We start from the raw sequence: 54795 nt of genomic DNA, 5'->3' as shown, positions 1-54795 counted from the left end.
GAGCGCCGACGATCCCCCCAGCCAACCCACAGGTGGGGGCCCCCCCCCGTGGCTGGGGGGCCCCGACACAGGGTTTCGACTTGCCCGAGGGACCAGGGTTTCATCGATACGGTCTACCAAACCGGCTGTACCGAAATATGTTGTCTAGCGGATGGTTTGGTCGATCAACCTGCGCGCCGCCCGGTTGGTGCGCTGCACATCACCGGTTATCAGCCGATCCTGAATGATGCCGCGCAGCCCCGAAACCAACAGCGTGGCAACGGCTTCCGGATCGTCGATGGATTCGATTCGACGCAGCGCATCGGCGAGCGTCCCGATGAAGGTCGCGATCGCGGCATTCGCGTATTCGCCATAGGGACTACCCGGCGCACACGCCGCCCCCAGCACCTGCAGCAACACCCGCACGCTCGTCGTGGCCTCCCCCGCGATATTGAGCGCACAGAATTCACCGAGCCGCTCGCGCAGCGAAGCCGCGTCGGAGACCCCCGCGAAGACGGCGGCGATATCCGGGCGCTGCGTAGTCAGCGCCTGTACCAGCAGTTCTTCCTTGCTGTTGAAGTAGTGGATCAGCATGCGCGAGCTGGTGCCGAGTTCGGCGGCGAGCGGGCGCAGCGACAGGTCACCGAGGCCGTGGGCGGCGATGTATTCGACGACGCCGGCCAGCAGGTCGGCGCGTTTCGCATGGTCGAGTGGGCGAGCCATGAGTTGACTGTAGCGATTGGTACAGGTATTCATGACATCGTGACTGTAACAATCGCTTCAGAAACTCGCCCGGCCGTCGTGGTCACCGCGGTCGCCGCGACCACTTCGATCGCCGATGACATCGACGCAACCTGGTCCGGACTGCTCGCCGGGCACAGCGGTATCGGCATGCTCGCCGACGATTTCGTGGCCGAATACGATCTGCCGGTCCGCATCGGCGGCAAGTTGAAGTCACGACCGGGCGATCAGCTCACCCGCGTCGAGCAGCGGCGCCACTCCTACGTCGAACAGATGGCCCTGGTGCTGGGCCGCAAGGTCTGGCGCAATGCGGGCGCACCCGAGGTCGAGGGTGAGCGGCTCGCGGTTGTCATCGGCACCGGGCTCGGCGGCGGTGATGCGCTGATCAATGCCGTCGATTCGATGCGCGATGGCGGCTACCGGAAGGTGTCGCCGATGTCGGTGCCGATGGTTATGCCGAATGGTCCGGCCGCGACGGTCGGACTCGAAATCGGTGCCAAGGCAGGGGTTTTCGCGCCGGTATCGGCCTGCTCCTCCGGCTCGGAGGCGATCGCTCATGCCTGGCGACTGATCACCACCGGCGAGGCGGATGTGGTGGTGGCCGGTGGCGTCGAAGGGCATATCGATGCGGTGCCGATCGCGAGTTTCGCGATGATGCGGGCGATGAGCACGCGCAATGACGAACCGGAGCGGGCATCGCGGCCATTCGACCGGGATCGCGACGGGTTCGTCTTCGGCGAGGCGGGGGCACTGCTGGTGCTGGAGTCCGAGCGGCATGCGCGGGCGCGCGGTGCGCAGATTCACGGCCGGGTGTTGGGCGCGGGGATCACCTCGGACGCCTATCACATCGTCGCATCGGAGCCGGAGGGCATCGGTGCCGCACGCGCTATGCGCAAGGCGATATGCACTGCCGGACTGCAGGTTTCGGATATTCAGCACGTCAATGCGCACGCCACCTCGACATCGATCGGCGATGCGTCGGAAGCCAATGCCATCACCGCGGTGACGCCGGAGGCATCGGTCTACGCACCCAAATCCGCACTCGGCCATTCGATCGGCGCGGTCGGTGCGCTCGAATCCATCCTCACCATGCTGACGCTGCGCGACCAAATAGTCCCGCCCACATTGAATCTCGACAATCGGGACCTGGAGATCGATCTCGATATCGTGGCGGGCACGCCCCGCGAGCAGCGCATCGACTTCGCACTCAACAACTCCTTCGGCTTCGGCGGCCACAATGTCGCCCTCGCCTTCGGCCGGGCGTAGCGATGGCGGCTCGTTGCCGCGAGTAGCGTCGTAGCAGAATCGTTAACCGTACGAACAACCCAGCGGAACGGGACAACGACGTGGCCGACGCCTTCTACACCCCAGATCCGGCGAACCCGAATCGGTTCGTCTCGACCGAACTGACCCGCGGGCCGTGGTCACCCGACGCTCAGCACGCCGGACCGCCCTCTGCGCTGCTCGGGCACGCGATCGAACGCTGTGAGCCGCGGGCCGGATTCCAGGTCGGGCGGGTCGCGGTGGAAATCCTCGGCCCGGTTCCCCTGGAGCCGCTGACGGTGGAGACGCGGGTTGCCCGCCCCGGACGCAGTGTGGAACTGATCGAAGCGACCCTGTCCACCGATCGCGGACCGGTCATGCGGGCGAATGCCTGGCGATTCAAACTCGCCGAGCCGGAGCTCGAACTGCCCGAACAGTTCCTGCCGACCGGTGCCCGGCCCGGACCGGATCAGGCGGTGTCATCCCACTTTCCGTCGACCCAGCCCGTCGGTTTCCACACCGGCATCGACTACCGCTTCGTGTCCGGATCGTTCGCCGATCCCGGCCCGGCGATCTGCTGGATCCGGCTGAAATATCCGATCGTCGCCGGTACCACGCCGAGTCCGCTGGAACGCACACTCGCCGCGGCGGATTCGGGCAACGGTGTCAGCCGGGTGCTGGATTGGAACCGATACCTGTTCATCAATACCGATCTCACGGTCACCCTGCACCGACAGCCGGCCGGCGAATGGGTCTGCCTGGACGCCGCGACCTATCCGCAACCGCACGGCATCGGCCTGGCCGAGTCCGCGCTCTTCGACGAGAAGGGCCCGCTCGGCCGCAGCACCCAAACCCTGTTCCTCGGCCCGCGCTAGCTTCCCGCGCTAGCTCGGCTTCACCTGCGCGGTCGAAGATCGCGGCCCCACTCCGGGCACCTGGTGCGCGCCGTCTGATCGGGTTGCGCGGCAGACCGGATCGAAGCTGAAAGCGCGGACAATACGGTCCGAACTTCGCGGGGTCGAGACCACGGGCGGCCTGTTGCTGAGCAATCGCCGCATGTGAAACCATGATGTGATTCGGTCGACCGAAGAACTCTGATGACTGGACACCCGGCAGCAAGCCGTGCACCGCGGACACCGGGCCCAGCGACCGATACCACTCGCGCAATGGTTTCCGGTCCGGGTCTTGCGGGGTTTTGTGCCCAATTCCGGCTGCTTCCAGCCGCGCCACTGCTGGCCTGGATCGCCCCGGGCGACCGAGCATTGCGGCCACGGACGGATGTGCGCGACTGCCCACACCTGGGGAAGAGTCGACGATGTCGAATCCGACGCGGTTCCGGCTGACCCCGGACCAACTCGCCGCGGCCTTGTCCATCGCTGATCTGAAGCCGGGGCCGCGGTCCACGCTGCCAGCGAAGACCCCGCCGCACGACCCGGCGGCGGCGCTGCGGGACACCGGACTGCTCGAAGCGGACGACCGGCTCGCCGGACCGGCGACAAGAGCACTGCGGATCGCCGCCGATCCCGCCGACACCACCGCCGTCACCGCCAACCGCGTCGGGCAGGACAACTGGATTGCGGCGCTGCTGCTGCGCGGCGACGAAGACGACACCTTCGTCATGCAGGCCGGAACCGGCGAGGACGGCTTCGATTTCGCCGTCGTGCCCACACTCACCCAGGCCACCGTGCTGGTGGACGAACTGCTCGATCTCACTTCCTATGGCCCCGGATCCGCATCGCCCCCGATCGACATCGATCTCATCGCGTTCGCCGCGCTGCTCGCCGCCGCCGACGCGGCACAAGAGGCCCGCCTGGCCGCGGTCCTGCGTCGAAACGGCGCGCCCGGACCGCTCGAGCTGAGGGCGCTCGAGCTGGAGGAGCAACTCGCCAGGGGGCTGGCCGTCGGCGATACCCGTTGGGCCCTGTCCGCCGCCCAGGGGGCCGCACCGGTATCGCTCGCGGCGGCGGCCGGTCGGATGACGGAGGGACTGGCGCGGCTGGCGTTGCTGGGCCTGGTCCGACTGGAGGCGCTCGGTAGCTATCGATTCACCGATGCCGGGACCGCAGTGGCGCGGTCCTTCGGCCAGCTGGTGACGACCGGGAGCATTGCCGTAATGACCGGTGCGGCAACGAAACAGGACGCACTCGCCCATTTCACGGTGTTCCGTTCGACGTTCTCGACCCGGTTCGCATGCTGGCGCGAGCTTGCGGCGCGCAATCCGCGTGCCGAATTGTTCGAGACCACAACCGAAGTCGCGCTCAGGCTGGTGCGCGATGTGCTGGATCCCGCCGTGGTCAAGCCGTTCGCCGGTGGCATACCGGCATTCGACGCGTCTGCCGTGCCCACGGAGGTGGTGCCGGCGGTCGAGCGCGGCAGCACTCCGGCATTTCATCCCACCCACCAGGTGCCCGCCAACGGCATGCCCGCATGGGCCACTCCCGACTCGACCCGGCCGCCCGTCGCCCGCATCGACCCGCGCGTCGAACTCCAGATCCTCGAGCACTCCGGCGACTGGGTGCATATCGTCTGCAATAACGGCTGGACCGCATGGGTCGACGGCCGCGCCATCGAACCCCTTGCTGCCCTCTGGTACCCGACCCACCTGGTGCCCCAGGGCGGATTGGATGCATGGGCCGCGCCCGATCCGAGCCTCGGCCCCATCACCAGCATCGATCCCGGCGTCGAACTCCAGATCCTCGGCCGCGCCGGGGACTGGGCACATATCGCCTGCAATAACGGCTGGACCGCATGGGTCGACGGCCGCGCGATCCAACCCCTCGCACGGCCCGGTGCACCCTGGACATCCACCGGCGACAGGCACCTCTGATGCCGCGGTCACGAGATCACGGGACCACCAGAACGAGCTAGGGGCGTGTCGAAATCTGCTGGACCGCCCAGCCATTGCCGTCCGGATCGGAGAAGAAGCAGAAGCCGACATTGTCGAGCGGGTCGGGCACCTGCCGGGGATTGGTGCCGATCACCTGGACTTCGCTGACCTCGACGCCGCGCTCGACCAGTTCGGCGTGGGCCTTGTGGATATCGGGGACGACGAGTTGCAGACCCTGTATGGAACCCGGCTCCATCTTGGGGACGCCACCCCTGCCGATCACGATGGAACAGCCGGAGCCGGGCGGGGTCAGTTGGACGAGGCGGATCTGATCGCCGATCTCGGTGTCGAAGTCGAGGTCGAATCCCACCTTGTTCGAATAGAAGTCCTTGGCCCGGTCGATATCCGACACCGGCACGATCACGACCTCGAGTGTCCAGTTCATGGCGAGTCCCTTCGCTGCTGTGGACATGGGCATGCCTGAAAGTGCAGACGTCGCGTCGCAGCCGAAATCATCGCTGACTGCGCGGTTCCCACCGCCACGCGAATTCACCCGCCTCCGGCGGCGGACCGGGCAGTTCACCTTTTCCCGAGAGCCCCGCGATCAGCATGGCGAGCACGCGTCTGCGCAGTTCAGCGGTTCGGGCCTGGTCCGGCATGGCGATGGCCGCACACGATTCCAGGACGAGACCGAGGTCGTTGGCATTGGCATCCGCGCGCAGCCGACCGGAGGCGTGCGCCCGCCGGACCAATTCCTCGGTGACCTCACCCGAATGCATGACGTCCGGGAGCATCGACTCGTCCGGGGCGAAGGTGCCCGCCAAGTGCACGGTCAACGAGTGCACATCCGCGTCGACCACCCGTTCCAGGAATCCCACCAGACCGTGCCAGCCGTCCGAATCCTCCAGTGCGGCATCGGCTTCGGCGTTGTAGCGGCGCAGGCCATCGTGGCAGAGGGTGCGCAACAGCACCTCCTTGCTCGGGTAGCGGCGGTAGAGGGCGCTGATGCCCACCCCGGCACGCTCGGCGACGGCGGCGATGGGGGCATTGGCGTCGGCGAGGAAGACCGCGCGGGCGGCCTCGAGGATGAGCCCGTCGTTGCGGGCGGCCTGCGCCTTGCGGCCGGGCAGACCCTTCTGAGCTGGGGCATCGGATGTCTTCGGCATGAGTTCAGATTACCACTTGAAACGGAACAATCCGTTCTGATACGGTTCAAACAGAACGAAGCATTCCGTTTCACAAGGAGTAGAGATGACCGCCATCACCCCCTTCCGCATCGACGTCCCGCAGGCAAAGCTCGACGACCTCGCCGACCGGCTGTCCCGAGCCCTCTACCCGAACGAATTGCCCGGCGTCGGCGACGCCTACGGCGTACCGAACGAGCGGGTGCGCGATCTCGCCGAGTACTGGCTGGAACGCTTCGACTGGCGTGCGCTGGAGGCGAAGCTGAACTCCTACCCGCAGTTCACCACCGAGATCGACGGCGAAGATATTCACTTCATGCACATCAGGTCCTCCCGGCCGGATGCGCTGCCGGTGGTCCTGACCCACGGCTGGCCGGGTTCGGTGCTCGAATACCTCGATGTCATCGCGCCGCTGACCGAGCCGGAATCGGCCGATGAGCCCGCCTTCCACCTGGTCATCCCGTCGCTGCCGGGATTCGGATTCTCCGGGCCGACCCGCAGCACCGGATGGGGCACCGTCCGCACTGCCGCCGCCTGGGCGGAGCTGATGGGCCGACTGGGCTACGCGCGCTACGGCGCCATCGGCAACGACGGTGGCTCGATGGTCTCACCGGAGATCGGACGGCTGGATTCCGATCACGTCGTCGGAGTGCATGTGACGCAGCTGTTTTCGTTCCCGTCCGGTGATCCATCGGAGTTCGAGGGGCTGTCCGAGGAGGATATGGCGGCGCTGCAGCACCTGCAGTGGTTCCACGAGAACAAGATGGCCTTCAACGCCTTGCACAGCCAGCAGCCGCAGACGCTGGCGTTCGCGCTGGCCGATTCGCCCATCGGATTGCTCGGCTGGAATGCCCAACTGTTCGGCGAGAGCCTCGACGAGGAGTTCGTGATCGGAAATGTGGCCATCTACTGGCTGACCGGAACGGCCGGGTCGTCGCTGCGGTTTTACTACGAGAATGCGCACACCGCGCAGCAGCCGAGCGGACCGACCACAGTGCCGACCGGATTGGCGATGTTCAAGGGTGATTTCCAGTCGATTCGCCGGTTCGCCGAGCGCGATCACAGCAACATCGTCAGCTGGAATTCCTATGACGTCGGCTCCGTCCAAGGCGGCCCGAACGATGCGGCCGGACACTACGCCGCGCATGAGGCACCGCAGGTGATCGTCGCCGATATCCGGCAGTTCTTCGCCGATCTCGGCTGAGCGCACACAGCGCAACGGCCCGCCTCCGTTTTCCGGGTGCGGGCCGTTGCGCGTTTCCCAGCAGAGACCCTCTCGTATGTCTTCGAGACGCACGGCCATGGTTCGTCTCGTTCTCCGTTGATGTACTGGATTCACCAACAGCTCAACAGCTTTCAACACCCGCGGTGCGAGCGTCAGGCCCGGAGGCGACAGCCTGCGTAACCACGTAGGGCCCGGGAGCACCGCGAATTCGACACAGGAGAACATCATGCGTATCGCAGTATTCGGAGCCACCAGCACCGTCGGTCGGCTGGTCGTCGAGCAGGCGCTCGAGCAGGGGCACGAGGTCACCGCCTTCACCCGCAACGCGGCGAGTGTCGGGCAGCGGCACGAGCGGCTGCACGTCGTCGAGGGCGATGTGCTCGACACGAATTCGGTCGAGCGGGCCGTTGCCGGACAGGACGCGGTGCTGATCTCGCTGGGTGCGGGCCGCAAGGGCGTCATCCGGGCCGAGGGCACCCGCGCGGTGCTCGAGGCGATGAACCGGACCGGCGTCGAACGCCTGATCTGCCAGACCACCCTGGGCGTCGGCGACAGCCGCGGCAACCTGAACTTCCTCTGGAAGTACGTGATGTTCGGGATGCTGCTGCGCGAGGCCTACGCCGACCACGTCAAGCAGGAAGAATACGTCCGCGCCAGCAACCTCGACTGGACCATCGTCCGCCCGAGCGCCTTCACCGACGGCCCCCGCACCGACGCCTTCCGCCAGGGCTTCCCCGCCGACGCCAAGGGCCTCTCCCTCAAAATCGCCCGCGCCGACATCGCCGCCTTCATGCTCACCCAACTCACCGACCCCACCTACACCCACCGGGCCCCCGGCATCTCCAACTAGTGGCCGAGAATTCGGTGGTGGAGGGGCGCTCTCGACGGTTGCCTGCGTGGATGCATGGTGATCGGTTGTCCAGGTCAGTGCTGGTGGAGAGTGCCCCAGGTGGGGAAGGGGTCGGGGTAGGTGATCCAGGCGGTGGGGCCTGCGCTGAGTTCGTCGTCGGTGAGGAGGGCGGCGTCGAGGAGGGCGCGAATGTGGGCGGTGTCGAGTTCGATGCCGATGAAAACGATTTCTTGGCCGGCTGGGACCTCCAGGGCGGACCACCAGGCGGCAGGTTCGAAGGTGAGGTTGGGACCGGCTTGGGACCAGATTGCGGCGAGGTCGGGGCGGCTGGCCAGCCAGCAGAAACCCTTGCTGCGCAACATGCCTCGGAGTCGGGTGAGGGCATCGGCGAGGCGGTCGGGGTGGAAGGGGCGGTCGGCGGTGTAGGTGAGGCTGCGGATGCCGTATTCCTCGGTTTCCGGGGTGTGGCCGCCCGCCAGTTCCTCGGCCCAGCCATCGGATTCGGCGGCCACCACCGGGTTGTAGCGGCCGGTCGCGAGCACCTCCGCGAGATCTACCGCTCCCTTCTCGGTGCGCAGCACATGGGCGCGTGGATTGAGCCGTCGCACAGTGGCTTCCACGGTTCCGGCGGCATCGGCGCTGACCAGGTCGGTCTTGTTGATCAGCAGGACATCGGCGAATTCGACCTGATCGACGAGCAAGTCGGCGATGGTGCGCGTATCGCCTTCGCCCGCTTCGAGATTGCGCTCGGCGAGGGCCTGCCCGCGGGCGATTTCGGCAAGGAAGGTGGCGGCGTCCACCACGGTGACCATGGTGTCCAGGCGGGCGATATCGCCGAGTTTGAAGCCGTCCTCGAATTCCCAGTCGAAGGTCGCGGCGACCGGCATCGGCTCGGCGATGCCGGTGCATTCGATGACCAGCTGATCGAAGCGGCCCGCGCGGGCGAGCCTGCCGACCGCCTCGATCAGATCCTCGCGCAGCGTGCAGCAGATGCAGCCATTGGTCAGTTCGACCAGCTTCTCCTCGGTGCGGTCCAGGTGCCCGTCGCTCGCTGCGCTCGCCGGCCACGGCCGCTGTGTTGAATTCGGGGCGCGCTTCACTTGCCCCTGCCCGGCGACGAGTGCGGCATCGATATTGACCTCGCTCATGTCGTTGACGATGACCGCGACGCGGCGACCGTCGCGATTGGCCAGAATGTGGTTGAGCAGGGTCGTCTTGCCCGCGCCGAGGAAGCCGGAGAGCACGGTGACGGGCAGCAGGTCAGGAGTCGATGAAGTGGTCACGCTTTAATGATAATGGTTTTCATTTAACGCGTGAGTGGGTGTCACGCTCCGAGCCATCCGGTCGAGTACTGTCCGGCCGCTGAGTAGGGTCTGGGATGTGAAATTCCTGCCGCTCGTGCCCGACGGGCAGACCCCGGTTCGCGTCCTCACTATCGCCGGGACCGACTCCGGCGGCGGCGCGGGTATTCAGGCCGATTCGCGGACCATGGCCCTGTGCGGGGTGCACGCGTGCGTGGCGGTGGCCGCCGTGACGGTGCAGAACTCGGTCGGGGTGAGCGGGTTTCACGAGATTCCGCCGCAGGTCGTGGCCGATCAGGTGCGCGCGGTCGTCGGGGATATCGGGGTCGGGGCGGCCAAGACCGGAATGCTGGCCTCGACCGCGATCATCGAGTCGGTCGCGGCGGTTTGTCAGGAAGTCGGGATCGGACGGGGTCGGACGCCGCTGGTGGTCGATCCGGTCGCGGCATCCATGCACGGCGATCCGCTGCTGCACGAGGAGGCCCTGGACGCCGTGCGGCACACGCTGATTCCGCTGGCCACGGTGGTGACGCCGAATCTCGACGAGGTGCGGCTGATCACCGGGATCGAGGTCATCGATGACGCCTCGGCGCGGCGCGCGGCGGAGGCGCTGCACAAGCTCGGAGCGCAATGGGCCATCGTCAAGGGCGGTCATCTGCGATCCTCGGCGGTGAGCACCGACCTGCTCTTCGATGGCGATCGCTTTCTCGAGTTCACCGCGCCGCGAATCACCACCGGCAACGACCACGGCGGCGGCGACACCTTGGCCGCGGCCATCGCATGCGCACTCGCCAATGGTTACTCGGTCCCGGATGCCGTCGAATTCGCCAAGGACTGGACCTACCGCTGCCTGGCCGCCTCCTACGACCTCGGCGCAGGTCACGGCCCCGTTTCTCCGCTGTGGCGGCTCGCGCACTCCTGATACCTGATCCAGCTACCGCCGCCGAAGCTCTCCGTCGGTACCACCGCGGGTATGGCGACACCGGCTATAGCAATGGCGGATACGGCTACGGCCGTCCGGGATATGACCAGTGCCGCAACGGTGCCGAAACCTGTCGGTGGGTGGGGTCATACTGTGGGCATCGCAGACACCGTTGGCCTCGATGATGCGGTCGACGAGAACGATGGGGTTCGAAGTGGATGCGGGAGCCGACCGCTAATGGCGCGCTCGCGGTCGGTGCCACCGGTGGGTACAAGTCAGTCGCTGGAGAACGCGAGGTGCAGCGGTTGGTCCGCGTCCATGCGGATGCCGTTCAGTCGCGCATTGGCCTCGGCCAGTGCGGAGATGATCTCGGCCAGGTAGGCGACGAACTTCTCGATCGGCATGGTGTGTGCCTGTAGCCGGTTCGCGCCCAACCACCAGTCGGTGGCCGAGGCCACCGCACCGAATACCGAATAGTTGACGAGTTCGACGCTGGACACCTCGACGGATTTGTCGGCGAGCAGTCCGGTGAACAGATCCGCGGCCCGCTTGGCCGATTGCCGAGCCGACTGCAGCGCCCGCTCGGATTCATCGGCCCGCCGCGTGAAGTGGCTGTGCAGCATGAACCGGAAAACATTGGGATGCTCGGATACCACGAGCACATATTCGGCTGCGCCCCGCCGAATCAACTCCCGCGCAGAATCATTCGTCAGATCAGCGCTGGAAACGATTCGCTCCCATAGCATGTCGCGAATCCGGTCGACAATCGCGTTGTACAGGTCGGTCTTATCCTCGAAGTGCCGATAAAGTTTGGGCTTGGCCGCCCCGGCCTCCTTCGCGATATCGCCCATACTCACCTCGGGCCCGAACTTGTCCAGCGCGCGAAACGCCGCATCGACAAACTCCGCCCGAACCTTCACCCGATGCTCCCGCCACCGCTCGGTCCGAGCATCGACCCGCCTGGGCGTCCCCGCATCCACTCCCCGCCCACTGCGCATCACAAATCCGACCGTACCAATACCTGCACCCGACGTCGGTAGACCCAGTTGCCGAAACGGCAAGAAAGTTGGCGCCGGCGCGGCCCCTGCCTACATCATGCGAGCAGGGTCGATGGACCGAGATAAGCGACTTCGATGGGAGAGCGACGCATGACCGAGAGCACCGCTTCTGGCAATACCCAGGAGTTCTGGGAGGGGTTCTATCAGGATCGGGATCAGGTGTGGACCGGGAATCCCAATCCATTGTTGGTGCGGGAGGCCGTGGAGCTCGAGCCGGGGACCGCATTGGACCTCGGATGTGGTGAGGGTGCGGACGCTGTTTGGCTCGCGGGGCGTGGGTGGCACGTTACCGCGGTCGATGTGTCCCCGACAGCGCTGCGGCGTGCGGCTGTGCATGCCGACGAGGCCGGCGTCGGGGAGCGCATCACGTTCGCGGAACATGATCTGGCGCAATCATTTCCGGACGGAGAGTTCGATCTGGTTTCGGCGCAGTTCTTTCATTCGCCGGTGGCGCAGGAGCAGGAGCGGACGAAGGTTCTGCGGCGGGCCGCCGAGGCGGTGGGCATCGGCGGGGTTTTGTTGATTGCGGGACATGCGGGGTGGCCGTCGTTTGTCGAGGATCGCCATGACGTGCACTTTCCGACCATGGACGAGGTACTCGACGGGCTGGCTCTCGGACCGGACTGGAACGTGGAGACCAAGGATGCGGTCGAACGGGAAGTCACGTGGCCGGAGGGGCAGGTGGGGCTGCGTACCGATACCGTGTTGCGGATTCGGCGGGTGCGGTAGGCACGGTCCCCAGGAACTTCACAGGTAGGGCCCAGCTGGGGTCCAGCGCGGTTCGCGAGGGTAGTCACCATGACCGAATCGACGACCGCCGCGCACCGGGCGGAAATGACCGAAACGGTGATCACGCCCGTGCTGGACGTCGTGATCCCCGTCTACAACGAAGAGGCCGACCTGGGTGTCTGCGTCCGGCGGCTGCACGCCTACTTGCGCGACGGGTTCCCGTTCCCGGCGCGGATCACCGTAGCCGACAATGCGAGCACCGATGACACCATGCAGGTCGCGCAGCTGCTCGCCGATGAACTCGATGGCGTGCGGGTCGTGCACCTCGACGCCAAGGGCCGCGGCCGCGCACTGCGCGCGGTGTGGGAGCACTCCGACGCCCAAGTCGTCGCCTACATGGACGTGGATCTGTCCACCGACCTCAATGCGCTGCTGCCCCTGGTCGCGCCGCTGATCTCGGGCCACTCCGATCTGGCCATCGGCACCCGGCTCGACGCGGCATCGCGAGTCGTGCGCGGACCCAAGCGCGAAATCATCTCGCGCTGCTACAACTTGATCCTGAAGGCCTCACTGCAGGCGCGCTTTTCGGATGCACAGTGCGGTTTCAAGGCGATGCGCACCGATGTGGCGCGGCGACTGCTGCCGCTGGTGGAGGATGGTGAATGGTTCTTCGACACCGAGCTTCTGGTGCTCGCCGAGCGGGCCGGGTTGCGCATCCACGAGGTGCCGGTCGACTGGATCGACGATCCGGACAGCCGGGTCGACATCATCGACACCGCGCGCAAGGATCTGCTCGGCGTGTGGCGGCTGCTGCGCGGACTGACCACCGGCGCGCTGCCATTGGACGAGCTGCGCCGCTCGGTCGGCCGTGAACCACTGGTACCCGGTGTGCCGCTGGGGATGGTCGGACAGGTGGTGCGGTTCGCGATAGTCGGCGTCATCTCCACGCTCGCCTATATGCTGCTGTACCTGGTGTTGCAGCCCATGACCGGCGCGCAGGTCGCGAACTTCGTCGCGCTGCTGATCACCGCGGTCGGCAATACCGCCGCCAACCGCGCCTTCACCTTCGGGGTGCGCGGATCGAATGGCGTTGTGTCGCATCAATTCCAAGGTCTACTGATCTTCGGCTTCGGCCTATTGGTCACCAGCGGATCGTTGTTCGCCTTGCACCGGTGGGCACCCGACGCCGCCGTTCATCTGGAATTGTTCGTACTCGTGGTCGCCAATCTCATTGCCACGCTGATCCGATTCGTCGGCCTGCGCTGGGTCTTCCGTAACCCGACGGCCACCCGCACGCCACTGGTCACCGAGGGCGGACAGCTGTGACGGCTACGCTGACACAACCGTCGACAGCGGTACCGCCGCAATCGCGCCCCAAGCGCGAGATCGGCTGGGAATACCCGGCATTGGCGGTACTGCTGCTCGGCACCGGAATCGGCTACCTGTGCAACCTCAGTGCCAGCGGGTGGGCGAATTCCTTCTATTCCGCCGCGGTACAGGCGGGTTCGGAGTCCTGGAAAGCCTTCTTCTTCGGCTCCTCGGATGCGGCGAACTCGATCACCGTCGACAAACCACCGGCCTCGCTGTGGTTGATGGAACTGTCGGTGCGGGCATTCGGACTGAATTCCTGGAGCATCCTGGTTCCGGAAGTCCTGCTCGGCGTCGCCTCGGTGGCACTGGTGTGGGCGACGGTGCGCAGACCATTCGGCCCGGCGGCCGGACTCATCGCCGGACTGGCGCTCGCGGTGACACCCGTCGCCGCGCTGATGTTCCGGTTCAACAACCCGGATGCGCTGCTGGTATTCCTGATGATCGCGGCGGCCTGGGCAATGACCAGGGCGGTCGAGGACGGACGCACCCGCTGGCTGGTACTCACCGGTGTCTTCATCGGATTCGGATTCCTCACCAAGCAATTGCAGGTGCTGCTGGTGGTGCCGACACTGGCGCTGACCTATCTGTTCGCCGGTCCGCCCAAACTCGGCAAGCGGATCCTGCAGCTGCTCGCGGCGGGCTTGTCGATGATCGTCGCGGCCGGCTGGTGGCTGCTCGCGGTCGAACTGTGGCCGGCCTCTTCGCGACCGTGGATCGGTGGGTCGCAAAACAATTCGATCGTCGAGCTCACTCTCGGCTACAACGGTCTCGGTCGCTTGAACGGCAATGAACACGGCAGCGTCACCCCCGGCGGCGGCGATATGCCGCGCGGTGGCGGCGGTGGCGGTGGCATGTGGGGCAGCACCGGCATCACCCGGATGTTCGAACCGGCGCAGGGCGGTCAGATCGCCTGGCTCATCCCCGCCGCACTGGTCGCGCTCATAGCGGGAATTCTGTTGTGTGGCAAGGCTGCTCGCACCGATGGACGACGCGCGGCGCTGATCCTGTGGGGCGGCTGGCTGCTGGTGACCGGGCTGACGTTCAGCTTCATGGCGGGCATCTTCCACCAGTACTACACGGTGGCGCTGGCACCGGCGGTCGCCGCATTGGTCGGTATCGGCGCGGTTCAGCTGTGGCGGGATCGGCACCGGCTGTGGGTTCGGTTGTTCGCGGGACTCGCGGTCGGCCTGACCACCGCGACGTCGTGGATGTTGTTGTCGCGCAGCTCGACCTTCGTGCCGTGGTTGCGCTGGGCGGTGCTGGTGGTCGGTGTGCTCGCGACCATCGCGGTGCTGCTGCCCGCACCGCGGAAGGTGGCGCTGGTCGCGGCGTTGGCCGCCGCATTCACCGGATTCGCCGGTCCCGTCGCGTATTCCGCCCAGACCATTTCGACCGGACACGAGGGCGGGATCCCGTCGGCGGGACCGAATGTCGGGATGTTCGGGATGTTCGGGCATCGCCCCGGCGGCGAGGGCGGCTTCGGTGGCCCAGGCGGCTTCGGTGGTCCCGGTGGTCCCGGCGGCGGGATGCCCGGTGGACGAAACACTGACGGCCGCAATACGAATGGCGCTCAGGGTAGCGAAACCAACCTGCAAGGCAGCAACGAGGCCGCGGGCAATCCGATGATGGGCGGCCCCGCCGGCGGTCTGCTCGGCGCGAGCAGACCGAGCGAGAAGGTCATCGCACTGCTGGAAAGCAACGGCTCCGACTACACCTGGGTCGCCGCCGCCACCGGCTCCAACAGTGCCGCCGGATTCCAGCTGGCCACCGAACTGCCGGTCATGCCGGTCGGCGGCTTCAACGGCAGCGATCCGTCGCCGACCTTGGATCAGTTCGAACAGTATGTCGCCGACGGAAAGATCCACTACTTCATCGGCAGTGGCAATCGCGGCGGCGAGGGTGGCGGTTTCGGTTTCGGCCGCTCCGGCACCAGCAGCGAGATCAGCAAGTGGGTGGAAGAGAATTTCACCGCGACCGAAGTCGACGGCATCACCCTGTACGACCTGACCGCCGCCCACTGATCCGATGTTGCGGGATCCGCACCCCTTTGGGAACCCATATCGGATACGGATCCCGACAACCAGTGCGGCGCAGGCGCGCAACGCAATTCGCCCGGTGCGTGTGCTCCGGGCGAATTGCGTTGTGGGTCAGGCGTACGTGGCTTCGAGCCACTCGGCGAACGTCGGCCCCGCCAACTTCGCGTGCGCACCCGGCAGCAGCCCGCCGTTCTCGAACTGCTCACGATCGGGGTTCGCCGGATCACTCGACTCGATCACCTGGGCAGGCGCACCGAGCTTTGCCGCGATCAGACCTGCCGCACCCGCCATGGTCTCCGGCTGCGGCCCCGCGATCTCGGGGAACGGGCCGTCGAGCGACTCCGGCAACGGATGCACCGCCAATTCCACCAGCGCCTCGGCCACCGCACGCGCCGCGACCAACTGGGTGCGCATCTTCGGCAGGTAGGCGACCTCGCCCTGGGTCCCCCACTGCACCATCACCTCGACCAGCTCGTGGAACTGCGCGGCCCGCAGAATCTGCACCGGCAGCGGTCCTTCCAGCAGCGCGGCCTCATGCGCCAGCTTCGCGGCGTTGTATCCGGCGAGCGATCCATCGATGCCGATGATGGACACCACGACCAGCCGCTCGACACCGGCCTTCTGCCCCGCCTCGTGCAGGTTGCGCGCTGCGGCCCGGAAGAATTCGGTCGCGATGGTCTGGTCCGCGGACGGCGTGCTCGACGCGTCGATGACGACATCCACCCCGTCGAGCGCTTCCACGAGCCCGACACCGGTCTCGATATCCACCCCGTTGGCCCGGGAGAATGCGACGACCTCGTGCCCCTGCTCGGTCAGCACGTCCACGACATGGCGGCCCAGCCGTCCGGTCGCTCCGGCCACTCCGTAGCGACTGCTTGCAGGTCGCTCGAAGGGATCAGCGATCTTCTTGATACTCGACATGTTTCCCGCTCCTGTTTTCCGCTGCGCTGTTCCGCTTTCACAGTGAGGACGACGCAGTGCGCACGAGTGTGACATGCCGGTTGCGACCGTTCCTCGAGATCCCTTTACCTGCTTCCTCGAAATCCTCTTAATGCGGCATTCATCCGAAACCCTTTCGCATGCCGCGAACTCCGGGAATGATGAGCCAGTTGCGCCAACTCCGACCATCAGGAAAACCGTGAGAAGCATTTCGAGATTCGTCCTAACCGTCATCGGCGCACTCGTCGCCATCGCGCTCACCGTCGGCTTCGCGTCGACCGCATCGGCCGCACCGGGCGAAGCGCCGGAGCCGACCGCACCGATCGCGACCGCACCGATCGCCGCGGCAGCCGAGCCGACCCCGCAGGCCGACCTCATCGGGCAGTGCCTGGCACCCGGCGACACCATCGAAGTCAGGACACTGGTCGGCGGTCTGCTCGGCGCCACCATCGGCGGCATCGCGGGCCTGCCCCTTTTCTTCGTCGGCGCGATTCCGGGACTGGTCATCGGCGGGCTCCTCGGCGTCCTCATCGGTTCCACCTCCTACGCGGTCGACGAGGGCCACATGCAGCAGGCAGGGCTGTGCTGACGCCGAATTCCCCTTAGTGGCAAGCTGTTAGCGTGCGGGTATGAGTTCGACCACCGATCGGTTCATCGACGCCGTACTCGATTTCGAGAGCGCGGTGCACGCGCAGGACTCGCAGGCTCAGCAACAGGCTCATACGGAGCTGCATCGCCTCTACGAATCGGCGACTCCGGAAGAGCTCGCGCAGGGCGGGAAGCGACTCGCCGAACTGCTGCCCGATGTGCCGACGGGACCGCGAGCGAATATCGCGGTCCTCATCGGCGCGTGCGTCGAGGGTGGTGCGGATCCCGTGGCTTGCGCTCCCCGCGTGCTGGCGAATCTCGCGATAACACTCGACGGCGCAAAGGAATTCGCCGAGAAGTGGACGGCGGCGGCCGATGGCGTCGACGTACCCGACCCCGAACAGTTCGAGCTGGATCCGGATCTGTTCGAGGTCTTCGGATTCAACCAGACGCTGGCGTGGTGGACGCTGGACCTCTGGAACCGCGCGGGTCTGGCCATGTTGCAGCACAAGGCTGTTCGACAGAAGTTCGGACAATCGGGTCGCGAGATCATCCGGGAGCGGCACGACGCACTCGGCGAAATCTCCGACCGGTGGGACAAATGCCTCGGCTACGCGCTGATCGTGCTGGACGACGAGCCGGTCGTCGTGCTGCACCGTGAGACCGGCACCGGCTACGTCCTGCGCATGACCGGCATCGGCGACAACTTCCAATTGCACACCCTGCTCGCCGACGCCCTCATCGGCGGCGGACATATTCCGGGTGAGGCACCGGCGGCGGAAGCGGTCGCCATGTGCCGCGATATGCCCGGCATGGTGCACACCACCGGATCGTTCAACCTGGTCGCGCCGGACGGCGGCTGGATCTGGAACGAGGGCACGCCTTCCGATATTCCGATCGTCGACGGCACTCGGCTGCTGGTGCTGGATCCGCCTCCGTACCAACGCACTTGGCCGGCGGGACGCTTCTTTCCGCATATGGTCGGCGACCTGACGCTGGAGCGGGTGCTCACCGCGGATGAGACAGCCGCCTGGTTCCAACAGGTGTCACCGGCCAAGGGGCCGACAGAGGACTAGCTGGGTGTCTCATGAACGCTCGAGCCGTCGCTTCTGACAAAGAGGTGCTACCCGTGGTCAGAAACGGTGACGGTTTGCGGCCCTTGTAGGCATATCTGTTGTTTCCTCGCTGATACTACGAGGCCCCTTTCGACCATGAGCCACAGCGGAAAAGGGTGGGCAGACCAGCGGCTACCCACACCCGATTCGACCCTGTCCGCGCGCCGAAGGCGCGCGGACAGGGTCGAATCCTTTCGGTGTGTTGGGGCTCAGCTTCGAGTGATGGTGTTGGTGTCCAGGGTGATCGCGCCGTTGAGGGCCAGGATATCCCCGTTCGAGGTGGTGCCGGTTGTCACCGTGACCGAGGTGAAGGCCAGGATGTTTCCGGCGAAGTTGGTGCCGGCGCCCAGTGTGGCCGAGCTACCGACTTGCCAGAACACGTTGTTCGGGGTGGCACCGTTGATGAGGTTCACGACGCTGCCCGCCCCGGTGATCAGTGTCGTCCCGGCCTGGAAGATGAACACCGCGTTCGGATTGCCTTGCCCGTCGAGGGTGACGGTGCCGTTGAGGCCGATCCCGGCAACTGCGTGGTACACCCCGGAGGTCAGGGTTTGTCCCGCGAGATCGGTGGTCACGACAGCGGTGGGCGTCCGGCCCGCCGCGTCGGTGTAGGCATTCTGTAAATCGGTGTGTGCCTGCGCCGCGACCGCGTCCCCGGCATGGATCGCTCCGCTGGTCACCGTTCCCGGTGGGAATCCGGTCACTGCGGTGCCCGGGCTGACACCCAGGTCACCGGTGATAGCCGTGGCCCCGGTGTTGGTGACTGTCGTGGCGCCCAGCACCGCGAACGTCGAGGCTGTGCCCAAATTGACCGGCAACAGACCCGAAACATAGGTGTAGGCGACACCGTTGCTGGTCCCGCCGGGGGTGGTGACGGTAACCTGCACCGTCCCAGCCACATGGGGCGGGGTCAGCACGGTTATCTGGGTGTCGGAGTTGACCGCGAACAGGGTCGCCGGGGTCCCGCCGAAACTCACTGCGGTCGCACCGGTCAGGCCCGTCCCGGTGAGCACTGCCACTTGCCCACCGCTTGGCGGGCCCGCGTTCGGGACGATGGCGATGAGGGTGGGCACCGCGATATAGGTGAACGCGACACCGTTGCTGGTCCCGCCGGGGGTGGTGACGGTAACCTGCACCGTCCCAGCCACATGCGGCGGGGTCAGCACGGTTATCTGGGTGTCGGAGTTGACCGCGAACAGGATCGCCGGGGTCCCACCGAAACTCACTGCGGTCGCACCGGTCAAGCCCGTCCCGGTGAGCACTACCACTGTCCCGCCGCTCGGCGGGCCCGAGGTCGGAGCGACGCTGGTGAGAGTGGGCACCGCGACATAGGTGAACGCGACACCGTTGCTGGTCCCGCCGGGGGTGGTGACGGTAACCTGCACCGTCCCAGCCACATGCGGCGGGGCCAGCACGGTGATCTGAGTGGCGGAGTTGACGGTGAACAGGATCGCCGGGGTCCCACCGAAACTCACTGCGGTCGCACCGGTCAAGCCCGTCCCGGTGAGCACTACCACTGTCCCACCGCTCGGCGGGCCCGAGGTCGGAGCGACGCTGGTGAGAGTGGGCACCGCGACATAGGTGAACGCGACACTGTTGCTGGTGCCACCAGCGGTGGTGACGGTGACCGCCACCGTCCCAGCTGAATGGGCTGGGGTCACCGCCGTGATCTGCGTCGAGGAGTTGACCGTGAACGAAGTTGCCGGTGTCCCACCGAAACTCACTGCGGTGGCTCCGGTCAAGTTCGTCCCGGTCAGCACGACCGTCGTCCCACCGGCCGCCGACCCCGAAACCGGACTGATGCTGGTCAAGGTAGGAACAACCGCACCATAGGTGTAGGGCAGCGGGTTGCTCGTGCCGTCCAGCAGTGCCTGTACGGTGACGTTCACCGTGCCGGTTCCCGGCGGGGCGATGGCCGTGATCTGGGTGTTGGAGTCGATGGTGAATGTCGTTGCCGTCGTACCGAATCGGACCCCCAAGGGGCCGACATTGCTGAATCCGGAGCCGGTGATGACTACTGTGTTGAAACCCGCTGGAGGGCCGGAAGAGGGGTTCAGCGAGGTGATAACAGGTGCCATTTGCTTACCTTCTAATCATTGATCAGCGAAGAGGGTTCTCCCCCAGCAGCACAGGCCTGGTCGTTTGTGATGCCGCTCACACCAGTAACCCTCCAGTGGCGACACTTCGGCAATGCATCTCGCGTCCGTCTTTGTCCGCTTTCGGATTTCGGCCAGTAGCTATTGGGAAACTGGACACCCAGGCGTGAGCTTGTCGCCCCTGCTGCGTGTCGGTGCCTGGTGCGACACTCCCCCGTATGTCGGATCTCGATAACCAAGGTTTCGAGACGCAGCCTCGGGAAGTGCTTGCCGCTGTCGATGTTCGAAGTCGTGTCGGTGCCGACGTGCGAGTTCGATTGCGACTGAACAGACTTCGAACATTGGTCTGCCTCGTACTCGTGTTCGGCACTACGCTTCGCCGGGACCTGGTGAGCGAGCAGACGGAAGGCGATGGCGGGCACGCGGCATGATCGATCGGGAGAAGCATCCGTACACCGGTGCGATGACCCCGGAGGGGATTGTCGAGTTGCTGGGCAATTTCGGCATGATCGTTCCGCTCGACGACGGCGATCGGGAGATGCAGAAGGTGCAGATGCTGGTCGCGGCATTGTCCGCGATGACGCAGGCCGCCGCGACGGCGGTGAACGTGGACGGGGAGGACGGGCCAGCGCCGAGTCCGGGCACCTGCTCGAGCGGGCGATGGACGCTCTCGAGGAAGCAGCGAAAGACATTCCGCTGTACTGCGCCACCACACCCCTGCCAATGCGATCGAAGCGACCACCACCGCCAACCCACCGGTGATGACGGTCGTGTACGGCTGAGTCGACCAACCCACCGATGGCGTGGACACCGCGGGCGTCGTCAGTGGCACGCCCGGTGTCGTGGTGGTCTCTGGTCGCGCGACAGCGGTACCCGCCACGGCCGCCGGCACGACAGGCACGGCGACCAGCCCCCGAGAATTCTCCTCATGCGGCCGGTCGTGTCACCAATCGGTCTCCACCACCCGGAGAATCATGTTGCGGCTCGAGCGGTCCACCCGGGGGCGTCAGGGCGATGGGGGGTGTAGTGCGGCGTGCAGCGTGGCCGCCCACTGCGACACGATCTGCTTGCGGCGGGCCGAGTCATCGGTCAGGACATCGGCCAACCCGAGTCCGCGCGCCATATCGAGCGTCGCCTGAACGAGGTGATGGGTGACCGGATCACCGTCGTCCACGCCCAACGCCTCTACGGCCCGCCGATGCGAAATGCGCCCGAACTTGGCCTCCAGCGGCACAATTCGCTCCCGCAGCGCCGGATCGGCGGCCGCATGCGTCCACACCTGCAGCGCCGCCTTGAACAGCGGGCTGGTGTAGGACTCGACCAACCCGGCCACCACCGCCTCGGTGCGCTCGACGCCATCGGCCAGCACGGCCACCGCCTTCGCCTCGTCCTTGGCCTGCTGGGTGCGGCTGTCGAACATGTACTCGAGCGCGGCGGTGATCAGGTCTTCCCTGGTCGGGAAGTGATGTTGGGCAGCGCCCCGTGACACCCCGGCCCGTTCCGCGACGACCGAGACGGTGGCCGCGGCCCAGCCCATTTCGGCCAGGCAGTCGATGGTCGCCTCGAGCAGGCGCTGCCGGGTGGCTCGGCTGCGGTCCTGCTTGGGTTCGTGGGGTGTGGCCATGGCGCTATTCTGCCCAGCTCGGTGGACGGCGCTGCAGGAAGGCCAGCATGCCCTCATGCACCTCGGATGTGCCGAAGAAGCTCGCCGAGCGGGTGGCGAGCTCCTCGGCGGAGCTGTCGAACTCCGCCAGGATGCCCGCGTTGACCAGTCGCTTGGCCTCGGCGAGACCCTGCGGGGAGCCCTTGCGCAGCTCCGCACACAGCCGGGCCACCTCGGCCGCCGGATCGTCGGCGGTGATAGTGACCAGACCGATCTGCTCGGCGATATCCGCGCCGAACTTCTCGCCGGTGAGGTAGTAGCGACTGGCCGCGCGCGGGCTGAGCCGCGGCAGCAGGGTCAGCGAAATCATGAACGGCGCCAACCCGATTCGCACCTCGGTGAGTGCGAAGCTGCTGCCGGGACCGGCGACGACGATGTCACATGCCGCGACGATGCCCATGCCACCCGCGCGCACATTGCCGTCGATCTGCGCAATGATCGGCTTCGGCGTTTCGACGAGTCTGCGCAGCACGCCGATCATCACCCGGGTGCGCTCATCGGCGGCCACCGCCGGATCGGCATTGCTGGCCTCGGTGAGGTCCGCGCCCGCACAGAAGGTATTGCCGGTGTGCGCGAGCACGATGCCGCGAACGGCGGGATCCGCCGCGGCATCGTCGAGGCCCTGCAGCAGCTCGGCGACCAACCGCGACGACAGCGCGTTTCGGTTGTGCGGCGAATCCAGGGTCAGCGTGGCGAATCCATTGCTGACCTCGTAGCGCACATACGGTGCGGTGGATATCTCGGTCATCGACCCTCCTGTTGCGGCATCCGGCCCGATCCTCGTCGCAGCGGGCGACAAGGGCGGGGTGTCAGTAGGACTTCGGCAGGCCCAGCGAGTACTGGGCGACGAAATTCAGGACCATCTCGCGGCTGACCGGGGCGATCCGACCGATGCGGGCTGCCGCGAGCATGGCGGCCAGGCCGTACTCCTTGGTGAGGCCCGCGCCGCCGTGGGTCTGGATGGCCTGATCGAGCGCCTTGATACTCGCTTCCGCCGCAGCGTATTTCGCCATATTCGCGGCCTCGGCCGCACCCATCTCGTCACCCGCGTCGTAGAGTGTCGCGGCCTTCTGCATCATCAGCCGGGCCAACTCCACCTCGACCTTCACTGCGGCGAGCGGATGCGAAATGCCTTGGTGCGCGCCGATCGGCGTCTTCCACACCGTGCGTTCCTTGGCGTATTCGACGGCACGGTCGATGGCGTAGCGCCCCATGCCGACGGCCATGGCCGCGCCCATGATGCGCTCCGGGTTGAGGCCCGCGAACAGCTGCATGAGCGCGGCATCTTCCTTGCCCACCAAGGCATCCGACGGCAGGCGTACGTCATCGAGGAACAGCGTGAACTGGTGGTCCGGCTCGATGATGTCCATTTCCTGCGGTGTCTTGACGAAGCCGGGGGCATCGGTGGGCACGATGAACAGCGCGGGCTTGAGCTTGCCGGTCTTGTGGTCCTCGGTACGCGACACGATGAGCACTGCCTCGGCCTGGTCCACGCCGGAAATGAAGATCTTGCGGCCGTTGAGGATCCAGTCGTCACCGTCGCGACGTGCGGTGGTGGTGATCTGGTGCGAGTTCGAACCAGCGTCGGGTTCGGTAATGCCGAAGACCATCTTGGCGGTGCCATCGGCGAGTTGGGGCAGCCACTGCTGCTTCTGCTCGTCGGTGCCGAATTTGGTGATGATGGTGCCGCAGATGGCCGGTGAGACCACCATCAGCAGCAGGCCCGCGCCCTGCGCGGACAGCTCCTCCATGACCAGCGCGAGCTCGTACATGCCCGCGCCACCGCCACCGAATTCCTCCGGCAGATTCACGCCGAGGAAGCCGAGTTTGCCTGCCTCATCCCATAATTCGGTGAGCGGTTCGTTCTTGCGCGCCTTCGGTAGCACGTAATCGCGGAAGCTGTACTTCGCGGCGAGCCCGGCGACCGCGGCCCGCAGCGCCTTCTGCTCTTCGGTTTCGATAAAACTCATGAGTTCTCCTGGGATTCGGTGGGATCGACGACGGCGAGCACGGCGCCGACATCGACCTGCTGGCCGACGGTGACATTGACGGCGCTGAGCACGCCGGCGGCGGGCGCGGAGATGGTGTGCTCCATCTTCATTGCCTCCAGCCACAGAATCGGCTGCCCCTGTTCGACGGCGCTGCCGACCTCGGCGCCGATGCGAATCACGCTGCCCGGCATGGGCGCGAGCAGTGAACCGTGCGCGACCTGATCGGCCGGATCGCTGAAGCGCGGCAGTCTGCGTACCGATACCGGCCCGAGCGGGGAATCCACACAGACCAGCTCGCCATAGCGGGCGATATCGAATTGCCTACGCACCAGGCCGCGTTCACCCGGAACCGCAAGGACCACACGCTCGGACTCCGCCTGCACCAATTCGAGTCCATCGTGACCGTCCACGGCGACACCGGTTCGGTTGAAGCGGTAACCGATGTCATGTGTGCCGCTGGTGCGACTTTCGTACGATTTGTGCTGCGACTGCGACGGCAGATTCCGCCAGCCCGCGGGCAGCCCGCCACCGACCCTGGCCGCCTTCCGGTTCCCCGCGGCATCCGCGAGTGCGGCGGCGACAATGGACAATGCCTCATCGGCCTCGTTCGCCAAAGGCGCGGAGAGCGAATCCAATCCGTGCGTTTCGAAGAATGCGGTATCGGTGTCTCCGGCCAGGAATGCGGGATGCCGCAGCACCCGCACCAGCAGATCGCGGTTCGTCACCAGACCGTGAATCTTGGCCCGCTGCAAGGCCGTTGCCAACAACCGTGCCGCATCGCCACGAGTCTCGGCGTAGGAGATGACCTTCGCGAGCATCGGGTCGTAGTGCACACCGACGACCGAACCGTCCACCACACCGGTATCCAGACGTACGCCCGGTCGATCGAGAACATCGAATTCGGTTACCACCGAAGGGATATCGAGTCGGTGCACCGTCCCGCTCTGCGGCTGCCACTCATTCGCGGGATCTTCGGCGTACAGCCGCACCTCGATCGAATGCCCACGCAGCGGCGGCGGCGCAGCAGCCAACTCACCGCCCGCCGCGACCTCCAGCTGAGTCCGCACCAGATCCAGTCCGGTCGTGCATTCGGTGACCGGATGTTCCACCTGCAGCCGGGTATTCATCTCCAGGAAGAAGAAGTCGCCCGCCTCGTCGGCGAGGAATTCCACGGTCCCGGCACCGGTGTAGCCGATCGCACCGGCCGCCAGCTTGGCCGCCTCGAACAGCCGCTCGCGCATGCTCTGTCCATCGGCCGTGCGCGCGGGCCCCGCGTGGTCACGCTCCGCTACCGCCTCCGGGCCTGACGCGCGCATGGCGTCGATCCGCTCGACCAGCGGGGACGGCGCCTCCTCGACCACCTTCTGATGGCGGCGCTGAATGGAGCATTCCCGCTCGCCGACGGCCCAGATGGTGCCATGGTTATCGGCCATGACCTGGACCTCGATATGCCTTCCGGTCTCCAGGTACCGCTCGCAGAACACCGTCGGATCGCCGAATGCCGATTCCGCTTCCCGGCGCGCAGCGGCGATCTGCGGTTCCAGATCGGCGAGTTCGCGCACCACCCGCATGCCGCGCCCGCCACCACCGGCGGAGGCCTTGATCAGCACCGGCAGCTGCGCCGCGGTGACCTCGTCGGAATCGAGTTCGGCGAGTACCGGGACTCCGGCCGCGTCCATCATCTTCTTGGCAGCGACCTTCGAACCCATCTGCTCGATGGCCTCGACCGGCGGGCCGATCCATACCAGTCCGGCCGCCAGTACCGCCTGTGCGAATTCCGCGTTCTCGGAAAGGAATCCGTAACCGGGGTGGATGGCATCGGCACCGGTGGCCAGGGCAGCCTCGATGATCAGCTCGCCGCGCAGATAGGTCTCCGCCGGGGTATTGCCCGGAAGACGCACCGCCGCATCGGCTTCGGCGACGTGCGGTGCCGCGGCATCAGCATCGGAGTAGACCGCAACCGTGCCGATACCCATGCGACGGCAGGTGGCGAAAACCCGGCGCGCGATCTCACCGCGGTTGGCGACCAGAACATTCGTGATAGACATCGTGGCCCTCACATCCGGAAGACGCCGAAGCCATCGGCGCCCTTGACTGGGGCACTGTGAATGGCCGACAACGCCATTCCCAATACCGTGCGGGTATCACGGGGGTCGATCACGCCGTCGTCGTACAGCCGCCCCGACATGAACATCGGCAGCGACTCGGCCTCGATCTGCGCCTCGACCATCGCGCGCATCCCGGCATCGGCCTCCTCGTTGAACGGAATGCCCTTGGACTCGGCGGCCGCCCGGCCCACGATCGAGATCACACCGGCCAGCTGCGCGCCGCCCATGACGGCGGATTTCGCACTGGGCCAAGCGAATACGAACCGTGGATCGTAGGCGCGACCGCACATGCCGTAATGGCCCGCACCGTAGGACGCGCCCATCAGCAGCGAGATATGCGGCACCTTCGAATTCGAGACCGCGTTGATCATCATCGCGCCGTGTTTGATGATGCCCTTCTGCTCGAACTCCTTGCCGACCATGTAGCCGGTGGTGTTGTGCAGGAACAGCAGTGGCGTATTCGACTGGTTGGCCAGCTGGATGAACTGGGTCGCCTTCTGCGACTCCTCCGAGAACAGCACGCCGCGCGCATTGGCGAGAATGCCGACCGGATAGCCGTGCAGCTCAGCCCATCCGGTGACCAAACTGCTGCCGTACAGCGGTTTGAATTCATCGAAATCGGAGCCGTCGACGACGCGGGCGATCACCTCGCGCGGATCGAACGGAATCTTCAGATCGGACGGGACGATGCCGAGCAGATCCTCCTGGTCGTACCGCGGCTCGATCACCTCGGCGCGCGGCGCCGGCCCCTGCTTCTTCCAGTTCAGGCGCTTGATAATCGAGCGGCCGATGCGGATGGCGTCCTGCTCGTCGACCGCCAGATAATCGGCCAGACCCGAGACGCGCGCGTGCATATCCGCGCCGCCGAGCGATTCGTCATCGGATTCCTCACCGGTGGCCATCTTGACCAGTGGCGGTCCGCCGAGGAATACCTTGGAGCGCTCCTTGATCATCACCGTGTAGTCGGACATGCCCGGAATGTAGGCACCGCCTGCGGTGGAATTGCCGAAAACCAAAGCGATGGTGGGGATTCCGGCCGCCGATGCCCTGGTGAGGTCGCGGAACATACGTCCACCCGGCACGAAGACTTCCTTCTGTGTCGGCAGATCCGCGCCGCCGGATTCGACGAGCCCGATCACCGGTAGCCGGTTCTGCATGACGATGTCGTTCATGCGCAGGTTCTTGCGCAACGTCCACGGATTCGAGGTGCCGCCGCGCACCGTCGGATCCGGCGCGACGATCATGCATTCGACACCCTCGACAATGCCGATACCGCACACCACACTCGCCCCGACGTGGAAGTCACTGCCCCACGCGGCAAGTGGGCACAGTTCGAGGAATGGTGAATCCTCGTCGATGAGCAGTTCGATGCGCTCGCGCGCGGTCAACTTGCCGCGCTTGCGATGCCGGGCCAGTTTATCCGGGCCACCGCCCGCGATGGCCTTGGCGAATTCGGCCTCCACCTCGGCGAGTTTGCCGGTCATGGCCTCGGCCGCGGCCGTGTACTCCGGCGATGCGGTATCGAGTGTGGTGCGTAGTGTCGTCAAGACTGGTACCCCAATCGTTTCGCCGCCAGTCCGGTCAGGATTTCCGTTGTGCCACCGCCGATGCCGAGAATGCGGATATCGCGGTACTGCCGCTCGACCTCGGATTCGCGCATATAGCCGAGGCCGCCGAACAGCTGTACGGCCTGATTGGCCACCCATTCCCCCGCCTCCACGGCGGTGTTCTTGGCGAAGCACACCTCGGCGATCAGATCGGTTTCGCCGTCGGCGCTGCGCTGCACCACATCTCGGGTATAGACGCGGGCCACGTCGATGCGGCGGGCCATTTCGGTCACCGTGTTCTGCACGGCCTGCCTGCTGATCAGCGGGCGACCGAAGGTCTCTCGATTGCGCACCCAGTCCAGGGTCAGGTCCAGGCAGCGCTGGGCCTGTGAATACGCCTGTACCGCGAGCCCGACCCGCTCGCTGACGAAGGCGCCGGCGATCTGGTAGAAGCCGGAATTCTCCGGTCCGACCAGATTCTCCACCGGCACCCGGACATCCACATAGGACAGTTCGGCGGTATCGGAGGCCAGCCAGCCCATCTTGTCGAGTTTGCGGCTGACCGTGAAGCCAGGCGTGCCCTTCTCCACCACCAGCAGCGAAATCCCGCCGGAGCCGGGGCCGCCCGTGCGCACGGCTGTCACCACGAAATCGGCGCGCACACCCGAGGTGATATAGGTCTTGGCGCCATTGACGATGTAATGGTCACCATCGCGGCGCGCGGTGGTGGTGAGGTGGCCGACATCGGAGCCGCCGCCAGGTTCGGTAATGGCGAGTGAGCCGATCTTCTCCCCGGCCAGTGTCGGGCGCGCAAAGCGTTCGATCAGGTCTTCGTTGCCCGAGGCGATGATGTGCGGCACCGCGATACCGCAGGTGAACAGCGAGGCGAACAGGCCGCCGGAGCAGCCGGCCTGATGCATTTCCTCGCAGACGATCATGGCGTCGATACCGTCACCACCGGAACCGCCTGCGGATTCCGGGAATTGGATGCCGAGCAGTCCGAGCGCCCCGGCCTTCTTGTGCAGTTCGCGCGGGATCTCGCCGTCGCGCTCCCAGGCGTCGAGGTACGGAAGAACCTCACGCTCGGCGAAACCCCTTACGGTGGCGCGCAATTCGCGCCGTTCCGGCGTATTCCACGGACTCATAGCAACTCCAATGGGATATCAACATGACGCGAGCGCAGCCATTCGCCGAGCCCCTTGGCCTGCGGATCGAAGCGGGCCTGGTAGGCCACACCCTGTCCGAGCAGACCCTCGATGATGAAGTTCACGGCACGCAGATTCGGCAGTACGTGCCGGGTGACGGTCAGCGGCGCGGCCTCGGGTAGCAGTTGCTTGATCCGCTCCACCGTCAGCGTATGCGCCAGCCAGCGCCACTGCTCATCGGTGCGAACCCACACGCCGATATTGGCATTGCCACCCTTGTCGCCGCTGCGGGCCAGCGCAATCGTGCCAAGCGGTGCCCGGCGAGTTTCGTTGGCGGGCAATGGCTCCGGCAGTTCCGGCTCGGCCACGTCCGCCAATTCCAGCGTGTCCGATGCGGGTGCGATATCGACGCGAGTGCCCTGCGGGAGCACGGCCGCGTGCGGCACCTCGGCGGCATCGACGAATCCCGGTGTGTACACGCCATACGGCGAACCGTTGCCGGGCAGGCTGGTGAAGTTGGCACCCGGATAACTGGCCAATGCCAGCTCGACCGCGACATTGGAGAAGGAGCGGCCGACCTTGTTCGGATCCGGATCGCGAACCATGCAGCGCAGCAAAGCGCTTGCCTGCTCCTCGGTTTCGGCATCCGGCCGGTCGAGTCGCGCCAGCGTCCAGGTCAATTCCGCAGGCCGCACGGGCAACCAGGACTCCAGCTGTCGTTGCGCCAGTTCGGCTTTCGCCTCGATATCGAGTCCGGTGAGCACGAACTCCATCTCATTGCGGAAACCACCGAGAGTGTTGAGCGAAACCTTGAGCTGCGGCGGCGGCGCTTCACCGGTCACCCCGCTGATCAGCACCCGATCCGGACCTTCCCGAGTCAGCTCGATCGTATCCAGCCGGGTGGTGACATCCGGCCCCGCATAACGCGCACCCTGGATCTCGTACATCAGCTGTGCCGCAACGGTATCCACCGTGACCGCACCACCCGTGCCCTGATGCTTCGTGATGACGCTGCTGCCATCCCTGCGCACTTCGGCGATCGGGAAACCAGGCCGTCCGAGATCGGCCAGCTCGGTGAAGAATGCGAAGTTACCGCCGGTGGCCTGCGTACTGCACTCGATGACATGTCCGGCGACGACCGCACCGGCAAGCTGGTCGTAATCGGTTCGTCCCCAACCGAAATGAGCGGCGGCCGGGCCGACGATCACCGAGGCGTCGGTAACCCGGCCGGTGACCACGATATCCGCACCCGCATTCAAACATTCGACGATGCCCCAGGCACCGAGATAGGCATTCGCGGTCAGCGGTGACCCGAGGCCGAGCTCGCCCGCTCGGCTGAGCAGGTCGTCCCCCTCGACATGCGCGACCTTGGCATCCAGTCCCAGATCCGCCGCAACCTTGCGCAACTTCTCCGCGAGCCCGGCCGGGTTGAGGCCACCCGCATTGGTGACGATCTGAACATTGCGCTCCAGTGCCAGCCCGAGGCAGTCCTCGATCTGCCTGACGAAGGTCTTGGCATAGCCGAGGCTGGGATCCTTCATCCGGTCGCGGCCGAGGATCAGCATGGTCAACTCGGCGAGATAGTCGCCGGTGAGCACATCGAGCTGCCCGCCCTCGAGCATCTCCCGCATGGCGCTGAGCCGATCACCGTAGAACCCGGAACAGTTGCCGATTCGGATCAGCTCCGGATCGGCGGCCAGCATACTCATCAGCTGGAAGGCCCTCCTGTGCGGCGAACCGTCCCGGCGCGCCGCGTTGCGCCGCCGGTGGAGTCCGCGTTCCGGAGTCCAGCATCACACCTGACCCAGAAAAAAGCAAGCACGCGTGCTTGTTAATCGAATGGAAGCGCGAGGCAGAATGACCAGATGTCGTCCGTCATCCTGTTCGCGCTGGCCGGATTCCTGCTGGGCGGGGCCTACTCCACCTGGAAGACCGCCCGCCCCCTCGCCATCGCCCTCGTGGTGCTCGCCGCCCTAGCGACCGCAGGCGCGGTCGCCTGGTTGATGTAGGCACTCACAGCCCCACTCGACCACCACAGAGCGAGCCTTACAAGCGACCGTTCGCGGCCCGTCTCGCGTCCGAGCCGTCGAAGCGCATGCGCCGCAGGCACGACGGTCGACGACGCCGCGAGCGAGACTGCTTGCAGGCCGCTCGAAATGGCCGGACGCGAGACACCAGGGGGCCGCGAACCCGCCGCGCCGAAGGCGCGGCCATTAGACCCAGCTCAGTTCTTCGACAAGCGGAAGATCCGCAGATCCTCCGGCACGCCGGTCAGTGGGGCGGCGAAGAAACTGCGCCTATACGGCTTGACCGAGAACCCGAGTTCGTCGAGTGTCTCCGGTTCGACGGACTGCAACGTCGCATGCGAAAGCATGGTGTTGCCATTGCCGCCGGCCTCCATCACACGAGCGGCGATCGTCACATCCACGCCGAGCCAGTCGCCGCCGATCTCGCGCGGCGAGCCGGTGTGCAGGCCGATCCGCATCTGCGGGCGATAACCGCGCACACTGACGTCGGCCAGATTCCGTTTCGCCTGTACAGCGGCACGCACCGCACGATCGGCCGAGGTGAACACGGCCATCACACCGTCACCCATGCGCTTGACCACCTGACCGCCGCGATCGGCGATCGGCGGCTCGATGGCCTTGGCAACCCCGCGCAACAGTTCGAGGGTCGCCTCATCGCCCGCCGAGAGCGACCAACTGGAGAACGCCACCAGATCGGTGAACATCACAGTTACTTCTTCGCTACCTCGACCGCGGCCGACACGCTCCAACATGGCCTGCCAGACCTGCAGTGCGCCGAACCCGATTTCCCGGGCCGCGCTCGGCGTATCGCCGACCAACTTATCCGCGGCGCGCGCTACCGCGCGGGCACCGCCCGGACCCGAAACCGACAGCGGGTCACCGAAAGACGGGTCACCAGGCAGCTGTTCACGCGCCCTGCGCAGCACACCGATGAAGTCTGGCCGCTGGTTCGCGGCATTCATCAAGGCGGAGAACTGCCCGCGTCGCATTCCCGAGCCGGGACGACGAGCGGATCGGTCCTCGTCGGCGGGCACCAACGGTATGGTCACCTCGGACGGAACGCCCCCGTTGTCTTCCGGATCCGTCCCCGGCTCAGCACCGCCGGAAGGTGTTTCGGTCACGCCCCGAGCGTATCTCAGCCGACCAACCGTCGGCGGGTTACTTATTGTCGCCACCTGCGCCCCCTCGATCAGACTGAGCGGGCACTACGCCGGGTCCGCCAATGGGTAACTCACTGGTTGCTGACTCCGAGAGTAGCCAGCAACGATTCTGGATGGAAGCGGTGCCAGTCATAGTTTTCGGGATGTTCACATCCTGCCTGGATTGCCCGAATACATACACCGGCCCGGTGTGGAAGGGGATTCACACACCGGGCCGATGTTCGCATCGTCCGCCGGGCAGTGGCGGACAGTGCGCGGGGCGCTCGGACCTCCCGACAAGGTCGGCACCCGTCACCCGAGCGGCGAGGGAGGGCAACTCGGGTAGTTCAATCATGCATCGCGTTGGTTGACCATAACCAGAGCACCGCCGAAGACAATCGCGACGAAAGCCGCGAAGTAGAGCAGGCCGCCCCACGGTCCCCAGTGCCAGTTCGCCGTCGATTCCGAGGCGCTGTAGAAGTGGCTCGCATTCGCGAAGGGCAGGAACGGCTGCACATTGCGCCCGAAGCTGCCGAAAGCGCCGAGCAGCGGCTCGATCAGCAGCGGCCAGAGCACGATCAGCGAAATCGCCGCGGCCGACTGCCGGACCAGCACACCGATACCGACCGCCAGGATCACGCTGAGCAGGGCATAGATCGGAATACCGTAGATCTCGCGCCAGGCATCGCCGCCGGAGAGTGTCAGGTTGTTGCTCGCATCGCCACCGATCGCCTTGGCGATCGCGAAGGCAGCGAAGGCCAGCACGATGGTGAGCACCGCGCCGTATCCGCCGACCAGCCCCGCCTTGGTGGCGATCACCTTGGCGCGATGCGGCGTCGCCTGGTAGGTGGTCCGGATGATGCCGAACCGGTATTCGCTGGTCACGGTCAAGGTGGCCATGATCATCAGGACCATCACGCCGAATCCGCTGATCCCGCCGACCGCCGTGGACACGGTGAGATCGAGCGCATTCTCCTTGCCCGATGACGAGCGGGCCACCGCCGCGAACAGCGCGGCCAAGCCGAGGCCGAGCACCACCACGATCGCCGAGCACCACCACGGCGACCTGGTCGAGGTGAGCTTGATACGTTCCGCTGCCAGTACGCCCATCAGAGCGCACCTCCCATCGCTGTGTAGGGCGCGGCGTCCGCGGGCCCCTGCGTGGTTACGCGAGCTGCAGCCTCCGGGCCTGACGCTCCCGCCGGGTCGAAGCCTTCGCCGTGGTACTGCACCGCGCCGCCGGTCATCCGCATGAACGCCTCCTCCAGTGAGGCCCGCTGCGGTGCCAATTCGTACAGGGTGATGTCGTTCGAACCGGCCAGCTTGCCGACCGCGTCGCTGGTCACCCCGGCGACGACCAATGCGGCGCCGTCCTGGCCCGTGCCGTCCTCGCGGACGGTCATGCCATTGGAGGTGAGCAGGCTGCGCAACTGCTCGAGCTGCGGACTGCGCACGCGCACCGACTGTTCGGAGGCGCGCTCGATGAATTCCTGAGTGGTCGAATCGGAAATCAGCTGACCGCGTCCGATCACGACCAAATGCTCTGCGGTCTGGGCCATTTCGGAGAGCAGATGGCTGGAGACCAGCACCGTCCGTCCCTCGGCCGCGAGCCGCTGCATGAACCGGCGGATCCACAGAATGCCCTCGGGGTCCAAGCCGTTCACGGGCTCGTCGAACAGCAGTACCGGCGGATCGCCGAGCAGCGCCCCAGCCAGGCCGAGCCGCTGCGACATGCCGAGGGAGAAGCCACCGGCATTCTTACCCGCCACCTCGGACAGGCCGACCAGCCGCAGCACCTCGTCCACGCGGGACATGGCGATCTCGTTGGAGGCGGCCATCCACTGCAGATGCGCGCGGGCCGAACGGTTCGGATGCACCCACTTGGCGTCCAGCAGCGCACCGACGGCGCGCAGCGGATGGTCCAGCTCGTGGTACGGCTTGCCCTGGATCAACGCGGTGCCCGCGGTGGGCTTGTCCAGGCCGAGGATCATCCGCATGGTGGTGGATTTACCGGCGCCGTTCGGCCCAAGAAAGCCCGTCACCTGTCCGGGTCGAACGGTGAAGGAGAGATCTTGAACCGCGACGGTCTGCCCGTAATGCTTGGTCAGGCCCCTCAGCTCGATCATGGTGACCAGCTTTCCTCATTGCGTTGCCACGCGCGTCATTAAATGGTGCCGAGTTCAATCATCCTCGAGGATGACGAAGGCCCCCAGGCCGCATCAGGGAATCCCCCTGACCGATGTCTGCGTTAACGCGCCGGTGAGGATGCCTGGGCCCAGAAGCGTTTGGGAATGCGGCCCGCACGACGGGCCAGGTGACCGGCATTGACGGCGTCCTTCATGGCGGCGGCCATGAGGGCGGGTTGCTGGGCGCGGGTGACGGCGGTGGCCAGCAGCACGGCCGAGCAGCCGAGTTCCATGGCCAGCGCGGCATCGCTCGCGGTGCCGATGCCCGCGTCGAGGATCACCGGGACGCCCGCGGCGGCCACGATCATCTCGATATTGTGCGGATTGCCGATGCCGAGTCCGGTGCCGATCGGGGCGCCGAGCGGCATGACGGCGGCGCAGCCCGCCTCCTCGAGGCGGCGGGCCAGGATCGGGTCGTCGGTGGTGTACGGCAGCACGACGAATCCGGCGTCGACCAATTGCTCTGCGGCGGTGAGCAATTCGATCGGATCCGGGAGCAGGGTGCGCTCGTCGGCGATCACCTCGAGTTTGACCCAGTTGGTGTCGAGTGCCTCCGCGGCCAGTTGCGCGGTGAGCACGGCCTCCGCGGCCGTCCGGCAGCCCGCGGTATTGGGCAGCGGCATGATCTCGAGGCGTTTGAGCAGGTCGAGGACACCGGTGCCGCCGACGGCGTCGACCCGGCGCATGGCGACCGTGGTGAGCTCGGTGCCCGAGGCGACCAGCGCTTCCTCCAGCACGGCGAGGTTCTCGGCGCCGCCGGTGCCCATGATGAGGCGGGAGCCGAACCGCTTGCCCGCGATCTCCAGCATGTCAGGGGTTTCCAGTGCGTCAGCCACCCTGAACCGCCGTCAGCACTTCGATCTTCCAGCCGCGACCGACCGGCTCGCCCCAGCGGGACTTCGGGAAAACCGCACCGTCCACCGCGAGCGCGACGCCCTGGGACGGCAACCCGAGACGATCGAGCAGTTCACGCACCGTGAGGGATCCGTCGAATTCGTGGTCCTGCCCGTTCACGGTGACACCGATGGGGACCGAGGTCATCGAACTCCTCCTGCAGATGTAGCGAGTGACGGCGGGTGCGCCGTCGAAAAACGTTGGGGGTCGGCGGCTTTCGCGTCATCGAGCGGTGTGCCGTCGAGCAGGCCCAGCACCGCGTCCACGGTGAGCGGCACCGCGAGCATGCCGTTGCGGCCGTGGCCGGTGGCCGCCACGACCCGGTCGGTGAGCCGCCCGATCAAGGGCAGATTGTCAGGGGTGCCCGGCCTGGATCCGGCACTGGCCTCGGCCAATTCGTATTCGCCGATACCGGGCAGCACCGCCTCGGCGTCGGCGATCAGATCGCGGACTCCGGCGACGGTCACCGTCGTGTCGTAGCCCGCCTCGTATTGTGTTGCGCCGACGACGATTCCGTCCGCGCGCGGGACCAGGTAGACCTGCCTGCCGTGCACTCGCGCACGAATCACGCGCCGCGGCGGGGGTGTCGCGCCCGGACGATGGCGCAGCCGCAGGATCTCGCCCTTCACCGGGCGGACCGGGAGTCCGGGCCACAGCAGCGACGATGCCGCGCCCGCGGCGAGCACGATCTGATCGTGCGGCAGTGCGTCCACCGAGTCGACCGTTCGGGCACGCACCTCGACTCCGACTGTGCCGCAAGCCTTTTGGAGTGCATCCAGCAGCCGCCGGTTGTCGATGGCGGGTTCGGTGGGGGCGCGCAGACCGGCGCGCACCGTGCGTGCCAGCGCGGGTTCCAGCGCACGCACCCCGGCTCGGTCGAGCACCTCGAGTTCATGGCCTCGGCCACCAACCCATTCGGCCACGGTGCGCAGATCGGCGGCATCGGCACCATCCAGCGCGACGGTCAGGGTTTCATCGGCGACGAATACCGATACACCGGTGGTCGATTCCAGTCGGGCGGCGAATTCGGGCCAGCGGGCCAGCGAGGCGGCGCCGAATTCCAGGACCAGATCCTCCCCCGGCCAGCCCTCGGACAGAGGTGCGAGCATCCCCCCGGCAACCCAGGAGGCGCCGGAGCCGACGGCGGGATCGAATACGGTGACCGACCACCCCGCCTCGGCCGCCCGCCAGGCGGCGGCGAGTCCGATGGCGCCGCCACCGACGACGGCCAGAGTCCGCATTTGATCCACCTGCCTCACTATTCGCATCCCCACGGTAGCGCGACTACGGTCGAGCACGTGCAACCCTCCCACCAGTTCCGGTCCCTACCGCCCAGGGAGCGTTTGGCTACCGCCCGGCTGTATCTCTGCACGGACGCACGCAGGGAGAAGGGCGACCTGGCCAGGTTCGCCGAGGCCGCGTTCGCGGGTGGTGTCGACATCATTCAGCTCAGGGATAAGGGTTCGCCGGGTGAGGCGAAGTTCGGCCCGCTCGAGGCCAAGGCCGAGATCGGCGCGCTCGCCGAATTGAAGGCCGCGGCCCGCAGGCACGGCGCACTGGTCGGGGTGAACGACCGTGCCGATATCGCGCTCGCCGCCGGTGCCGATGTGTTGCACCTCGGACAGAACGATCTGCCGCCGTGGTACGCCCGACGCATTCTCGGACCCGATGTGGCGATCGGGCGCTCCACCAACAACCGCGCGCAGGCCGGGCTCGCGGCGATCGACGAGAATGTCGACTATTTCTGCACCGGGCCGGTATGGGCCACGCCGACGAAGCCGGGACGTCAGGCGGCAGGTCTGGATCTGGTGCGTTCCACCGCCGACGCCCACCCCACCCGGCCGTGGTTCGCGATCGGCGGCATCGATGCCGAGCGGCTACCGGAGCTGTTGGCGGCGGGCGCCGAGCGCGTTGTCGTAGTGCGCGCGATTACCGAAGCGCGCGATCCGGAAGCGGCAGCCCGCCATCTGAAAACAGCACTGCTGCACAACGCACAGCTCCGCTGACACTCGCAGCGCGGCTCAGGCTCATCGAGCGCACCATTCGACTACCCTCGGCAAAGCCCACACGGACGAACCCCCACAGCTTCAGGACAGCACCTGAACCCGGGTGAGCGACAAGACCGAATCGGGCGGGGCGAGCTCCGAATTCGCGTCTGGCTGCACGGCATCCGTCGCATCAATATCCGCGTCGACGATGCGGGCGTAGGCACCGGGGCCTTCGGGATCCGCGTGCAACCAGACGAAGCCCTGATCGGCGAGGTCGACGGTGCGAGGCAGCACGGCCGCGACCGTATCGGCGTCGTCGACATCGATGTCGTCGAGGCAGACGCGCGCCGGGGCCGCGCGTAATGCAGGCCAGGAGGCGGCGAAGCCGGGGTGCAGCGGATGGCTGTCGACCTCGTCCTCGGGAACCCAGGCCAACGCACTGCTCTCCCGGTTGCGACTGGTCGGCAGGGTCATCACGGCATCGGCCACCACGGTGGTGTACGTCCAGCCGCTCAATGCCGTCGCGGTGATTCGCTCGCCGCGCACCCGAACATCGGCTGGATCGATCCCCGCTTCCTCCCATGCCTCGCGGACCGCCGCGTGCACAGGGGTCTCGTGGCTGTCGCGGGCGCCGCCGGGCAGCGCCCAGGTGCCGCCCTGATGACTCCACGGCGCGCGGTGCTGCAACAACACCGCGGAACCGCCGCCCGCGAGCGGGGCGCGCAGCAGAAGTCCGGCGGCGCCGAAGCGGCCCCAATGCCGCAATCCGTCCGGGTCGCGTGACCAACCGTCACCGTCACCACGCATCTGGTTACCATCCTCATCTAGCCGTTGCGCGGTTGTTTCACACGCCACGGCGCCGGTAAGACCACAATAAGCTCCCAGTAGGAGCACATGTGCGCACCAACCGGGGAGGTGGAGATGGCAGCGCTCGACTCGACGACGGCCCCGCGGCCGCCGTCGGTCACGGCCGATGTCGGGCCCGAGCGGCTGGACGTGCCGCGCGAGGCCGGGCTACGCGCCCATTTGGACCCGGCCAACCTACGATCCTTCGCGCTATCGACCCCGGGCCGGCTCATCGCCATCGGTCTGCTGCTCATCGGCCTTTGCCTGGCCGCGGGCATGATGACCGCCGCGACGGTGAGCGACCGCCAGCAGGCACTGGACATCCTGCTCGACGACACCGAGCCGGATGCGAACTCCTCCCACCACCTCTACACCTCGCTGTCCATCGCGGACGCCGCGGCGAGTACCGCGTTCATCGCGGGTGGCCTGGAACCGGAGACCGTGCGCGATCGCTACAGCCAGGCGCTGGGCGAGGCGTCCGCGGAATTGGTGACGCAATCGGGTCACGCGGCCGGACAGGCCACCGACGACGACCCGGATACCCGACTGCGTACCGGCATCGCCACCGGCCTGCCGGTCTACTCTGGTCTGGTCGAAACCGCCCGCGCGAACAATCGCAACGGGTACCCGGTCGGCGCCGCGTATTTGAGCGAGGCATCGAATCAGATGCAGACCGTCCTGCTGCCGATGGCCGCACAGCTGCAGAGCCATCGCTCCGATGCCGTGAGCGCGGCCCAGCGGCATCACGTGCAGCCGCCGTGGTCCGCGATCGGCGTGCTGATCCTGGCGCTGGGGGCGCTGGTCTGGGCGCAGTTCGATTTGTCGAAGCGCTGGCACCGCGTACTCAATCCGGGACTGCTGCTCGCCTCGATCGGGATGCTGATCCTGTTGGCATGGACGCTGATCGCCGGATCCGTCTCGGCCGCGGAGATGATCGGTGGCCGCGACCACGGCGCGGTACCGAGCTCCCGTTTGACCGAGAGCCGCATCCTGACCCAGCAGGCGCGTTCGGCGGAGACACTGAAGCTGGTGCGCCGCGACGCCACCGGCGACTACGACCGGACCTACGAGTCCAGCGTCACCAGGCTCAACGAACTGCTCAGCGGCTATCCGTCCGATGCGCCCGCGGCCGATGAGATCGCGAAGGCCCGTGAGGCGCTTACCCGTTGGCGAGCGGCCCATCAGCGCATGAACGACAGCCTCGCCCGCGGCGATTTCGTCGGAGCGGCGGCGGTGGCGACCGGACCGGGCTCGGCGGATGCCGCGGCACAAGTGGAATCACTGGACGACGCATTGGGCCTGGGCCTGGACGCGACGCGCGATACGTTGCGCGACAACATCTCCGGCGCGGCCCGATCACTGGACTTCCTGGCACCGGGCGCGATGGTGTTGGGAATACTCGCCGCAGGCTATGTCGGCCTCGGTATCTGGCCGCGACTTCGGGAGTACCGGTGAACCGCGTGCGCGGGCTACTCGCCGCGCTCGCCGCAATCGCCCTGCTCGCCGGGTGCGCAGGGGGGTCGGACACGATCGATACGAAGACCACCAAGTACACCGAACCGCCGCTGCCCGCCAAGGCCGTTTCGATACCGACGGACTCACCGATTCCAGCGGAACGCGACGAGCAATGCGGCGATCCGACCGCGAGTCTGCGGCCCACCGGGGCGGGTGCGGCCGCCCGTGGACCGACCATCGATGCGATTCGGGCCCGCGGCCGGCTGGTGGTCGGATTGGATACCGGCAGTAACCTTTTCAGCTTCCGGGATCCAGTGAGTGGCACGATCGTCGGGTTCGATGCCGATATCGCCAGGGAGGTCGCGCGCGATCTGTTCGGTAGTCCGGAGCAGATCGAGTACCGCAGTCTCGGGTCCGCGGAGCGCGAGTCCGCGCTGCAGAATCACCTCGTCGATATCGTCGCCAAGACGATGACGATCAATTGTGAACGGCGGCAGAAGGTCACCTTCTCCACCGTCTATCTCCACGCGAATCAGCGCGTGCTCGCGGTGAAGAACTCCGGCATCCGAAGTCTGGCCGATTTGGCGGGCAGGCGGGTGTGCATCGTTTCCGGCACCACCTCGCTGGACCACATGCGCCGCGAACAGCCCGCAGCGACCATCCTCACCGTGCCCACCTGGGCCGACTGTTTGGTAGTACTGCAGCAGCGCCAAGTCGACGCGATCAGCACCGACGACGCCGTCCTCGCGGGTCTGGCCACGCAGGACTCGTCGTACACCGAGTTGGTCGGCCCCAGCATCAGCGTCGAGCCCTACGGCATCGGAATTCCCAAGGGCAACGACGATCTCGTCCGCTTCGTCAACGGCACGCTGGAGCGCATCCGCAATGACGGCACATGGGCACGGCTGTACCAGCAATACCTCATCGCTCTAGGGCCGGTCCCAGCCCCGCCCGTCCCGACCTATCAGGACTGACGGCGATGACATCACCGCACGATGCCACCGATTCGACCGAGGGCGAGCCGAAGGAACCCGCCGAGGAATCCGGAGAAAGCACCAGGGCAACCGCGTTCGTCGAACCAGATATGGCCGAACCGGGCTCCGCGGCCGTCGAAACGATCAGGTGGTCACCGGGCACCGGCCCCGAGGCCGAAAATCTGCGCCCCGAGGCCACTTCCGGCACCGGGGAGAGCGCCGGCAAATCCGCTCGTAACCACGCCGCCTCCGCCGAGACGACCCGTGACCACCCCGCCTCCGCGGAAACCATCCGCCACCAACCCGCGTCCGGCGAAACCGATCGCCGCGACAATATGGCCGCCGAATTCACCGTCGGCGCGTGGAATGCCCCGCAGCCGACCTCCGCCGCGACCATGCGCACCTCCGGCCGCAGCGTCCGCACGGCGCGCTCGCGACCGACGACGCGCAAACTCGGCGCCGGATTGGTCACGATTCCGAATATCCCGCCCGCCGATCCACGCACCGCGGTGCTCGCCGATCCCGTCGTCTCCGAGGGCAGACGCTACTGTTGGCGCTGCGGCAACCCGGTCGGCCGGGCCACCGCGACCCGCCCCGCGACAACCGCAGGCACCTGCGAAACCTGCGGTGCGCCATATGATTTCCGCCCGTCGCTGCACGAGGGCGATATGGTGTCGAGCCAGTATGAAATCCAGGGCTGTATCGCGCACGGCGGACTCGGCTGGATCTATCTCGCGATCGATCGCAATGTCAGCGACCGCTGGGTCGTCCTGAAGGGCCTGCTGCACGCGGGCGATACCGAGGCGCAGGCGGTGGCCGTCGCCGAACGCCAATTCCTGGCCGAGGTGGCACATCCCAGCATCGTCAAGATCCACAATTTCGTCGAGCACACCGGCCCGGACGGCGAGTCGATCGGCTACATCGTCATGGAGTACGTCGGCGGCCGCTCACTGCGCGATATCCTCGACACCTATCCGCGGCCGGAGCGGATGCCGGTCCCCGAGGCGATCGCATATCTGCTGGAGATCCTGCCCGCGCTGGAGTATCTGCATTCGATCGGGTTGACCTACAACGACCTCAAACCCGACAACATCATGGTCACCGAGGATCAGGTCAAACTCATCGACCTCGGCGCGGTCGCCACCATCGATGCCTACGGAAACCTGTACGGCACCAGGGGTTTTCAGGCACCCGAGATCGCCAGGACCGGTCCGACGGTGGCCTCGGACATCTACACGGTCGGGCGGACGCTGGCCGTGCTGACGTTGAGCATGCCGATGGAACAGGGACGCTATCTCGACGGCATTCCCGATCCCGCCGACCACCCGGTGCTCGAACGCTACGAGTTCTTTCATCGTTTGCTGCTGTGCGCGACCGATCCCGATCCCGAGCGCCGCTTTCCCTCAGCGCGCGTTATGTCGGCCCAGCTGGCCGGTGTACTGCGCGAGATCCTGTCCATGGAGACCGGCACCGAACATCCACAGTTGTCCACAGTTTTCAGTCCACAGCGTGGCAGCTTCGGCACCGAGGAGTTGATCAGCCAGACCGACGCCTATGCCGACGGCATTGCCAGGAGCAATCTGCTGCGCGCCGGCGAAGTGGCTGCGGCACTTCCGGTTCCGCTCATCGATCCGACGGACGCATCGGTGCCGGTACTCGCGGCCGTGGCACATCCGGAACCGAACGATGCGCTTGCGGCGCTGCAGGAGGCACATGAGCGCGCCGTGGCCGATCCCGAAAAAACACAGGAGACATGGGATCTGGAGCTGACGCTGGCCGAGGCCAAGCTCCGGCTCGAACTCGGCGAATCGGCGGCCGTGCTGCAGATGCTGTCACGGCTGCCCGGCGATCACGATTGGCGCATCGACTGGTATCTGGGCCAGGCCCAGCTGGTCGAGTTGGACTACCAGCAGGCCTATGACAGCTTCGATGCGGTGCTGCGGGTGCTACCCGGCGAGATCGCGCCCAAGCTGGCACTCGCGGCAACCGCGGAACTCGTTCTGCAGCACTGGGATTCGGACGACCACGAACAATGGCGGGCCTGCGCGGAGAAGTTCTACGCCACTGTCTGGCGCACCGATCGCGCCGTGGTGAGCGCCGCATTCGGCCTGGCCAGGCAGTCGGCCGAGGCGGGTCAGGTCGACGAGGCCGTGCGCGCGCTCGACGAGGTGCCCGCCGCCTCCCGGCACTACACAACGGCCCGGATGACCGCGGTGTGGTTATTGCTCACCGCCGCCCCCATCGCCGAGCTCCCCGAATCCACCCTGCACCTTTCGGCCTCGCGCGTCGTCGGCCTGCCCAGCGGGGAGAGCCGCGCGACCCAGATGCGCGTGCTCGTCCTCGGTGCTGCGCTGGCCTGGCTGCAATCGGGCAATACACCGAGGAGCGACGGGACGACCCTCTTCGGCGCGCCGTTCACCGAGCGCGAGCTGCGTGCGGGCACCGAGGCCGGGCTGCGCGCCCTGGCCCGCAGCGCCCCCGGCCGCAATCACCGCTATGCGCTGGTCGACCTGGCGAATTCCATCCGAGCCAAGACCTGGATCTGATCGCTGTACAAGCAAAACCCGGCCGGGAGGGAACGCCGGCCGGGCTCGGATCTCGATTCGCGGAGCAGTCGGCACACCGATGATCCCCAGGGTTTCCGCCCTTCCGGGCCCGCCCCGGGGGCAGCCGGAGCGGGCACATCGGGAGCGGCGAGGGCATCGCGGTCCCGACAGCGGCGGAGGTCCGGCCCCGGTTTCGGCGTCCGGCGCGAACCTGATCCGATACCAATACTGCCGCAGCGAGTGTGAGGATTCCGTGAGGTTTTCTAGAGCCGCTCAATCAGCGTGCTGAGCTGCGACAACGTGCAGTGCGGCCTGCGCGATCGCCAATTCCTCATTGGTCGGCACGACCAGCACGGCGACCTCCGCGTCCGGTGCGGAGATGTGCCGGGCCGCGCGGTCCTCGGCGGTATTGCGGGCCGGGTCGACCGCGATGCCGAAGCGAGACAGCCCGGCGAGTGCGTCGGCGCGGACCTGCGGGCTGTTCTCGCCGACGCCCGCGGTGAAGGTGATGGCATCGACGCCGCCGAGCTCGATCAGATAGGCGCCGAGATAGCGCCGCAGGCGGTGGATGTACACGTCGTAGGCCAGGCGAGCCGCGGGGTCACCCGCGTCGATGAGCCGCTGCAACTCACGGAAGTCGTTGACGCCGGATAGTCCCTTGAGTCCGGCGTTGCGGTTCAGCATTTCGTCGATCTGGTCGACATCCATGTGGGCCGCACGGACCAGATGCGCGAAGATCCCGGGATCCAGATCGCCGCCCCTGGTGCCCATCACCAGCCCCTCCAGCGGGGTGAGGCCCATGGTGGTGTCGATCGGCTGTCCGCCGCGAATGGCCGATGCCGATGCGCCGTTGCCGAGGTGGAAGATGATCTGGTTCAGGTCGGCGGGGTCGCGATCGAGCAGCGCGGCGACCCGGCCGGAGACGTACTCGTGCGACGTGCCGTGGAAGCCGTACTTCCGGATGCCATGCGCGGCAGCGAGTTTCGCGTCGATGGCGTAGGTCTTGGCGGCATCGGGCAGGCCGTGGAAGAACGCGGTATCGAAGACCGCCACCTGCGGGACGCCGGGCAGCAGTGCACGCGCGCTCTCGATGCCCGCGACATTCGCCGGATTGTGCAGCGGCGCAAGCGAAGACAGGTCGGATATGGCCGCGACCACATCATCATCGATGAGCGTCGGCCGGTAGAACACCTCACCGCCGTGCACCACGCGGTGCCCGACCGCGCGCACCCCGGCAGCGGCCAGATCGTGGCCGGATTCGGCGAACACGTCGAAGACCAGCCGCAGCCCCGCCGTGTGATCGGCGATCGGCCGGCGATGTTCGATGGTTCGGCCATCGACCTGATGCTCGATCCCGGCCTGCTCCTCACCGATCCGATCGACCATGCCGGACGCGGCGACCACACCCGACTCCGGGTCCAGCAGTTGGTATTTGATCGACGACGAGCCGGAATTGATCACCAGCACCAGGTCATTGCTCATACCAGCGCCTCCTGCAACACGCGCGTCCCCCCGCATTCGGTCAGCAACCGCGAACCCGGCCGCATTTGTTCCGCCGTGTGCCACACCGCACATCAGCTCTCCTGCGCCTGGATCGCGGTGATGGCAACCGTATTGACGATATCGGCGACGAGCGCACCGCGGGACAGGTCGTTGACCGGTTTGCGCAGCCCCTGCAGCACCGGGCCGATCGCGATCGCACCGGCGCTGCGCTGGACCGCCTTGTAGGTGTTGTTACCGGTGTTGAGGTCGGGAAACACGAAGACCGTTGCGCGCCCGGCTACTTCGGAATCCGGGAGTTTGGTGGTTGCCACCGTGGGTTCGATCGCGGCGTCGTACTGGATCGGGCCCTCCACCAGCAGTTCCGGCTCGCGCTCGCGAACCAGTTTGGTGGCGACGCGCACCTTGTCCACATCGGCTCCGCTGCCGGATTCACCGGTCGAGTAGGACAGCATCGCGACGCGCGGGTCGATGCCGAAGCGGGCCGCGGTGTGCGCGGAGGAGATCGCGATATCGGCCAACTGCTCCGAGGTCGGATCGGGGACGACGGCGCAGTCACCGTAGGCGAGCACCCGATCGGCCAGGCACATGAGGAACACACTGGAGACGGTGGATACGCCCGGCACGGTCTTGATGATCTCGAAAGACGGCCGGATGGTGTGCGCAGTCGTGTGCGCGGCGCCGGAGACCATACCGTCGGCGATACCCTTGTGCACCATCATGGTGCCGAAATACGAGATATCGGCCATGGTTTCGCGGGCGCGCTCCAGTGTCATGCCCTTGTGCTTGCGCAGTTCGGTGTATTCCGCGGCGAATTCGTCGAGGTAACCGGAGGTGCGCGGGTCGAGTACCCGTGCGGCCGAGATATCGACGCCGAGTTCGGCGGCACGGGCGCGCACCGCCGCCTCGTCGCCGAGAATGACCAGATCCGCGATCTTGCGCTGCAGCACCCGCCCAGCCGCGCGCAGGATACGGTCGTCGTCGCCTTCTGGCAGCACGATGGTCTTGCGGTCCGCCCTGGCGCGTTCGATCAGCTGGTATTCGAACATTTGCGGCGTCACCACGGAGGTATCCGGAATTTCGATGCGCTGCAACAACTCCGACGCATCGACATGCTGTTCCATCAGTGCCAGCGCGGTGTCGACCTTGCGCGGGCTGCCCGCCGACATGCGGCCGCGGGTGCGGTAGGCGGCGCTCGCGGCGTCGTAGGTGCCCAATTCGGTGGTGAGGATCGGCAGTTTGGGTTTGAGGCCGTTCATCAGCCTGGCAATGGCCGGATGGGGCAGCATGCCGCCGTTCATGATGATGCCCGACAGCGACGGAAAGCCTTCCGCCTCATGCGCATTCACGACACTGAGCAGCACGTCGGAGCGATCGCCCGGCGCGATGACCACGACACCGTCGACCAACCGCTCCAGAATATGTTCGGCCGTCATGCCGCCGACCATGACCTTCAATGCCTCACGCTGCAGCAATTCCACATCGCCGCTGTACATTTCACCGTCGATCGCGGTACACAGTTCGGCCATTGTGGGCGAAATCAGCAGCGGCACTTCGGGTAACGTCCACGAGGGCACGTCGAAGCCTTTGAGCGCCGCACGGACTTCGTCCAATTGCTCTGGATCACAACGGTTCGCGATGATGGACATCAGATGCGCGTGTTCGAGGGACAGCTCGTGTGCGCACAGCTCGGCCAGATGCTTGACCTCGTCCGCAGTACGGCCGGAACCGCGCACGACCAGCAGTACGGGCGCGCCGAGGTTCACCGCGACGCGGGCATTGAAGCGCAGTTCGCTCGGGCTGGCCACATCGGTGTAGTCGCTGCCGACGACCACCACCGCGTCACACAGCTTCGCGACCTCGTGGAACCGCATCACGATCTCGCTGATCGCGGCATCCGGATCCGCGTGTACCTGCTCGTAGGTGACGCCGATGGCCTGGGCGTAATCGATATCGGCGGTGCTGTGCTCGAGCAGCAGTTCCAGGATGTAATCCGGCTCGGTGGTCGAGCGGGTGATCGGCCGGAATACGCCGACCCGGGCGGTGGTCGCGCACAGCATCTGGAGCATTCCGAGGGCCACCGTCGATTTTCCGGTGTCACCCTCCGGAGATGCGATGTACACAGCGGATGGAGCGGTATCGGCCATGCCCGTGAGCTTAGTGAACCCGCGGCTACCCAGACCGTGCAGCGAGACGGCGATCACGAATTCCTATTCGCACCGATCCGGATATAGTCCGGGCATGGCTGAGCAGTTCCCGAAGCGGCAGTGGGGTTCGAACACCAATTTTCTTGCCCGCCTGGCGACCAAACTCGCTTCCACCAAACCCGGGTCGTGGCTGATCCGGAAAGTCACGCCGCTGGATCGGGCCATCCTCGAGCGCACCGACGCCAAGTACACCCTCCTCGGCCCGATCGGCGCCCCGGTCATGCTGCTGACCACCACCGGCCGCAAATCCGGTGAGCCGCGCACCCAACCACTGCTCTGCCTGCACGACGGCGACACCATCTACGTGATCGGCAGCAACTTCGGCCAGCAGCATCATCCGGCCTGGACCACCAACCTGCTGGCGAACCCGAATGCCACCGTCGCCATCGCGGGCCAACGCATCCCGGTACGCGCCACCCTGGTCGAGTCCGACAAGGACGCCCTCTTCGCCCGCTTCGTCGAGATCACCAACGCGTACAGCATCTACCGCACCCGCACCACCCGAGACCTCCGCATCTTCGCCCTCACCCGCGCCTGAGAAACCGCACCCTTTCTCGGAATCCCGCCACCTGGTGCGGATTGCGCAGGCCCCGATTGCGCGCACCGGCTCAGCACGCCGAGGCCAGTCGAACGGTCGCTGCGGGACTCATCGCGGCCACCATCCGACTCCCCTCGATTGAGCATTTCGCCTGAGCCGGCCGAGCATCGGCGAGCGGGCTCGGCGATGCCCGGCCGGGTCCGGTTGTAACTCAGGCCAAGGCGCGGAGGCGGGGGGCCAGGTCGCGCTGGAAGAGGTCGAGGAAGCGGGACTGGTCGTGGCCGGGGGCGTGGAAGACCAGGTGGTTGAGGCCGGCGTCGAGGTACGGCTTGATCTGTTCGACGGCCTGATCCGGATCGTTGGCGACGATCCAGCGTTTGGCGATCTGCTCGATCGGGAGGGCGTCGGCGGCAGCCTCCATTTCGATCGGGTCGGTAATGGAATGCTTCTGCTCGGCGGTGAGCGAGAGCGGGGCCCAGAAGCGCGTATTCTCCAGTGCCAGTTCGGGATCGGTATCGTAGGAGATCTTGATCTCGATCATCCGGTCGATCTGCTCGACGGCGCGTCCGGCCTTCGCGGCGCCCTCGGCGACGGCGGGCATCAGCTTCTCGGTGTACAGATCCATGCCCTTGCCGGAGGTGCAGATGAAACCGTCACCGGCGCGGCCCGCGTAGCGCGCGACCAGCGGTCCGCCCGCGGCGATGTAGATCGGGATGCCGCCCTTGGGTACGTCGTAGATCGAGGCGCCGACCGTTTTGTAGTACTCGCCGTCGAAGTCGGTGCGCTCCCCGGTCCACAGCGCGCGCATGAGGTCGACCGATTCGCGCAGCCGAGCGAAACGCTCCTTGAATTCCGGCCATTCGCCGGTGTAGCCGGTGGCGATCTCATTGAGCGCCTCACCGCTGCCGACACCGAGCATGATGCGGTCGGGGTACAGACACCCCATGGTCGCGAAGGCCTGCGCGATCACCGCGGGGTTGTAGCGGAAGGTCGGGGTGAGCACCGAGGTGCCGAGTTGGATGCGTTTGGTGCGCTCGCCGACCGCGGCCATCCAGGCCAGCGAGAACGGCGCATGCCCGCCCTTGTGCCGCCAGGGCTGGAAATGGTCGCTCACCGTCGCGCTGTCGAGGCCGTGTTCCTCGGCGGCCACCGCGATTTCCACCAATTCCCGCGGTCCGAACTGTTCCGCCGACGCCTTGTATCCGAGCTTGAGATCACCCATATGCGCCACTCCTGTCGCTTCGCTCAACGGTCCGTGCGGGAGGTTCCGCGCACCGTCGGCCGCCTGAATCCCGCGACCGCATCCCGGTACAACCGCAAGGGCGACACGGGAGTTCCCGAGCCGCGATCGGCCTACCTGAGCGCTGCGCGATCGGTTCTCACACGGCCTCCCCTCGACCATAGTCAGCGCCATTCGAGCAGGTGTGCCGGGTCGCACCTGGGCTATCGCATAGCCGGTGGGCATCACGCACAACTCATATGGTCTGCGGGATGCCCACCGGATGGACGGGATGTGGGGATGGTCGCATCGGGACCGGTATTCGGGCGGTGGGCGGGCGGATAGCCGACAATTGACTCGTGAGCACACCAGATGAACCGATCCTGTCCTACCTCACCGATATGGATGGGGTGCTGGTGCACGAAGACCATCTGGTGCCCGGTGCCGACAAGTTCCTGGCCGAGCTGCGCGGCAACGAGATCCCGTTCCTGGTGCTCACCAATAACTCCATCCGCACGCCGCGCGACCTGCAGGCCCGCCTGCGCCACACCGGACTCGATATTCCGGAGGAGGCGATCTGGACCTCGGCGCTGGCCACCGCGACCTTCCTCAACGACCAGCGCCCCAACGGAACCGCCTACGTGGTCGGCGAATCCGGACTCACCACCGCGCTGCACGAAATCGGCTATGTGCTGACCGATAGCGATCCGGACTACGTGGTACTCGGCGAAACCCGCACCTACTCCTTCGAGGCGATCACCACCGCGATCCGCCTGGTCGACCGGGGTGCGCGCTTCATCGCCACCAACCCGGACGCGACCGGACCGTCCCGCGAGGGCCTGCTCCCCGCGACCGGCTCGGTGGCCGCGCTGATCACCCGCGCGACCGGCAAGGAGCCGTACTACGTCGGCAAGCCGAATCCGCTGATGATGCGCTCGGCACTGCGCCGGATCGGCGCACATTCACAGTCGACGGTGATGATCGGCGACCGGATGGACACCGATATAGTCTCGGGACTCGAGGCGGGCATGCGGACCGTCCTGGTCACCACCGGCATATCCACTCGCGAGTCGGTCGAGCAATTCCCCTACCGCCCGACCCTGGTTGTCGATTCGGTGGCCGATCTGGTCGGTCGGACCGACAAGCCCTTCGCCTGACGCGCGATTCGCACCCGGTGCGGACACTTACCGAATAAGGGCGCGGGCCCGCGTGAGCGGATTCGCTCAGCCGATCATCGACTGGGCCGAATCGACGACCGGCTGATCATTGGGTGGCAGCATCGGCGTGGGCACGGTGGTGAGCGCGTTCGGAATCGGTCAGCCGGTAATCAGGTTTGGTCGGTAATGGCGTCGAGTGCGGCGGAGAGTCGCGTCATGACCTGTACGGTCAGCGCGAGTTGCTCGGCGCCGAGTTCATCGGCGAGCCGTTTCGCCATGACCGCATGCTGCGGATTGATGCGCTCGATCGCCTCGCGCCCCGCGTCGGTGACCGCCACGAGTTTGGCCCGGCGGTGCGCCGGATTCGGCTGGAACTCGGCAAGTCCCTTGTCCACCAACAGATCCGCGATGCGTTGCACACTCTGCCGGGTGATCCCCATGGCTCGGGCGATACCGGCCACCGGCAGCGGTTCGCGCAGCACCGCGCCGAGCACCTGCCACCACGCCGCCGTGATTCCGGCGGGAGCGGCCAATTCCTCTGCGATGGCGAGGAATTGACCGTTCAGCTGGAATGAGGTGATCGCGACCGTTGCGAAGAGTTCCTGCTCGGGTGTGTCACTCATACCGTGGCGACCCGCTGCGCCTCGTACTCGGAAAGTGCGGCGTAGCCCGCCGGATCGCTCTGGCCGAACAAGCGGTACCACGCGTCCAGCACATGCGGTTCATAGACATCGAGCCTGCGCAGCACCTCGCGGGCGAATTCGAAGGGCGCGGTCGGACCTGCCGTGATGAGATCGCCGTCCAGTACCGCCGCTCGGTCCAGATAGCGATCACCGCCCGAATATCCGCTGTAGGCAAGGTATTCCGCGGCGGCACCGGTATGGGCGTGGTTATCGAGGAGTCCTTCCTTCGCCAATCCGAAGGTGGCACCGCAGATCGCCGCGACCGGAACCCCCGCATCCAGAAACTCCCGCGCCTTGTGCGCGAAGGGCACGAGTTCGCCGGTCTCCCATGTGTCAGCGCCGGGCAGGATCAGCATCGCGCTTGCGGCGGGCGTGAGATCGGCGAGCGCCACATCCGGCACGATCCGCATCCCACCTGTCGTAATGATCGGATCGGCGGTGCGCCCAACGGTCTGCACCCGGAAGGTTCCCGGCGCTTTCTGCCAGCTGGGCCGATTGATATGCGCGGTCGCCGCACCGACCTCCCAGTCGGCGAGGGTGTCGTAAACGGCCATGTGAACTGTTTTAACGAGCATGACAGTATGCTGTCATATTTGACAGCATACTGTCAATGCCTCAGTGTCCGCGTTCGATCTTCGCCAGATGCGCGATATTGGCGCGATCCTCCGCATCAGCACTCGGTTCACCGCCGAACCACGCGTCCAGGATCTCCGTCAACTCCGCCCTGGAAGTCGAACGCAGGCTCAGCGCAAGCACATTCGCGTCATTCCACTTCCGCGCACCGGCCGCCGTCGCCGCATCGCCACACAGCGCGGCCCGGATCCCCGCCACCTTGTTGGCGGCAATAGAAGCCCCGGTCCCCGTCCAACAGCACACCACCCCCTGCTCGGCCCGCCCCTCTGCCACGTCCCGCGCCGCCGCCTCACTGGCCCAAGCCCAGTCGTCGCGCTCACTATCCGACAACGCCCCATGCACCAACGTCTCGAACCCCCGCCGCCCGAGCTCCACCACCAGCTCCTCGGCCACCCCCACCCGCTCATCCGCCGCAACCGAAATTCGCATACCCCAAGCGTAATAACGTCCCCACCGCACAGCCGCGGAAACGGCGAGCGGCCTGTCCTCGATTCGGAGGACAGGCCGCCGCACCGGTCACCAGGCAACGGGGCCGAGGCGATCGATGAAGATCCCGGTCGGCCCGTCGGCGTCGATCGTGGCGAGTTCGAGGATCGAGTCGGTGCCCTCGGTGACCGTCAGTTGGCCGGTGTGATTGTTCATATCGGTGGCCGCGAATTTGCGATTCGCGACTTCACCGGGAGTCGCGACGTTGAACTTGATCTTCGGTAGCGCCTGGGCGTACCGCACGGTGATCATGTTCAGCGCCGCTTTCGACGAGCTGTAGGCGAGCTCGTGCATCTTCGAGACGGGCTGCTCCGGATCGGTCACGACCGCGAAGGAACCGCCGCCACTCGACACCATCACCACCCGCGGATTGTCCGACGCCTGCAACAACGGCAGAAACGCATGCGTGACCCTGATCGGTCCGTACACGTTGGTGTCGTAGACGGAATGGATTTCGTCCGCGGTCGCGTCCGCGGGCGCGACGATATTCCCCGGTGCACCGGCGTTGTTGATCAACACATCCAGCCGGTCGGTGTGCTCGCGAACGAGCCGTACCGCATCCGACACCGACTCCTCCGAGGTCACATCCAGCGGCACCATCACGACGTTCACCCCCGCAGCGGCGAGTTCGTCCGCGGCGGCCTGTCCTCGAGCTGCGTCACGCGAGCCGAGGAAAACCGTCCACCCCTGTTCCCCGAGCCGCCGCGCCGCTTCGAGGCCGAGTCCCTTGTTGGCTCCGGTGATCAATACTGTGGTCTGCTCTGTGTTCGTCATGCCCACTAAGACGCACCGGCCCGCTCGCGCTGTGACAACCTGTGAGCGGCCTCACAAACACCGGGAATCGGCACTGTGCACCGACCCCGCGAGTAGGCCAGAATCCTGGCAGCGTGACTAGACGTGGAAAGCGGAGGGACCGGCAGTGTCAGCTTGGGGTGAGGTCGTTGTCGGCCTGGTAATTCTGGTCGGGCTGGTCGGGATCATCGTCCCGATTCTGCCGGGGGTCATTTTGATCTTCGGGGCCATTGCCGTCTGGGCGTTCATGACCGGGGGCGCGACGGCGTGGATCGTATTCGCTATCAGCACAGCGTTCTTGGTGCTGTCCGGCATCATCAAATACACCTGGCCGGGCCGGAAAATGAAGGATGCGGGCGTATCCAATCGCGCACTGTTCATCGGCGCGATCTTCGGCATTGTCGGCTTCTTCATCATCCCGGTGGTCGGGTTGTTCGTGGGATTCGTTCTGGGTGTGTATCTTTCGGAGCTGCACCGACTCCGCGACAACCAACCTGCTTGGCAGGCAACGGTTCACGCGCTCAAGGGCGTCGGCCTATCCATGCTCATCGAACTCTTCGGTGCGCTGCTGGCGACCGGGGTGTGGGTCATCGGTGCCATCGTGAGTTGAGCCGAGGCCGGGCATCGATGGCGTTTCCCGCCGCCGGGCTTCGGGGCTACGAGGTGGTGTCGGCGATAACGCCGACGATCAGCACGATGATGGCTCCTACTACTGCCAGGATGATGAATGCGGAGGAGATGATTCCGCAGATGTAACCCGCCATCACCATGCTGCGGCCACCGATCGCGCCGCCGGAGCGATCGATGTCGGTCAATGCGCGCCGCCCCATGAACCAGGCGAACGGCCCGGTCAGGATGCACAGCACCAGACTCACGATCCCGAGAATCAATATCAACACGGCCTGGGGATGATCCCTCGGCGGTTGTGGATAACTTGGGTAACCGGCCCCCGCTGGAGTTTCGGTCATGCGAAAAGCGTATGCCCGACCACCTTGCAGTCGGGACGAACTCGGCAAATGAGCGAAACGCGCGGCGGCGACCGTGTCACGGCCGAGTCGTACTCACTCGATGGCGGGGAACGGAATCGTGTCGGCCGGTTCGAGTTTCGGTAGCTCATCGCGCCGCAGCGGAAGTGTCGGCTGTTCGGCGCGATGGATCGGCAGGGTCGGCGTCGGATCGGCCTGGATCGCTCGTTCGCGGGCGGGCAGTCGATAGAACGCCCGCGCATTGTCTTCCAGCACCTTGAACATATCGGTGCCGGCCACATCGCAGATCAGATCGACGTCGGAATCCCGGAACGGTCGCCCCGCGCGAGTGCCGGGCAAATCGGTGCCGAACATCAGCGCCTCGGGATTGACCGCGTGGATCCGGCGCAGTGTATCGGCCACTTTCATATGCACCCGCCCGAAACCGGTCGCCTTCACCCGCGCCCCGCGATCCACCAGATCCAGCAGATAGGGCAAACCCTCCTCGGACATGCCGAGATGGTCGATGGAGAACGCAGGCAGCTTCGAGATCACCGGCTGCATCGAGGCGAGCATGTTGCCGTCGATATACACCTCGACATGCCAGCCGGCGAGGTCGTGCGCGCGCAATGCCTGCAGCGTCATCGCGGTGATATCGGCGGCCGCGCGCTTGACATTGAACCGCAGCGCGCGCACTCCGATCCGGTCGAGTTCGACGATCTCTTCGTCGGTGGCGTCGGGGTCCAGCGTGGTGACGCCGACCCACCCCTCGCCGAGCTCGGCCAGCGCCGCTTTCAGGTAGGTCTGATCGGTGCCTTGGAAGGATCCGCTGACCACGGCGCCACCGCCGACATCGAAGCGCGACATACGCTTTCGATAGTCGGCGATGGTGAACGGGTCGGGCAGGTAGCCCTCGTTCTCGGCCAGCGGGAACCGCGGGTCGAAGATGTGGAGATGGGCATCGAACACTTGTACAGAATGCCTCAGAGACGGAATTTCCGCTGCCGCAGACACGACAGATTTTGTGCTGCTGCGGCCGTGTCGGATTGTCGAGAGCCACAGGAGGTGACGGTCACCCCCGGTGGCGCTCGCACTAGACCTTGTGCGGCTCGCTGGCGCGCAGCATGTCCTCGCGTTCGACGACCTTGACGCGCTCGCGGCCCTCCGGCTCGCCGAGGGCGCGCTCGTGCGCGTCGAGGCGGTACCAGCCCTGCCAGGTGGTGAACGGGATGCCCTTGCTCTCGAGGAACTCGGTGACCGCATCCAGTTCCGGCTCGGCGGCCGGGGTGAAGTTCACGCTGTCGTCCAGCAGGCAGGCCACGGTCTCGTTGGCATCGCCCTTGGTGTGACCGATGAGGCCGACCGGACCGCGCTTGATCCAGCCGGTGACGTAGGTGGCGGGCAGATAGCGGTCCGCACCGTCGGCGTCTTCGTCGGCGAGGACGCGTCCGGCCTCGTTCGGAACGACACCGGCCTGGTCGTCGAACGGCAGGTTGGTGAGGTTCTGCGACAGGTAACCCACGGCGCGGTATACGGCCTGGATGTCCCAGTCCTTGAACACGCCGGTGCCCTTGACATTGCCGGTGCCGTCGAGCTGGGTGCGCTCGGTACGCAGGCCGGCGACCTTGCCGTCCTCACCGAGGATCTCGGCCGGGGACTCGAAGAAATGCAGGAACAGCTTGTGCGGGCGGTTACCGACATCGCGGATGGCCCACTGCTCCAGGGTGTTGGCGATCATGTCGACCTGCTTGGAATGCCGGCGCGCGGCCTCCGAACCCTCGTCGTAATCGATGTCCTCGGGATCGACGATGACCTCGATGGTCGGGGAATGGTCGAGCTCACGCAGCTCGAGCGGGGTGAACTTGGCCTGCGCCGGGCCGCG

At 66.3% G+C, this 54795-nt stretch carries 49 protein-coding genes and 1 pseudogene; 19 read left to right on the top strand and 31 right to left on the bottom strand.

Features of this window, described 5'->3' with window-relative positions:
* Positions 1-144: 144 nt before the first annotated feature.
* On the bottom strand, positions 145-702 hold the full coding sequence (locus ACIBW7_RS24720; RefSeq protein ID WP_397050113.1) for a TetR/AcrR family transcriptional regulator: 558 nt from the start codon (positions 700-702) through the stop codon (positions 145-147).
* 39 nt (positions 703-741) lie between these two features.
* Here ACIBW7_RS24720 and ACIBW7_RS24715 point away from each other — a divergent pair, with 39 nt between their 5' ends.
* From ACIBW7_RS24715 to ACIBW7_RS24705, 3 genes are all read left to right on the top strand, one after another.
* Positions 742-1986, top strand: coding sequence for a KasA/KasB family beta-ketoacyl-ACP synthase (locus tag ACIBW7_RS24715; protein ID WP_397050111.1), 1245 nt, complete (start codon positions 742-744; stop codon positions 1984-1986).
* Positions 1987-2066: 80 nt separating this feature from the next.
* Entirely contained in the window at positions 2067-2858 is a 792-nt protein-coding gene (locus tag ACIBW7_RS24710; protein WP_397050109.1) for a thioesterase family protein, read from the top strand.
* A 440-nt stretch (positions 2859-3298) separates the two neighbouring features.
* Positions 3299-4810, top strand: a complete 1512-nt coding sequence (locus ACIBW7_RS24705) for an SH3 domain-containing protein (RefSeq protein WP_397050107.1) — start codon at positions 3299-3301, stop codon at positions 4808-4810.
* A 37-nt stretch (positions 4811-4847) separates the two neighbouring features.
* On the opposite strand, the gene ACIBW7_RS24700 is transcribed toward ACIBW7_RS24705, so the two are convergent.
* Together ACIBW7_RS24700 and ACIBW7_RS24695 are read right to left on the bottom strand one after the other, a co-directional pair.
* Entirely contained in the window at positions 4848-5255 is a 408-nt protein-coding gene (locus tag ACIBW7_RS24700) for a VOC family protein (protein ID WP_397050777.1), read from the bottom strand.
* A 67-nt stretch (positions 5256-5322) separates the two neighbouring features.
* Positions 5323-5976, bottom strand: coding sequence for a TetR/AcrR family transcriptional regulator (locus tag ACIBW7_RS24695; protein WP_397050105.1), 654 nt, complete (start codon positions 5974-5976; stop codon positions 5323-5325).
* An 85-nt stretch (positions 5977-6061) separates the two neighbouring features.
* Between ACIBW7_RS24695 and ACIBW7_RS24690 the strand changes: the two genes are divergently transcribed.
* Both ACIBW7_RS24690 and ACIBW7_RS24685 read left to right on the top strand, forming a co-directional pair.
* Positions 6062-7198 (top strand): epoxide hydrolase family protein, encoded by a 1137-nt coding sequence (locus ACIBW7_RS24690; protein WP_397050103.1) that lies wholly within the window; start codon positions 6062-6064, stop codon positions 7196-7198.
* Between the two features lie 247 nt (positions 7199-7445).
* Complete coding sequence (locus ACIBW7_RS24685; RefSeq protein WP_397050101.1) at positions 7446-8069, top strand: NAD(P)-dependent oxidoreductase; 624 nt, start codon at positions 7446-7448, stop codon at positions 8067-8069.
* Between the two features lie 74 nt (positions 8070-8143).
* Here the strand turns inward: ACIBW7_RS24685 and ACIBW7_RS24680 are convergent, their stop codons facing one another.
* Entirely contained in the window at positions 8144-9352 is a 1209-nt protein-coding gene (locus tag ACIBW7_RS24680; RefSeq protein WP_397050099.1) for a GTP-binding protein, read from the bottom strand.
* Between the two features lie 97 nt (positions 9353-9449).
* Between ACIBW7_RS24680 and thiD the strand changes: the two genes are divergently transcribed.
* Positions 9450-10292 (top strand): bifunctional hydroxymethylpyrimidine kinase/phosphomethylpyrimidine kinase, encoded by an 843-nt coding sequence (thiD, locus tag ACIBW7_RS24675; protein ID WP_397050097.1) that lies wholly within the window; start codon positions 9450-9452, stop codon positions 10290-10292.
* A gap of 275 nt (positions 10293-10567) precedes the next feature.
* Here the strand turns inward: thiD and ACIBW7_RS24670 are convergent, their stop codons facing one another.
* A complete protein-coding gene (locus tag ACIBW7_RS24670) occupies positions 10568-11212 on the bottom strand; it encodes a TetR/AcrR family transcriptional regulator (RefSeq protein ID WP_397050095.1) in 645 nt (214 codons plus the stop codon).
* Between the two features lie 228 nt (positions 11213-11440).
* On the opposite strand from ACIBW7_RS24670, the gene ACIBW7_RS24665 reads away from it, so the two are divergent.
* From ACIBW7_RS24665 to ACIBW7_RS24655, 3 genes are all read left to right on the top strand, one after another.
* Positions 11441-12079 carry a class I SAM-dependent methyltransferase gene (locus tag ACIBW7_RS24665; protein WP_397050093.1) on the top strand — a complete coding sequence of 213 codons (639 nt, stop codon included), beginning with the start codon at positions 11441-11443 and terminating at the stop codon, positions 12077-12079.
* Between the two features lie 69 nt (positions 12080-12148).
* Positions 12149-13405 carry a glycosyltransferase gene (locus ACIBW7_RS24660; RefSeq protein ID WP_397050091.1) on the top strand — a complete coding sequence of 419 codons (1257 nt, stop codon included), beginning with the start codon at positions 12149-12151 and terminating at the stop codon, positions 13403-13405.
* Positions 13402-15471 (top strand): ArnT family glycosyltransferase, encoded by a 2070-nt coding sequence (locus tag ACIBW7_RS24655; RefSeq protein WP_397050089.1) that lies wholly within the window; start codon positions 13402-13404, stop codon positions 15469-15471. The genes ACIBW7_RS24660 and ACIBW7_RS24655 overlap by 4 nt, the downstream gene beginning before the upstream one ends.
* A 126-nt stretch (positions 15472-15597) precedes the next feature.
* Here ACIBW7_RS24655 and ACIBW7_RS24650 read toward each other — a convergent pair whose 3' ends face one another.
* On the bottom strand, positions 15598-16407 hold the full coding sequence (locus ACIBW7_RS24650; RefSeq protein ID WP_397050087.1) for an SDR family oxidoreductase: 810 nt from the start codon (positions 16405-16407) through the stop codon (positions 15598-15600).
* A gap of 217 nt (positions 16408-16624) precedes the next feature.
* Here ACIBW7_RS24650 and ACIBW7_RS24645 point away from each other — a divergent pair, with 217 nt between their 5' ends.
* Both ACIBW7_RS24645 and ACIBW7_RS24640 read left to right on the top strand, forming a co-directional pair.
* Positions 16625-17014: a hypothetical protein gene (locus tag ACIBW7_RS24645; protein WP_397050085.1), complete on the top strand. Its 390-nt coding sequence runs from the start codon at positions 16625-16627 to the stop codon at positions 17012-17014.
* Between the two features lie 40 nt (positions 17015-17054).
* Entirely contained in the window at positions 17055-18089 is a 1035-nt protein-coding gene (locus ACIBW7_RS24640; protein WP_397050083.1) for a hypothetical protein, read from the top strand.
* 248 nt (positions 18090-18337) lie between these two features.
* Here ACIBW7_RS24640 and ACIBW7_RS24635 read toward each other — a convergent pair whose 3' ends face one another.
* From ACIBW7_RS24635 to ACIBW7_RS24600, 8 genes are all read right to left on the bottom strand, one after another.
* Positions 18338-20206 (bottom strand): IPT/TIG domain-containing protein, encoded by a 1869-nt coding sequence (locus tag ACIBW7_RS24635; RefSeq protein WP_397050081.1) that lies wholly within the window; start codon positions 20204-20206, stop codon positions 18338-18340.
* Positions 20207-21230: 1024 nt separating this feature from the next.
* Entirely contained in the window at positions 21231-21848 is a 618-nt protein-coding gene (locus tag ACIBW7_RS24630; RefSeq protein ID WP_397050079.1) for a TetR/AcrR family transcriptional regulator, read from the bottom strand.
* Positions 21849-21852: 4 nt separating this feature from the next.
* Positions 21853-22635, bottom strand: coding sequence for an enoyl-CoA hydratase family protein (locus ACIBW7_RS24625; RefSeq protein ID WP_397050077.1), 783 nt, complete (start codon positions 22633-22635; stop codon positions 21853-21855).
* 61 nt (positions 22636-22696) lie between these two features.
* Positions 22697-23857, bottom strand: coding sequence for an acyl-CoA dehydrogenase family protein (locus ACIBW7_RS24620; protein ID WP_397050075.1), 1161 nt, complete (start codon positions 23855-23857; stop codon positions 22697-22699).
* Complete coding sequence (locus ACIBW7_RS24615; protein WP_397050073.1) at positions 23854-25926, bottom strand: acetyl/propionyl/methylcrotonyl-CoA carboxylase subunit alpha; 2073 nt, start codon at positions 25924-25926, stop codon at positions 23854-23856. The genes ACIBW7_RS24620 and ACIBW7_RS24615 overlap by 4 nt, the downstream gene beginning before the upstream one ends.
* Positions 25927-25934: 8 nt before the next feature.
* Entirely contained in the window at positions 25935-27533 is a 1599-nt protein-coding gene (locus ACIBW7_RS24610; protein WP_397050071.1) for an acyl-CoA carboxylase subunit beta, read from the bottom strand.
* A complete protein-coding gene (locus ACIBW7_RS24605) occupies positions 27530-28678 on the bottom strand; it encodes an acyl-CoA dehydrogenase family protein (protein ID WP_397050069.1) in 1149 nt (382 codons plus the stop codon). Before ACIBW7_RS24605 ends, ACIBW7_RS24610 begins: the two co-directional genes overlap by 4 nt.
* Entirely contained in the window at positions 28675-30387 is a 1713-nt protein-coding gene (locus ACIBW7_RS24600) for an acyclic terpene utilization AtuA family protein (protein WP_397050067.1), read from the bottom strand. Before ACIBW7_RS24600 ends, ACIBW7_RS24605 begins: the two co-directional genes overlap by 4 nt.
* A 156-nt stretch (positions 30388-30543) precedes the next feature.
* Between ACIBW7_RS24600 and ACIBW7_RS24595 the strand changes: the two genes are divergently transcribed.
* Complete coding sequence (locus ACIBW7_RS24595; RefSeq protein ID WP_397050065.1) at positions 30544-30687, top strand: hypothetical protein; 144 nt, start codon at positions 30544-30546, stop codon at positions 30685-30687.
* 215 nt (positions 30688-30902) lie between these two features.
* On the opposite strand, the gene ACIBW7_RS24590 is transcribed toward ACIBW7_RS24595, so the two are convergent.
* The 6 genes from ACIBW7_RS24590 to thiO all read right to left on the bottom strand — a co-directional run bounded on the left by ACIBW7_RS24590 (position 30903) and on the right by thiO (position 36165).
* A complete protein-coding gene (locus ACIBW7_RS24590; protein WP_397050775.1) occupies positions 30903-31694 on the bottom strand; it encodes an adenylate/guanylate cyclase domain-containing protein in 792 nt (263 codons plus the stop codon).
* Positions 31695-32195: 501 nt separating this feature from the next.
* Positions 32196-32954 (bottom strand): ABC transporter permease, encoded by a 759-nt coding sequence (locus ACIBW7_RS24585; RefSeq protein WP_397050063.1) that lies wholly within the window; start codon positions 32952-32954, stop codon positions 32196-32198.
* Positions 32954-33970, bottom strand: a complete 1017-nt coding sequence (locus ACIBW7_RS24580; RefSeq protein WP_397050061.1) for an ABC transporter ATP-binding protein — start codon at positions 33968-33970, stop codon at positions 32954-32956. Before ACIBW7_RS24580 ends, ACIBW7_RS24585 begins: the two co-directional genes overlap by 1 nt.
* 122 nt (positions 33971-34092) lie before the next feature.
* Positions 34093-34839, bottom strand: coding sequence for a thiazole synthase (locus tag ACIBW7_RS24575; RefSeq protein ID WP_397050773.1), 747 nt, complete (start codon positions 34837-34839; stop codon positions 34093-34095).
* A gap of 19 nt (positions 34840-34858) precedes the next feature.
* Positions 34859-35071, bottom strand: coding sequence for a sulfur carrier protein ThiS (thiS, locus tag ACIBW7_RS24570; RefSeq protein ID WP_397050059.1), 213 nt, complete (start codon positions 35069-35071; stop codon positions 34859-34861).
* Positions 35068-36165, bottom strand: coding sequence for a glycine oxidase ThiO (gene thiO / locus ACIBW7_RS24565; RefSeq protein WP_397050057.1), 1098 nt, complete (start codon positions 36163-36165; stop codon positions 35068-35070). The genes thiS and thiO overlap by 4 nt, the downstream gene beginning before the upstream one ends.
* Positions 36166-36222: 57 nt before the next feature.
* Between thiO and thiE the strand changes: the two genes are divergently transcribed.
* Entirely contained in the window at positions 36223-36930 is a 708-nt protein-coding gene (thiE, locus tag ACIBW7_RS24560; RefSeq protein WP_397050055.1) for a thiamine phosphate synthase, read from the top strand.
* A gap of 81 nt (positions 36931-37011) precedes the next feature.
* Here thiE and ACIBW7_RS24555 read toward each other — a convergent pair whose 3' ends face one another.
* Positions 37012-37719, bottom strand: coding sequence for an NUDIX hydrolase (locus ACIBW7_RS24555; RefSeq protein ID WP_397050053.1), 708 nt, complete (start codon positions 37717-37719; stop codon positions 37012-37014).
* Between the two features lie 114 nt (positions 37720-37833).
* Between ACIBW7_RS24555 and ACIBW7_RS24550 the strand changes: the two genes are divergently transcribed.
* From ACIBW7_RS24550 to ACIBW7_RS24540, 3 genes are read left to right on the top strand one after another with little or no spacing between them, the layout of a single operon-like run.
* Complete coding sequence (locus ACIBW7_RS24550) at positions 37834-39213, top strand: hypothetical protein (RefSeq protein WP_397050051.1); 1380 nt, start codon at positions 37834-37836, stop codon at positions 39211-39213.
* A complete protein-coding gene (locus tag ACIBW7_RS24545) occupies positions 39210-40187 on the top strand; it encodes a glutamate ABC transporter substrate-binding protein (protein ID WP_397050049.1) in 978 nt (325 codons plus the stop codon). The genes ACIBW7_RS24550 and ACIBW7_RS24545 overlap by 4 nt, the downstream gene beginning before the upstream one ends.
* 5 nt (positions 40188-40192) lie before the next feature.
* Positions 40193-42733 carry a tetratricopeptide repeat protein gene (locus tag ACIBW7_RS24540; protein WP_397050047.1) on the top strand — a complete coding sequence of 847 codons (2541 nt, stop codon included), beginning with the start codon at positions 40193-40195 and terminating at the stop codon, positions 42731-42733.
* A 273-nt stretch (positions 42734-43006) separates the two neighbouring features.
* Here the strand turns inward: ACIBW7_RS24540 and ACIBW7_RS24535 are convergent, their stop codons facing one another.
* Positions 43007-44215, bottom strand: a complete 1209-nt coding sequence (locus ACIBW7_RS24535; RefSeq protein ID WP_397050044.1) for an acetate kinase — start codon at positions 44213-44215, stop codon at positions 43007-43009.
* 92 nt (positions 44216-44307) lie between these two features.
* Positions 44308-46380 carry a phosphate acetyltransferase gene (gene pta, locus ACIBW7_RS24530; RefSeq protein WP_397050042.1) on the bottom strand — a complete coding sequence of 691 codons (2073 nt, stop codon included), beginning with the start codon at positions 46378-46380 and terminating at the stop codon, positions 44308-44310.
* 94 nt (positions 46381-46474) lie between these two features.
* On the opposite strand from pta, the gene ACIBW7_RS24525 reads away from it, so the two are divergent.
* Entirely contained in the window at positions 46475-46978 is a 504-nt protein-coding gene (locus ACIBW7_RS24525) for a nitroreductase family deazaflavin-dependent oxidoreductase (protein WP_397050040.1), read from the top strand.
* Positions 46979-47189: 211 nt separating this feature from the next.
* Here the strand turns inward: ACIBW7_RS24525 and fgd are convergent, their stop codons facing one another.
* On the bottom strand, positions 47190-48200 hold the full coding sequence (fgd, locus tag ACIBW7_RS24520) for a glucose-6-phosphate dehydrogenase (coenzyme-F420) (RefSeq protein ID WP_397050038.1): 1011 nt from the start codon (positions 48198-48200) through the stop codon (positions 47190-47192).
* A gap of 356 nt (positions 48201-48556) precedes the next feature.
* On the opposite strand from fgd, the gene ACIBW7_RS24515 reads away from it, so the two are divergent.
* Positions 48557-49354, top strand: coding sequence for an HAD-IIA family hydrolase (locus ACIBW7_RS24515; protein ID WP_063047175.1), 798 nt, complete (start codon positions 48557-48559; stop codon positions 49352-49354).
* A gap of 170 nt (positions 49355-49524) precedes the next feature.
* Here the strand turns inward: ACIBW7_RS24515 and ACIBW7_RS24510 are convergent, their stop codons facing one another.
* From ACIBW7_RS24510 to ACIBW7_RS24495, 4 genes are all read right to left on the bottom strand, one after another.
* Positions 49525-49977, bottom strand: coding sequence for a MarR family winged helix-turn-helix transcriptional regulator (locus tag ACIBW7_RS24510; RefSeq protein WP_397050035.1), 453 nt, complete (start codon positions 49975-49977; stop codon positions 49525-49527).
* Positions 49974-50612 (bottom strand): DJ-1/PfpI family protein, encoded by a 639-nt coding sequence (locus tag ACIBW7_RS24505; RefSeq protein ID WP_397050033.1) that lies wholly within the window; start codon positions 50610-50612, stop codon positions 49974-49976. The genes ACIBW7_RS24510 and ACIBW7_RS24505 overlap by 4 nt, the downstream gene beginning before the upstream one ends.
* A gap of 40 nt (positions 50613-50652) precedes the next feature.
* The gene (locus tag ACIBW7_RS24500; protein ID WP_397050030.1) at positions 50653-51099 is read right to left on the bottom strand and encodes an RpiB/LacA/LacB family sugar-phosphate isomerase; all 447 of its coding nucleotides are present in this window, start codon (positions 51097-51099) and stop codon (positions 50653-50655) included.
* An 87-nt stretch (positions 51100-51186) separates the two neighbouring features.
* Positions 51187-51930: an SDR family NAD(P)-dependent oxidoreductase gene (locus ACIBW7_RS24495; protein WP_397050028.1), complete on the bottom strand. Its 744-nt coding sequence runs from the start codon at positions 51928-51930 to the stop codon at positions 51187-51189.
* 145 nt (positions 51931-52075) lie between these two features.
* On the opposite strand from ACIBW7_RS24495, the gene ACIBW7_RS24490 reads away from it, so the two are divergent.
* Positions 52076-52558 (top strand): DUF456 domain-containing protein, encoded by a 483-nt coding sequence (locus ACIBW7_RS24490; protein WP_397050026.1) that lies wholly within the window; start codon positions 52076-52078, stop codon positions 52556-52558.
* A gap of 46 nt (positions 52559-52604) precedes the next feature.
* On the opposite strand, the gene ACIBW7_RS24485 is transcribed toward ACIBW7_RS24490, so the two are convergent.
* The 3 genes and pseudogenes from ACIBW7_RS24485 to ACIBW7_RS24475 all read right to left on the bottom strand — a co-directional run.
* On the bottom strand, positions 52605-52916 hold the full coding sequence (locus ACIBW7_RS24485) for a DUF4190 domain-containing protein (RefSeq protein WP_397050024.1): 312 nt from the start codon (positions 52914-52916) through the stop codon (positions 52605-52607).
* Between the two features lie 93 nt (positions 52917-53009).
* Positions 53010-53882: an amidohydrolase family protein gene (locus ACIBW7_RS24480; protein WP_397050022.1), complete on the bottom strand. Its 873-nt coding sequence runs from the start codon at positions 53880-53882 to the stop codon at positions 53010-53012.
* A gap of 124 nt (positions 53883-54006) precedes the next feature.
* Positions 54007-54795: pseudogene (locus ACIBW7_RS24475) on the bottom strand (pyridine nucleotide-disulfide oxidoreductase); the annotation flags it as partial.

The sequence above is a fragment of the Nocardia sp. NPDC049526 genome (assembly GCF_044465765.1).
In the GTDB taxonomy this organism is placed as follows: Bacteria; Actinomycetota; Actinomycetes; order Mycobacteriales; family Mycobacteriaceae; genus Nocardia.
Note: the sequence above shows the minus strand (reverse complement) of the source record. Positions and strands in the feature narration are given on the sequence as shown.

Bases quoted from the DNA above. Each gene is read 5' to 3' on its own strand.
- thiO (WP_397050057.1), bottom strand. From the start codon at position 36,165: ATGCGGACTCTGGCCGTCGTCGGTGGCGGCGCCATCGGACTCGCCGCC.
- ACIBW7_RS24705 (WP_397050107.1), top strand. From the start codon at position 3,299: ATGTCGAATCCGACGCGGTTCCGGCTGACCCCGGACCAACTCGCCGCG.
- ACIBW7_RS24575 (WP_397050773.1), bottom strand. From the start codon at position 34,839: ATGCTGGAGATCGCGGGCAAGCGGTTCGGCTCCCGCCTCATCATGGGC.
- ACIBW7_RS24585 (WP_397050063.1), bottom strand. From the start codon at position 32,954: ATGGGCGTACTGGCAGCGGAACGTATCAAGCTCACCTCGACCAGGTCG.
- ACIBW7_RS24640 (WP_397050083.1), top strand. From the start codon at position 17,055: ATGAGTTCGACCACCGATCGGTTCATCGACGCCGTACTCGATTTCGAG.
- ACIBW7_RS24615 (WP_397050073.1), bottom strand. From the start codon at position 25,926: ATGTCTATCACGAATGTTCTGGTCGCCAACCGCGGTGAGATCGCGCGC.
- ACIBW7_RS24600 (WP_397050067.1), bottom strand. From the start codon at position 30,387: ATGAGTATGCTGGCCGCCGATCCGGAGCTGATCCGAATCGGCAACTGT.
- ACIBW7_RS24595 (WP_397050065.1), top strand. From the start codon at position 30,544: ATGTCGTCCGTCATCCTGTTCGCGCTGGCCGGATTCCTGCTGGGCGGG.
- ACIBW7_RS24555 (WP_397050053.1), bottom strand. From the start codon at position 37,719: ATGCGTGGTGACGGTGACGGTTGGTCACGCGACCCGGACGGATTGCGG.
- ACIBW7_RS24505 (WP_397050033.1), bottom strand. From the start codon at position 50,612: ATGCTCGTTAAAACAGTTCACATGGCCGTTTACGACACCCTCGCCGAC.
- ACIBW7_RS24650 (WP_397050087.1), bottom strand. From the start codon at position 16,407: ATGTCGAGTATCAAGAAGATCGCTGATCCCTTCGAGCGACCTGCAAGC.
- ACIBW7_RS24720 (WP_397050113.1), bottom strand. From the start codon at position 702: ATGGCTCGCCCACTCGACCATGCGAAACGCGCCGACCTGCTGGCCGGC.
- ACIBW7_RS24535 (WP_397050044.1), bottom strand. From the start codon at position 44,215: ATGAGCAATGACCTGGTGCTGGTGATCAATTCCGGCTCGTCGTCGATC.
- ACIBW7_RS24500 (WP_397050030.1), bottom strand. From the start codon at position 51,099: ATGCGAATTTCGGTTGCGGCGGATGAGCGGGTGGGGGTGGCCGAGGAG.
- ACIBW7_RS24540 (WP_397050047.1), top strand. From the start codon at position 40,193: ATGACATCACCGCACGATGCCACCGATTCGACCGAGGGCGAGCCGAAG.
- ACIBW7_RS24510 (WP_397050035.1), bottom strand. From the start codon at position 49,977: ATGAGTGACACACCCGAGCAGGAACTCTTCGCAACGGTCGCGATCACC.
- ACIBW7_RS24700 (WP_397050777.1), bottom strand. From the start codon at position 5,255: ATGAACTGGACACTCGAGGTCGTGATCGTGCCGGTGTCGGATATCGAC.
- ACIBW7_RS24580 (WP_397050061.1), bottom strand. From the start codon at position 33,970: ATGATCGAGCTGAGGGGCCTGACCAAGCATTACGGGCAGACCGTCGCG.
- ACIBW7_RS24690 (WP_397050103.1), top strand. From the start codon at position 6,062: ATGACCGCCATCACCCCCTTCCGCATCGACGTCCCGCAGGCAAAGCTC.
- ACIBW7_RS24665 (WP_397050093.1), top strand. From the start codon at position 11,441: ATGACCGAGAGCACCGCTTCTGGCAATACCCAGGAGTTCTGGGAGGGG.
- thiS (WP_397050059.1), bottom strand. From the start codon at position 35,071: ATGACCTCGGTCCCCATCGGTGTCACCGTGAACGGGCAGGACCACGAA.
- ACIBW7_RS24660 (WP_397050091.1), top strand. From the start codon at position 12,149: ATGACCGAATCGACGACCGCCGCGCACCGGGCGGAAATGACCGAAACG.
- ACIBW7_RS24620 (WP_397050075.1), bottom strand. From the start codon at position 23,857: ATGAGTTTTATCGAAACCGAAGAGCAGAAGGCGCTGCGGGCCGCGGTC.
- fgd (WP_397050038.1), bottom strand. From the start codon at position 48,200: ATGGGTGATCTCAAGCTCGGATACAAGGCGTCGGCGGAACAGTTCGGA.
- ACIBW7_RS24685 (WP_397050101.1), top strand. From the start codon at position 7,446: ATGCGTATCGCAGTATTCGGAGCCACCAGCACCGTCGGTCGGCTGGTC.
- ACIBW7_RS24525 (WP_397050040.1), top strand. From the start codon at position 46,475: ATGGCTGAGCAGTTCCCGAAGCGGCAGTGGGGTTCGAACACCAATTTT.
- ACIBW7_RS24495 (WP_397050028.1), bottom strand. From the start codon at position 51,930: ATGACGAACACAGAGCAGACCACAGTATTGATCACCGGAGCCAACAAG.
- ACIBW7_RS24695 (WP_397050105.1), bottom strand. From the start codon at position 5,976: ATGCCGAAGACATCCGATGCCCCAGCTCAGAAGGGTCTGCCCGGCCGC.
- ACIBW7_RS24605 (WP_397050069.1), bottom strand. From the start codon at position 28,678: ATGAGTCCGTGGAATACGCCGGAACGGCGCGAATTGCGCGCCACCGTA.
- ACIBW7_RS24630 (WP_397050079.1), bottom strand. From the start codon at position 21,848: ATGGCCACACCCCACGAACCCAAGCAGGACCGCAGCCGAGCCACCCGG.
- ACIBW7_RS24635 (WP_397050081.1), bottom strand. From the start codon at position 20,206: ATGGCACCTGTTATCACCTCGCTGAACCCCTCTTCCGGCCCTCCAGCG.
- ACIBW7_RS24590 (WP_397050775.1), bottom strand. From the start codon at position 31,694: ATGCGACGCGGGCAGTTCTCCGCCTTGATGAATGCCGCGAACCAGCGG.
- ACIBW7_RS24550 (WP_397050051.1), top strand. From the start codon at position 37,834: ATGGCAGCGCTCGACTCGACGACGGCCCCGCGGCCGCCGTCGGTCACG.
- ACIBW7_RS24485 (WP_397050024.1), bottom strand. From the start codon at position 52,916: ATGACCGAAACTCCAGCGGGGGCCGGTTACCCAAGTTATCCACAACCG.
- ACIBW7_RS24625 (WP_397050077.1), bottom strand. From the start codon at position 22,635: ATGACCGAGATATCCACCGCACCGTATGTGCGCTACGAGGTCAGCAAT.
- pta (WP_397050042.1), bottom strand. From the start codon at position 46,380: ATGGCCGATACCGCTCCATCCGCTGTGTACATCGCATCTCCGGAGGGT.